A 57,612-nucleotide genomic window follows, 5' to 3' on the forward strand; every position below is an offset into this window, starting at 1 on the left:
AGTCGGTGATAAAGGCCGGGGCAAGCTCTATCAATGCTATATCTGTACGGTTATACCGCTTTTTAATAAACGCTTCCAGGTGCAGGTAAACATCCTTGTATTTCTGGTATGTTGAATTCGACCTCAATCCGGCATCGAGCATTTTCTTAAAATCGTCATTGTGCTGTTTGAATACCTGCAACAGGGTTTCACCGCGCAGGTCTATACCGAGGAAGGAGTTCTTTACTTTTTCGGCGGTAACATACGAGTCCCGCTCCAATACCTTTTTGTAATGCCTGTCTATCCCTGCCTTGATTTCATCGAGCAGGCTGTTGATTTGCCTGGCCTGATCGCTGCGTCCCGCCGCACGGTTGTAGTTCGTTTCCCACAGGTCGGGGCGGATGGATGCCTTGCAGCTGAACTGCGCGATCATCCCGTCGATGGTAATCCGCGCCATGATGGGGGCTTCGCCATCCCTGTTCAGGTTGTTCTTCTTCAAATAGAATAATACTTTAAATGTACTTCGCATACAATAACTCAATTAAAATTTCAAAATTATTTACCATTGAGTTATCTGCCGCTACGCAAAATACGGCTAATCAGCGCTAACAAAACTTTTGACTGCTTTTTACTAGTGTTTTATTACCTTTGCCTGTACAAAGCCAGGATCACTATAAACAACCGTATGCCAATCAAAGGTTTATACATAACGTTCAGGTATCGTTTATCAAGCCGGAACAGGGGAAATACAGGTAACGGTTTAGTAACTGTACCCTGTCCAAAATGGGTATTTTCCGGTCTTTTTCCGGCTTCATCTACCTGTTTGCTTTTGATTAAAAATACTGGTAATCAGTTAGTTTGCTTCAACTTGCGCAAAGTTGCTTGTGGGTATTGATTTTAACTAAAAAGTAACAAACTACTACAGTTCTTACAGTCATCAGTCAACAGTTAGCAGTCATCAGTCAACAACTTGTACCTCGTAACTTTTTAACTAAAAAGTAACAAACTCCACACTTATTTTTTAGCCGATAGCTGTTAGCCGTTAGCCCTTGCTCGCGCGGCTACCCTCTTTGTCCTCCTGACCGCAGGGAAGGATCCCGACCCCCGGGAGACAGGAGATGCTTCCTGTCGTCAGCATGACAAACCGGAATTTAACTAAAAAGTAACAAACTTCTACAGAATACAATGATTAGTTCGGCTAGTAACCATGCATTAGTTTTGTGTTCGCTCCATATTATTTTAAAAATATGCTGTATCATAGTTATTCGCTTTTCCGGTTAAGAGATTCAACAATTTTCATTCGCGATGCTTTGTAAGCAGGTATGCCTGCCGAGAGTAGATTCAAAATCAGACACACAATAAATACACCTGCAAATATGTTTGGAGAAACAAGGGTTTCCAATGGAATTGAACTACCGATATCGATTCCTAACAGCCATTTTTTCAATTGTACGACGGCATAGTATGACAATGCCAGACCAATAATACCTCCTATAAGAGTGGTAATGAGGTTTTCATATAATACTTGTATGAGGATAGTTTGCTTTTTCGCGCCGAAGGATTTTCTTATCCCAATTTCTTCTGTTCGTTTTTTGATGCGGGATATACTGAAACTGGAGAGATTGATCGCCGGAATAAGAAATAAAACAATTATGATAAAAGCCATTCTGTGGTTATTTTTCTTAATATCAGGTATGTCGGTGCTTTTATTCATTTGCTGGGCTTTGTGATCGTAAGGCCCTGATAAGCTGAGAGTCCATTCACTATCCGTTGCATTGTATTTGCGTTCGGCAAGCCTAATTTCTTCATCTATCGCCTGATAATCATTCTTGTTTCTTGCTAATAACAGAATTGTATATCCGTTGTATTGATAGTCTTTTACAGTAGTAAACGGTATATATATATCGGCATAAGCATATTCAAATACGGGAGAAACATCTTTTATAATGCCTGATACGACGAATGGTTTAAAATTTACCTGAATTGTTTTTCCGACAACATTTTCTATATTTCGGAATAATTGTCTGGCTGTGCTTTCAGTAATAACTGCTTTTTTTAGTTCCGAATCGAAATCTTCCTTTGTAAAAGGCTTTCCGTCAATAAAACTAAAAGACATGAGTTGCCAATATGCGGCATCAACAAATTTATTGTTTAGTGATAAACGTATGGGATGGGTTTCTGTGCTAGCAATAGAGTATTCACGTTCATTACATATTGCTGTTACTAGTTCAGGAGTTTTTAGATTCGATAGATATTCTTTGTAAGTATCATATCCAACATAACTATTTCTGAATTTCGACTTATCAGTTATACCTTCTTTCTTTTGCCATTTAATATATAGTGTCCTGTTCCTGTTATTTTCAGGAGAAATGTTTGTGTTTTTTATCGATTGCGAAACAATAACTACCATAATCATCATGATAGCTAAAGCAGTTCCGACAACAGTAATAATGCTGATGAATTTGTTTTGTTTCAGCATCTCGATGGCTTGTTTGATATATATTTTATACATGTAGGATAAATCTTATGGTTTTTATTCTTCTTGTTTGAGCGCTATGGCCGGTTGTGTTTTAGATGCTACATAGGCCGGATACCAAACACTGACAATTGCAAACAGGAACATTAACGCGATAGTAGTCAAAACGGCTGCAAGAAATGTTGTTTTCAATCGCTAATTATTATTCGACTCTTCTTCCGTCAAAGAAACGGACGATACGTTTAGTCGTTTTAGCAATGTGTTCGTCGTGCGTTACCATTACAATAGTAGTACCTTCATTGTTCAGGTTGAAAAGAAGATCCATGATTTCACTCCCCATCTTACTGTCCAGATTACCTGTTGGCTCATCGGCTAAAATTATCTGTGGATTACCTATAATGGCGCGAGCTATGGCCACACGTTGGCATTGTCCTCCTGATAATTGGGAAGGAAAATGTTTCATGCGGTGAGAAAGGCCGACTTTTTCGAGTACATGTTTAGCCATTTCCCTGCGACTGGCATTTCCTGATTTTCGATAAAGGAGAGGGAGTTCCACATTGTCGAGTACGGTTAGTGAATTTATCAGATGGAAACTTTGAAAAACAAACCCTAAAGTTTTATTACGGAACTCCGCCATTTCCTTATCTTTCATATTGTTGGTTTCGGTATCGTTGATCAGGATTTTTCCTTCACTTGCCACATCCAGTAAGCCCATAATGTTGAGCATGGTACTTTTACCGCAACCGGATGGTCCCATAACTGAAAGAAAATCTCCTTTTTCCACTTCCAGATTTACATTTTCTAAAGCTATTGTTTCTACCTCTTTGGTACGGTATATTTTAGTTATACCCTGTAAATTAATAATAGACATAGTGTTGATGTTTTTAATTTGTTTATATTGAGTTGTTTTCTTCTTAATTCTTAATCTTTAATGTCTTTTTGTTTTTATACTGGCTCATATCAGAAACAATTACCTGTTCTCCTTCATTCAGCCCGTTTATTACTTCTACATATTCGAAGCTGCTTTCACCAAGTTTTACTTTTTTCTTTTGCGCTTCATTGTTTTTTATTACCCATAATTCGTAATCACCCGCTCCGATATAGTAAGATGAATTAGGTATACGGAGAGTTTCTTCCTGTATTCCGTGGGTTACATACACGTCTGTTTTTAAGCCACTTCTAAGTCGGCTATTGCCCGGGTCTTTTAGCATAACGGTAAAGTTTATTACCCCGTTTTTTACGGAAGGGGTAATGTTGACAACGGTACCTGCCAGCTGAAGTTGCCCTATTTTGATAATTGCCTTAGCTCCCGAACTCAGTTTTTCAGCATAACTATCGGCGACTTCTGCTTCTACTTTGAAATGGCTCAGGTCGGAAACAATAGCTATTTGGGTACCGGCCGATACTTGCGATCCTATCTGATTATTTACATAAGTTAAGGTTGCCTTCTGTGGTGAAAGAATACGCGAGTCTTTTAAAAGGCGGGCACTCTCACTTAGTGATTTTTCAAATATACTAAGGTCAAGTTGTTGCACTTTTACCTCTGCTGCTGCATTTTTTCGTTGATTTTCTATTTGTTGTTTTAATTGTTGAAGCTCTAATTTAGCTACTTCATAATTTAGTGCAGCCTGACGTACTTTGTCCGATGTACTGGCTCCTATGCTATCGAGATATTGCTCATTTCTTAGTTCGGTTAGCATCTGTTTCAGGTTCATTTCTTTTACCTGCATTTTCATTTGAAGTTCTGAAATACTATTGTCTAAACTTATTTGTGATTGAATAAGCTTACTTTTTTTCATTTCTTTTTCGTCAAGCTTTTGTTTATAGTCTGTTTCTATAGATGCCAATTCCAGTTTCAGTATTGGCTCGCCGGCTGTAACAGAATCCCCTGCATTTTTGTATACTTCCAGAATCCGGCTATTAATAGGAGAAACGATGATTTCTTCTGTTTGTGGAATAACTTTGCCGGATGCATTTATGGTTATTTCTATTGTCCCTTTATCTACAGATCCTATAACTATATTCTTAGTAGAAATAGATCCTTCCAGTAAACTAATAATAACTAAAATGACTATGACTATACCAACACCTATAGCACCATAGCGGAAAACCTGTTTTCGTTGTTCTTTTCTTTTTTCGCTTAATGGTATTTTTCTGTCCATTTTTTATAATTTTATTATTTTACAGAGTATCTGTCTAATATTATGCCGTGTTTTTAAAGTGGTTATTATTAGTGTTTTGCGATTGTGGTGTATGTCCGGTATCGGACATTATGTACGAAATACAGTATAAATGAGATTTAGCGAATTATTTTAGAACCTGTTTAAATTTTATTCGTTCCGATTTTCAGAACTATTTTTAGAATGATTTTTTCTTTTCTGAAGCGCGAATAGCGGGCTACTCAAGCTGAAGAAAGGGAAAAATCAGATAAAAAGAGACTGAAAATGAACGAAAAAAGAGCTATAATAAAATGTTTTGGTAAAATTTAAACAGGCTCTTAATGTATTAATCAAATTGAATCTTTTTATGTTAAAAAAACAAAATGATGTAACCTTTTTGTGCTTTTTACGACATATAAGTATAAAAGGATAGGCGAGCTTCTTCTCTATTCAAAAATTAACCTAAATTTGCGACAATATTAAAATAAATTGAGACACTGTGATTAGAATAAAAAATCTGAACAAGACCTATTATAATGGCGCGCCTTTACATGTTTTGAAAGGTGTTAATATGGATGTCGAAAAGGGTGAACTTGTTTCTATTATGGGAGCATCGGGTTCGGGTAAATCTACTCTGCTTAATATATTGGGGATACTCGATAATTACGATACGGGTGAGTATTATCTCGATAATCTGCTTATTCGTAATCAATCGGAAGCAAAAGCCGCTGAACTGCGCAATAAAATGATCGGCTTTATTTTTCAGTCTTTCAATCTTATATCGTTTAAGAATGCACTGGAGAATGTAGCGCTTCCACTGTATTACCAAGGTATGAGCCGTAAGAAGAGAAATATTATGGCTATGGAATATCTGGATAAGATGGGGTTGGCTACCCATGCCGCTCATATGCCTAACGAGTTATCCGGAGGTCAAAAGCAACGTGTGGCTATAGCACGGGCTTTGATATCTCATCCGCAAATTATATTGGCTGATGAGCCGACGGGAGCTTTGGATAGTAAAACTTCACGAGAAGTTATAGAGCTGCTCCGTCAGATAAATCAAGATGACGGAATAACTATGTTGATTGTTACACACGAACAGTCAGTCGCCAATGCAACTGACCGGGTTATACATATCAAAGATGGTATAATAGGCTCAATAGAGATAAATGAAAATCCTGTAATAGAAATGTAAAAAAAACGGAGATGTTCGATTTTGACTCTTTACGCGAAATATTATCAACGATAAATAAGAATAAATTACGCACTGCCCTTACTGGTTTTGCCGTGGCATGGGGTATATTTATGCTTATTATACTTTTAGCATCGGGAAATGGCCTGAAAAATGGTGTAACGTCCAATTTTTCTAACCGGGCTCAAAACTCGGTGACTCTTTGGCCGGGCTGGACTTCGATGCCATATAAGGGACTGCCGACAAATCGTAATATCAAATTTGATCACAAAGATTATGATTTGATAAAAAACAGGATTCCGGAGGTAGAATATGTGTCAGCCAGGGTAAGCCAAAGTGTAACGATGAGTTATGAGAAAGAATATGGAGCTTGGCGGCTTGACGGTGTATCGCAGGATGCGGCTTTTATTAATAATATAAAAGTGAGGGCAGGCGATGGCCGTTTCTTAAATAAGCTGGATATAGATAACAGGCGGAAAGTGGTTGTTATTAGCCCGGAAATGAAACGCCTTCTGTTTAAAAGCACAGAACCTTTAGGCAAATATGTAGTGGCAAACGGAATTGCATATCAGGTTATAGGAGTATACGACGATTCCGACATGTTTATGAATAATCCTCCGGCATATATACCTTTTACTACAGCGCAGATGCTTTATAGTAAGGGATGGGGATTTCGTCAAATAGATTTTACAGTAAAAGGGATTACAAATCTTGACGCGAATAAAGCTTTTGTAGAACGCGTGCGAAAAAGAGTTGCGCAACTGCATTCTTTTGATCCTGCCGACAGGTCTGCGCTTTATATACGAAATACTGCAGAAGATGTAGCTGAAACCAACCAGATATTTAACGGTATAAATATTTTTATTTGGGTTATAGGTCTGGCATCATTAATGGCAGGTATTGTGGGGGTCGGTAATATTATGCTCATAACGGTAAAAGAGCGTACACGGGAAATTGGCATTCGCAAAGCGATAGGCGCTACTCCCGCGTCAGTACTCAGATTAATCATTTTTGAGTCGATCCTCATAACAACAGTCGCAGGTTATATAGGCATGGTCTTCGGTATTTTACTGACCGAAGGTATAAATAGTATGATGACAGTAGGTCCGAGAACAATGGATAGCCCGACCGTATTTAAAGATCCGACAGTGGATATTGGTACTGTTATAGCTGCGACACTTGTCTTAGTCATAGCCGGAGTTATCGCAGGTCTTATCCCGGCATTGAAGGCTACACGGGTGCGGCCGATAGAAGCAATGAGAGCAGAATAGAATTTGAATAGCATAAACATAGCATAAAATGTTTGATATAGATAATTGGCAAGAAATATGGACTACCATTACCCGGAATAAGCTAAGAAGCATTCTGACAGGATTTGGGGTTTTCTGGGGTATTTTTATGTTGATCCTGCTCATCGGGGCCGGTAATTCACTACAGGGTGGGATCTCTAAGAATTTTGATGGTTTTGCGTCTAATTCATGTTTCTTCTGGACCGGACGTACCAGCGAGGCTTATAAAGGTTATCGCAAAGGACGTACCTGGTCTATGAATGTTCGCGATATGGATCTTATCAGGCGTAAAGCTACATCTGTAGAATATGTATCTCCTATGCTGTTTATTAGTGGTGGAGAGAAAAATGCTGTAAGAGGGCATAAATCAGGAACATATGATGTTAGGGGCATATATCCGGAACATTTTAAAATAGAGGGACAGCATATTCTGTCCGGACGCTTATTTAATGAACTGGACGAACAAGGGAGTCGAAAGGTCTGTGTAATTGGGAAGGTAGTATATGAAACCCTGTTCAAACCCGGTGAATCGGCTATAGGTCAATACATAAGGGTAAACGGTATTTACTTTCAGGTGATAGGCGTCATTAGACCGAAGTCTAGAGCTTCTATTGGAGGTAACGTTGAAGAATCTATTTATTTACCTTTTTCTACAACTCAACGGGCGTTCAACCAAGGACAAGATATTTGGTTTATAGCTTGTACTGCTAAACCGGGTTATCCTGCATCGATGGTAGAAGAAGAGGTCAAATCTATAATAAAAGCAGCACATGATATATCCCCGACTGATGAAAAGGCTATGGGTGGAGTGAACGTCGAAAAACAGTTCAAGATTTTTCAAAATCTATTTTTGGGTATAGATATTCTTATCTGGATTGTTGGACTTGGAGCATTATTCTCAGGTATCATTGGTATTAGTAATATTATGTTGGTCACTGTTCGCGAACGGACAAGGGAAATTGGCGTCAGACGGGCAATAGGAGCGAAGCCCATGGCTATTATGGTTCAAATATTAAGTGAGAGCTTTGTGTTGACAGCTATCGCCGGGTTTGCAGGCTTCTTGTTCGGTGTCTCCATCCTTGAGATTATATATGAGGCTATGACTGCCGGAGTAAGTGAGGAACAAATATTTATACCTCCGTTCGTTTCCTTCTGGACAGCGATTATAGCTATGCTTATCATTATCTTTTCGGGAATTTTGGCCGGATTGATGCCTGCGCTTAGAGCACTTCGTGTAAAAGCGATCGATGCTATCAGGGATGAATAAAAAAAGTAGAAATAAATAATATATAGAAATTGTAAACTAAATATAATATGAAAAAGATTCTCAGAATTATTCTGTTTGTACTTCTTGGACTTATAGTCGTTGGTACATTCGCCTTTCTCTGGAAAAAATCACAACCCAAGCAGGTTGTATATGAGATTGTAACAGCTGATACAGGAGATGTTGAAAATACATCTGTTGCTACAGGAAAAGTTTCTCCTCGCGATGAAATTTTGATCAAACCTCAGATATCCGGTATTGTATCAGAAGTAATGAAAGAAGCGGGAGACTTTGTAAAAGTTGGAGATATTATTGCTACTGTAAAAGTAATTCCAGAGGTTTCACAATTGAACTCTGCCGAATCACGTGTAAATGTGGCTCAGATAAATCTTGCTCAGGTAAAAACTGAACATGAACGGCAGAAACAGCTTTTCGAAAAAGGAGTAATAGCTAAAGAAGAGATGGACAAATCGGATGCCGATTATAAGAAGGCTATTGAGGAATTAGAAAATTCCAAAGATAATCTGGATATTGTAAAAACCGGAATTTCCAAGAAAACAGCTCAATATAGTAATACACAGATACGTTCTACCATTACAGGTATGATTTTAGATGTACCTATCAAAGCAGGGAATTCGGTTATTCAGGCAAATACTTTCAACGATGGGACTACTATTGCTACTGTAGCTAACATGAATGATATGATATTCATTGGAAAGATTGATGAAACGGAAGTTGGCCGTGTACACACAGGAATGCCTATAAAATTATCTGTAGGAGCTATTGAAAATAAAAAGTTTGATGCAACATTGGAATACATTGCCCCTAAAGGCGTTGAGGAAAATGGCGCTATTTTATTTGAGATAAAGGCTGCCGCCCGTATCCCTGATACAATTGTAATAAGAGCCGGGTATAGTGCAAATGCTGAAATTGTTTTAGCAAAAATGGAAAAGGTTTTGACTATTCCGGAAAGTACTGTAACTTTCAGTAACGATTCGGCTTTCGTCTATATATTAAAAGATACAACTGATCACAAACAAGTTTTTGACAAAAAACACATTATGGTTGGATTATCTGATGGTATTAAAGTAGAAGTGAAATCCGGTTTGAAAAAGGGAGATAAGATCAGAGGTAACGAAATCTCGGATAAACCTAAAGCAGAGGCTCCGAAACAATAACAATATAAGAGTATGAAAAAACTAATTATATCATGCGGCCTATTTTGTCTCTGTTTATGTATACAGGCTCAAAAGAAATGGACATTGCGTGAATGCGTTGATTATGCTGTAGAAAATAATATTGAACTCAGGCAGGAAGCTTTGAAAGTGAAAAGTGCAGAGATAGACCTTAGTACAAGTAAAAACAGCCGTTTACCGGATTTAAACGCAGGTGTAGGGCAAAGTTTTAATTTTGGACGTTCAACATTGAGTAATAATGTAACAGAGTCAGTTAATTCATCGGGAACATCTTTCGATATATCGACGAGTATACCTGTATTTACAGGGTTTAGGATAACTAATCAAATAAAGGCTAATGAATTGGACCTGCAAGCAGCTACAGAAGGTTTGAAAAAGGCAAAAGAAAATCTGGAGCTACAAGTTGTATCTCTATATTTAGATGTTCTTTTCAAGAAAGAAATATTGAAAGCATATCGCGAGCAGGCTGATTTAAGTAAATTGCAGGTAGAAAGAACTGAAATACTTGTTGAATCGGGTAAAGTTCCGGCTTCTCAATTATATGATATTAAAGCACAGCAGGCTAAAGATGATTTAAATGTAACAATCGCGGTGAATGATCTGGCTCTGTCTTTATTGAATTTGTCTCAATCATTAAACCTGCCTGATACAAATTCTTTTGATGTTCAAGAGCCTAAATCAGAAGATGTGGTTACTGACAATCTGTCGAGTGTTATACCTCCCGATCAGGTATATAAACTGTCATTAGGGGTAAAGCCTCACGTGAAAGAGGCTGAGTATAAGCTCGAAAGTAGTAAGAAAAACTTAAAAGTAGCTCAGTCTGGTTATTGGCCTACACTTAATTTTGGTGCCGGATATGGTACGAATTATCGATATGTGTCAAAGTTATCTGCCGGTGGTTCAAATGATAGTTTTGGGAAACAATTTAAAGATAACGGATCAGAATATATCTCATTAAGCTTGAATATCCCGATCTTTAATCGTTTTCAGACGCGTAATCAAGTGCGCTCTGCCCATCTAAGTATTGAAAACCAAAGCTTAGCGCTTGATAATGTCAAACTGGCATTGTATAAAGAGATACAGCAGGCGTATCAGAGTGCAGTGGGGGCCCATGCCACATATATATCTACCGGAAAAGCAGAAACAGCTGCCGAAGTATCTCTGAAATATGCTCAGGAACGCTATGATATAGGTAAATCTACAGCTTTTGAATATAGTGAAGCTAAAACAAAACTTTTGAACAATCGATCTGAACGTATAAGGGCAAAGTATGATTTCATTTTCCGTGCTAAAATTCTGGATTTCTATCAAGGGAAACCAATTGATATAGAGTAAATTATTAATTATGACTAGTCCTGATAAACCTGTAACGCTTATTTAGGACTAGCATATCTTGACCGGGCTGAAAATGCAAACGTAAATTTGTTTATCTGAAAAATTATAGCAAGAATCGGGTTGGTTTCAAGTCGAAGTTGTTATAGCTTTGTTGTAAAAAGGATATTATGGATCAGCAAGGTAAGATAGACTTTGATCGTATTCGAAAAGCGATCGGTTATTTGAACGACAATTACAAAGCCCAACCCGATTTGGATGAAGTCGCGGCATATGTTCACATGAGCCCATACCATTTCCAACGGATGTTTACCGATTGGGCAGGAGTCAGTCCGAAGCGATTTTTACAATATATAAGCGTCGAGTATGCAAAAGGTATTCTTAAAGAAAATTCCTCTTCTCTTTTCGATGCTGCATATGAGGTCGGATTGTCGGGAACAGGACGTTTACATGACCTATTTGTTAAAATAGAAGGAATGACTCCCGGAGAGTATAAAAATGGAGGTAAGGATTTATCTGTCAATTATAGCTTTTTCTCTACCATTTTTGGAGAGATACTCATTGCAACTACATCTAAAGGCATTTGCTATATGGCGTTTTCTGATAATCAAACGGAAGTTCTGGGAGAATTGTTTTCCCTTTTTCCGAATGCGACATATCAGAACATTATAGATGATATTCAAGATCGTGTTATTTCTATTTTTACAAGCGATTGGAAGAAGCTGGATGAAGTAAAGCTTCATATAAAAGGAACTGATTTTCAGATCAAAGTGTGGGAAGCATTACTGAAAATTCCAAAAGGTAAACTTTCTTCATATAGCGATATTTCCACTATTATAGGTAAGCCTGAAGCCAATAGGGCCGTTGGTTCGGCAATAGGGCGCAATCCCGTCGCTTATCTTATTCCTTGCCATCGTGTTATACAATCTACCGGTCTGTTTGGTCAATACCATTGGGGTAGTGATCGCAAGGCCGCTATGATTGGGTGGGAGAGGGCTAATACATCTTCTGATTACCATATTGTACAATCCTGATATCGGGATATATATGGAAAACCTCCTCTTGTTTATCATCCTCTCTGTAAAAACCTTTATAGTTCTGGAAATCGGAACGAATAAAATTTAAACAGGTTCAAAGTAACTGTTAGGGAATTTCATTTTATTTTTGCTGTACATAGATTGTACATCCCACTTTTCCGGATAGACTATATTACGGGTCAAGAGGAATTTCGGGTTGGAAAAATTACGAATTGTTGACTGATAACTGTTGACTGATGACTGTTTATTCCGGTAGGGGTCAAAATTTTGATGCGGTTGCCCTATACTATTGATAGTTCTGTCTTAAAATTAAGAATAAAAACGTATTTTTGTATGCTTAAAGAAAAAGAACAGAGAGCATGATAAATAAGATTAACCAATTACTATCAGATATAGAAAATCTGAAAGCCGAAAAAGCGGAAGAAATAGAAGCGCTGCGGATAAAATACCTGAGCAAGAAAGGTGAAATATCGGAGTTGATGAACGATTTCCGCAATGTTGCTGCAGAACAGAAACGTGAAGTGGGGATGAAGCTCAACGAACTGAAAGAAAAAGCTCAGGAAAAGATCAATCAATTAAGAGAATCCCTTGAAAATATACAGACATCCGGTGATACAATCGATCTTACCCGCACGTCTGCACCGGTAGTATTAGGTACTCGGCATCCGATATCCATTGTTAAAAAGGAAATCTGCGACATCTTTCGCCGTTTAGGTTTTTCTATAGCCGAAGGCCCTGAAATAGAGGATGATTGGCATGTATTTTCTTCTTTGAACTTTGCCGACGATCATCCGGCACGCGATATGCAAGATACATTCTTCATTGCCCGTAGCCCTGAGATTGTACTGCGTACCCATACTTCATCTGTACAAACGCGAGTAATGGAGCAACAACAACCTCCGATACGGATTATCTGTCCGGGACGTGTTTATCGTAACGAAGCCATATCGAACCGCGCGCATTGTTTCTTCCATCAGGTGGAGGCATTGTATATAGACAAAGATGTGTCATTTGCCGATCTGAAGCAAGCATTATTGTTTGTAGCTAAAGAACTTTTTGGCGCGGATACAAAAATACGTTTGCGCCCTTCATATTTTCCTTTTACCGAGCCTAGCGCCGAAATGGATATTTCTTGTAATATCTGTGGTGGAAAAGGCTGCTCTTTCTGTAAACATACAGGCTGGGTAGAAATTCTCGGTTGTGGCATGGTCGATCCGAATGTGTTGGAAAATTGTGGTATAGATAGTAAAGTATATACCGGTTACGCTTTGGGAATGGGGATAGAACGAATAACCAACTTGAAGTATAGAGTGAAGGATTTACGCATGTTCTCCGAGAATGACAAACGATTCCTCGAACAGTTTGAAAGCGCTTATTAAAGTAATTTGAAAATTAGCCAATTAGGAAATTTGAAAATGCTTCTTGTTACTTTGTAATAATTAGCGCATATTCAAATTGGCTAATTTTCAAATTACTTTCTACTTCTTGCATATATTCGTGAAAATACACCATTTGCATGCTTCTCCTGTAGGTGTTTGACTGAACGGTACGGCAGGATCGAATATTTCTTCCAGACAGGCATCAAAGTGTGTTTTAAATTCTGTCCGGTATCTTGAAAAGTCGGTAACTTGTATTTCTTCTCTGCCTGATTTGTTTATTACATCAGGATCAAACTTTGTATCATAAAGATTTCGCAAGTAATATATTCCGGGCTCTAATATTTTATCCGGATGATCGAGCATGTATAGATGAGAGTACATGAATACCTGCATGACGGCTTTAGGCCTGTTTTTCATTTCCTTATCAAAGAGATCTTTCATCTCTTTGTACACCAATGCTCCCCGTCCGGTTTTATAGTCAATAATGCGGGTTCGTCCCTTCACTTCATCTACGCGGTCAATAAACCCTTTTAGTGATACCACTTTTCCGGACGGTAACGGGTAATCCGCTTTTATCTGTTCTTCCGAATTTATATATATAAAAGGAGTCTGCCATGCATCAATAGATAGCACTTTTCTTACATACTTCTTTAGAACTTCACCTGCGAGAAAATTCTGCCCTGTAAGCCTTTTTACTTTTTCCGTTTTAAAATAATTCTCCGCAAAAGATTTTTCTATCTTTTCAGTCAACAAGTTTTCGTCTTTCCGGATTTTATGAAGGAGGTCGGCTGTTACTAGTTTCCCTTTTAATGGTTCATACAGCCACTCCATTACCGAGTGGAAAATAGTACCGAACATACTGGCCTCTACTACTTCCGCTATTTCAACCTCTTCGGCCATTCCTTCTACTACCGAGAAATAGAATTGCAGCGGACAATTCAGATATGTATTTATCGCACTGGCAGATAATCTTTTATCACCTCCTTGCAAAAATATATTCAACTTTTCTTGTATCTGAGGCGTTTTTTGTATTGATATTGATAGGCTTTCACTTGAAGTAACTTTATATACAGTCAGATTTTCTCTTACGTCGAATGAGTTGGCATACAGGTGCTTGATCTGGTTGAAGTAACGGCTTACTTCTCCCGATTGCAGACCTTCGGTGCGTGTATCATGCAATAAGTATATGCGTTTAGCCCTGTTTATCATCCTGTAGAAATGATAGGCAAAAATACTGTCCTGATGTTCGTAAGTCGGTAAATCAAAGCCTTTTCTTAAATTGTACGGGATAAATGAGCTGGTTGCCTTTTTCATTGGAAATATCCCTTCATTCATAGAAAGGATTATTAAATTGTCAAAGTCCAAAGCTCTGGTTTCCAGCACTCCCATTATCTGCAATCCGGCTAATGGTTCCCCGCTAAATGGCACGCTAATGCCCTGTATCAGTTTCTTCAATAATTTGAAATATGTTTCAACTGACATTTCAGGGAATATATTCTTCAAAGCATCATCCATTTTGTTTATAGTCTTGTAATATTCAACTATAAATTCGGACTCTATATCTACAGATCGGGCACTCACATCCTCATCTTCTTTTTCTTTTGTATAGAGCGATGTTTTCAGCGTGGCAAGTATCGTTTTCAGATAATCGGGTATGTCTTCCCATTTGTCAACAGGTACAAATATTAAACGGAATACAGGATGTATAAATAATTCTTGGACGGATATAATAACTTTGTTATACTGTATTATACTTTGTCTCAATTTCTTGGCTTCAGTTCCGGCGATATTTGTTATATACCGGTGATTCAATATAGCAAGTACAGGTCTGTAAAAAAAGCCTGTATAGTTTTCCGACTTACGAATATTGCGTTGCAACTCAAATATATGTTCCATCAATCCGGATATAGAGCTGTTACTCAGGTTATATCCCATCGTGACATTTATCTTGTCGATCTCTTCGGGAACCGAGTATAATGCAGGTAGCAACAGGTTTTCATCAGGTAGAACCAAAGCCGTATTTACTGCTTGTTCAGGTGTTATATGCTTTTCCTTTAATAATGATTTCAGTATAGGATATATATGTTTTGCCTGTCCTACCGAAGAGGGTATTCCAATAGCTTCTATAATAGGTATTTCCATGCTTAATTCCTCCGGAGATAAAGCCAGTTGAGATGGAAATTGCACTTTATTCTTATCCATAAAGAATGAAGCTTTGTTTTGGGGATCACGCACCAGAGGAGATGAATAGTCCCAATAAAAATCGGCTATCTCTTTTTTATGCAGGAATTTTAGAAGCTTTTCTTCCGATTTGCTATGCCCATTCAATCCTATAAATATAATTTTCTCAAAAGGAAGTTCCGGATTTTCATCCTGTGACAATCGTTCTATTACATCGCGGAAAATCATTCCTTCGTAGGCCAAACCTTTTTTCTGTAGCTGTTCGCGCAAAAGAGAGTACAATTGAAAAAGAACTTCCCACATTTCCAGAAAATCTTTTTTCTTATCGTTTTCACCAACAGGCAGAAAGTTAGACCAGAAACGACGGATAGCTTCTATTTGCTCATCTGTAAGAAAATCAAACCCGGCATCAATCTCTTTCAGGTCTTGGATATTACGGAAAAGCTGTTTGGCATCAACCAAATATTTATCTACATCGTCGAAGTCATTCAAAAGCATTTCACCCCAGTAAAGAAACTCATCAAAAGTCTCTGTCGTTCCGCTTATTCGCTTATATATATCATATAGTAGAAATAGCATTTCTATGCGATCGGCTTTTTTATAGGGGCTTAATCGTTCGAACAGGTCTGTTACAGTTAGTATTTCAGGGGAAAATATAGGACGCCCGACTATCTGTGATAGATAATTCTGAAAGAAGATACCCGCCCTTCTATTTGGAAAGACGAACGTAAAACGGCTCACAAATTGTCCGTAGGCTTTATAGTATACCTGAGCTACATTATGCAAAAAAGGAATCATCAGATACGGATAAATCAGTCAATACAAAAATAGTAAATAAAGCCCATTTCCCTTCTAAAATAAGTAATGAAGTCGTCTGGACTTTTTACAAAATAAAACTTTTATCCATTTTTTATCCTCTTTGTCATATTGAACGATAGTGAAACATCTCCTAAAGGAAGATCCTTCGTTCCTCAGAATGACAAAAAAAATGAAAAATAAAAAGTCCAGACGACTTCAATATAATAGAAAAAATATGACTAATTTTAGCTTCCATATTTTAACCTATACATCATGATTCGGAATTTAACACTAAGTTTACTTTTCTTAATAACAGTATTGTCATACGGACAAGCTTTGCAACCTCAAATTATACCACAGCCGCAGAAAACAGAAATGGGGAAAGGTTTTTTCGTTTTAGATACGAAAACGGCTGTTATCTGTAAGGATAAAGATATTCAACAAGAGATAAACTATCTACTGAAAAGTATGGAAGCTAAGACAGGTTATGTTTTGGCATCGGCATATAAATTGAAGGAGAGTGGCCGTATTAGCTTAAAGATTAATGATAAGTTAAAGGATTCGGAATATCAGATTGATGTCGCCGTTAAGAATATTATCTGTGAAGCCGGTTCTCCCGAAGGAATATTTTATGCCATCCAAACATTATTACAATCGATCGATAGTAAGGATGGTAAATTTTTTATCCCATCAATGAAAATAAATGATTCGCCTCGTTTTGCATGGCGTGGATTGATGCTGGATGATTCCCGCCATTTCTTTGGGAAAGAAGTTGTGAAACAAATTCTTGATGTGATGGCTTACTTAAAGATGAACCGTTTCCATATGCATCTGACCGATGAACCTGCGTGGCGTATCGAAATAAAGAAGTATCCGAAGCTGACAGAGGTAGGGAGTACAGGCACATGGGACGACAGGAATGCGCCTAAGGCATTTTATACGCAAGAAGATATAAAAGAAATAGTGGCTTATGCTGCCGAACGTCATATTATGGTAATTCCTGAAATCGACATGCCGGGACATGCAACTGCGGCATCCCGTGCTTATCCTGAGATTTCCGGCGGAGGAACAGGCCGTTGGGAAGGATTTACATTCCATCCGGCTAAAGAAACTACTTATCAGTTTTTGGATGATGTATTGACCGAAATAGCCGAATTGTTTCCCGCTCCTTACATACATATTGGCGGAGATGAAGTTCATTACGGAAATCAGGTGTGGTTTACCGATCCTGTAATTCAGGATTTCATAAAAGAAAATGATTTGAAAGATGAAGTAGGAATGGAACATTATTTTATTCGCCGGGTAGCGGATATCGTTAGCAGTAAAGGCAAAAAGATGATAGGATGGGATGAAATGATCGCATCGGGTGTTACACCTGATAAAGCTGTCGTTATGTGGTGGCGCCACGACAAACCTGCACAGCTGACTCTGGCTTTAGATAAAGGATTCGATATGATTATGACGCCGCGGATTCCATGTTACTTCGATTTTGTACAAGACAATACTCAAAAGATAGGGCGTCGCTGGGGTGATGGCAAATATAATACACTTGAGACAGTTTATAATTTCCCCGGAAGCATAGAAAACCTTATTAAGGATAATCAAAAACAAATAATGGGTATGCAAGCGAGTACATGGACAGAACGCATTGCCGATACTCAAAGGCTTTATTATATGATATTTCCTCGTTTAGCTACTATTTCGGAGGATGCCTGGACAAATAATGAAGGGAAAAATTATCCCGGCTTTGTAGATAAAATAAGAAAATTCTATCAATTCTTGGATATGAAAGGGATCAACTATTTCAACATATTTAATATTGAGTCTACTCCCGAACCTTGGGGCCCCAATAAAGCAGATGTAATAGCGGAAGGCTAAAATAAAATTATTTTTGCTTCGTTAGAATAATATTACATGTAACACTATTAAAATATATGAAAAAAATCTTACTACTCTTTCTCTTTAGTTTTCTATCGACGACTATTGTATTATCTTATGCGCAAAAGAAGCTGTTGGTAGAAATTAATTCTATTAACACAAAAGAAGTTATAGGGTTTAAATACAATTCCGGAAACCAATTGGTATATTTCGACGAAAAAGGTATAGTTACTTATACGGAATACCGGTTGAAATATGATAAAATAAACCAACTGGTAGAATGTATTATAAATCAGGATAGAGGAGAATTAATCTTAAGCTCCAAATATTCATATGGCGGCGAAGGTTCTATATTAGAAGAGATAAGGAGTAGTGGAAAAAAAATACATATAAAAACAATAGATGTTAATCCTATTCATGTTGATATTAAAGGCCGTTTAGTAAAAACAACATTCGATGATGGAAATCTTTGGGAAGAATTTGAGTATGATAATAATAACAATTTACTGAAATATAAAGTGCATTCCGCTTCCGGAAGTGACGATAAAGTTTCAGAGTATAAGTTTGATACGAGTAAATCTCCATTTTCTAATATGATAGATTTCCCTGTTTGGTTTTGGGCATTACATATGAATAAGGTTCGCTGGTGTAGTGATTTTATCGGACAAAATAATGCAATTGAAAATATGACAGATGATCCTAAGTATGGATTGAATACTGTTGAAATAACATACGTTTACGATGAAGACGGATATCCTGTAAAGCAATATTACAATGGAGACTTGGTGAAAGAATTTAAATATAAAACAGTCCGATAGTAAGATTCGTAAAATTTAAAGGCTATATAAAAGAGACAAGGACATATCAAAAAGATACATCCCTGTTTTCTTTTAGTTAAACTTGGTTAATCATATTCATTCCAAGCTTTTATTTCCAGTTCGTCTACATTCATTTTACAGAACGCTTGTATAAATGCAGATGCAAGACGCGAGTTTGTTAACAACGGAACATTAAAATCTATCGAGGCCCGGCGGATTTTGTATCCATTGTCTAGCTCATTAGTAGTAAAGTTCTTCGGAATATTTACCACCAGATCTATCTGTTTATTCTGTATCATTTCCAACGCATTAGGCTGTTGATTGTCGTTTGGCCAGAATACTTGCGTTGCCGGAACGCCATTTTCTTCCAAAAACTTCTGCGAGCCACCTGTCGCGTATAACTCATAACCTTTTTGGTGCAACAATCTGGCCGCTTGTAGTAATTCTACTTTCGATTTTGCAGGGCCGGTAGAAAATAGCACAGTTTTCTCCGGTATGCGGTAACCTACCGATAGCATCGATTTTAACATTGCATCGTGGAAGTTATCGCCTATACATCCGACTTCACCTGTAGACGCCATGTCGACACCTAATACAGGGTCGGCTTTTTGCAGACGGGAGAAAGAGAACTGCGAAGCTTTAATTCCTACGTAGTCCAGATCAAAGTCGTTTTTGTTTGGCTTTTCTACCTGTTTACCTAACATTACTTGTGTAGCCAGATCAATAAAGTTTATTTTCAAAACCTTCGATACAAATGGGAATGATCGTGATGCGCGCAGGTTACATTCAATAACCTTTATATCATTGTCTTTCGCCAAAAACTGCATATTGAAAGGACCTGAGATTTGCAATTCTTTCGCAACCTTACGGGCTACTTTTTTGACGCGCCTTACAGTCTCTATATATAAGCGTTGAGCAGGAAATTGTATTGTTGCATCGCCTGAATGTACCCCCGCAAATTCCACATGCTCCGATATTGCATACATTACTATCTCCCCCTTGTCGGCAACAGCATCTATTTCGATTTCTTTGGCGTTCTCAATAAATTCAGATACTACTACCGGATGTTTTTTAGATACTTCCGCAGCCAGTCCGAGGAAGTTTTCCAGTTCTTCGTCGTTGGAGCACACATTCATGGCTGCACCAGATAGTACGTAAGACGGGCGTATAAGTACCGGATATCCAACTTCGTTGACAAAATCTTTGATGTCGCCCAATGATGTTAACTCTTTCCAGCGTGGCTGGTCTACGCCTATGCGGTCGAGCATGCTGGAGAACTTATGCCGGTCTTCTGCATTATCGATATTTTTGGCTGTTGTTCCCAGAATATTTACTTTCGCTGCGTCAAGACGCATGGCTAAGTTGTTTGGTATTTGGCCGCCGACCGAAAGTATTACCCCATGAGGATTTTCCAGTTCGATAATATCCATAACCCGCTCGTATGTCAACTCGTCGAAGTATAGACGGTCGCACATGTCATAGTCGGTAGATACGGTTTCCGGATTATAGTTGATCATTACCGAGCGGTAACCTTCTTTACGTATCGTTTGCAGGGCATTTACCGAACACCAGTCGAACTCAACCGATGAACCGATGCGGTATGCCCCCGAACCAAGTACAATTACAGACTTGTGGTCTCCCAGATATTTGACATCATTTTCTCTTCCGTTGTATGTAATATATAAGTAGTTCGTTTGCGCAGGATATTCCGCAGCTAATGTGTCTATTTGTTTTACACAAGGTATTATTCCATTCTCCTTACGGATGCGGCGTACTTCATGCTGGATTGATTCCACAAGGCTTGCCTCTTTACATATGATCTTGGCAATTTGGAAGTCAGAGAATCCCATTTGTTTAGCCGAACGCAATAGGTTGAGTGGGAGAGACTGTATATCATCATATCTCTCAAGTTCTTTCGAACACTTAAAGATGTATTGTAGCTTTTGTAAGAACCAGCAGTCAATCTTTGTCAGATCGTGTATTTTATCTACCGTATACCCTCTTTTGAAAGCTTCTTCGATACAGAAAATGCGTTTGTCGGTTGGATTTTTTAAAGATTCGTCCAGATCGTTTACAACCAATGACTTATTAGCTGCAAATCCATGCATGCCGATATTGATCATACGCAGACCTTTCTGAATGGCTTCTTCAAAAGTACGGCCGATAGCCATAATTTCCCCGACAGACTTCATGCTCGAACCAATTTCTTTCGATACTCCGTGGAATTTTCCTAAGTCCCAACGAGGTATTTTTACTACAATATAATCTAGCGCCGGTTCAAAGAACGCGCATGTAGACTTTGTTACAGAGTTTTTTAATTCAAACAATCCGTATCCAAGCCCTAATTTAGCAGCAACAAATGCTAATGGATAACCGGTTGCTTTAGATGCCAATGCCGAAGAGCGGCTTAAGCGGGCATTTACTTCGATGACACGGTAATCTTCCGATTCTGTGTCGAAAGCAAACTGCACGTTACATTCCCCGACAATGCCTATATGTTTTACTATGCGGATCGATAATTCGCGTAGTTTATGAAATTCGTCGTTGGTTAGGGTTTGAGATGGTGCCACGACGATACTTTCCCCCGTATGTATTCCGAGCGGATCGAAGTTTTCCATATTACATACGGTCATACAGTTGCCGTATTTGTCCCGTACAACTTCATATTCTATTTCTTTCCAGCCCTTCAACGATTTCTCTACAAGTATTTGAGAAGAGTAAGAGAATGCTTTTTCAGCCAGAACGCGTAGTTCCTGTTCATTGTCACAGAATCCCGAGCCAAGACCGCCTAATGCGTAAGCCGCGCGGATGATGATGGGATAACCTAGCTCTGCCGCAGCAGTTACAGCGTCTTCTATTGTGCCTACAGCATGGCTTTTTATTGTTTTTACATCTATCTGATCCAGCTTTTTTACAAACAGTTCACGGTCTTCCGTATCCATTATAGCTTGTACAGGTGTTCCCAGTACCCGCAAATTATATTTCTCCAGAATACCGCTTTGAAACAGTTGTACTCCGCAATTGAGAGCTGTTTGCCCTCCAAAAGCGAGTAGTATACCATCCGGCTTTTCTTTCAGGATTACTTTCTCTACAAAGTAAGGAGTAATAGGTAAGAAATATATTTTATCAGCGCTTCCTTCCGAAGTTTGTACTGTTGCAATATTAGGATTGATCAAAACTGTTTCGATTCCTTCTTCTTTTAATGCTTTTAAAGCTTGTGAGCCCGAATAGTCAAATTCTCCGGCCTCACCGATCTTTAAAGCTCCCGAACCGAGAACCAATACTTTTTTTACATCTATATTAATATCCATTTTATTTTTTTTAGTTATAGCCCCTCCCCATTGGGGAAGCTTAAGTCCCCCCTTTGGGGGATTCAGGGGGCTCGTTTATAATTTATCTACGAATAAGTCAAATAAGAAACCGGTATCAGTTGGTCCGCTGGCAGCTTCCGGGTGGAATTGCGCAGAGAAAAACGGCTTGGTTTTATGCTTAATCCCCTCGTTAGTGCCATCATTCAGGTTTATAAACAATGGTTCCCAGTCTGTTCCTAAGGATGAATTCGCTACTGCAAAACCATGGTTCTGAGATGTTATGAAACATTGTGTGGAATCTACCATTTTTACGGGTTGATTGTGGCTGCGATGTCCGTACTTTAACTTGTATATACTAGCTCCCCCTGCTTTCGAAAGTAACTGATTTCCCATGCAGATGCCACAGATCGGTTTATCTCCTTCCATCGCTTTTCTGATATTTTTTACAGTTTCTTCGCATAAGTCGGGGTTTCCCGGTCCATTAGAAATAAATAGCCCGTCCCATTCCAGTTGATTGAAATCGTAATCCCAAGGTACACGTATTACCGTTACATTCCGTTTGAGTAAACACCTTATAATGTTGTGTTTTACACCGCAGTCTACAAGCAGCACTTTTTTCTGTCCGTTACCGTATGTCAGCACTTCCTTACAGCTTGCTATTGCAACCTGATTTTCAATGTTCGGATCGTAAAAATCTATTTCGTTATCATCCGTGAAAACGATCTTACCTTTCATCGAGCCCTTTTCACGTAAGATTTTAGTCAGTTCGCGTGTGTCGATCCCATAAATACCCGGCACATCATGTTCCTTTAACCAGTCTCCGAGACTTTTCTTTGCATTCCAGTGTGAATACTCATGAGAATAATCCGATACGATTAGTCCGCTTACCTGAACTTTTTCTGATTCGTAGAAGTCTGATATTCCATCAGTGAAAGTATCGTCAGGCACTCCATAGTTCCCAACAAGAGGAAATGTAACTACGAGAATCTGACCAATGTAAGAGGGGTCGGTCAGGCTTTCGGTATAACCTACCATTGCAGTGCTAAATACAACTTCTCCGGCTTTTGCTATCTCCGAACCAAAAGATTTTCCTTCGAAAACTGTTCCGTCGTCAAGAATTAGTTTAACTGGTTTGTCTGAATACATTTTTTGTTTGAAATATTAATATGATTAATAACGATTTACAAAAATAAAAAAAAGGAACGGGATATTGATATATCTGTTCCTTTAGTCTATAATAATTAAATATTGTGTCTTTTTTTCTCTCATTTCAAATACTCATATTTCTTGCGAATATCTGAAGTACAAAGATAGAAATAAAAAATGAAAAATGGGATTTATTTTCTTAAAATTTCTGAGAAATAAGAATCTATTGTTATACAGGTTTTTTATCTTGAATTTTAGCTTTGCGTCCATCCATTAAAATCTGACGTTTTTCTTTTCTAAAGTTATCACGTAGTTCTGATATTTTCTTTTTTTGAGCATCGGGAGCTATGCGACTCAGTTCTACGGCTTTTTTCTCCTTTTCGAAATTTTCTCTTAATGTTTTTAATTTTGCTACGCTAGTTTCATCCAGTTTACTTTTACCTCTTTTATCACCGAATGTGAATTTACGGTCTTTTCTGAAGTCACTCCTCATATCTTTTATTTTAGCTTGTTGCTCCGGAGTATATATTTTATTGAGTGCATCGAGATGCTGTTGAGCTATTTCTTTATTTTTTGTGCGATATTCTTCGTTCAGAGCTTTAATCTTTTGCTTCTGATCGTCTGTCAGATTCAAATCTTTCATTCGATCGCCGCGATGTGCTCTCATTTTCATAACCTGTCCTTTTTTGATATGTCCTCGTTTGTTATTTTGTGCATCAACAGTTGCTGTTAATGATATACATGCTAAAATAGCCAATGATAAAAATAATCTTTTCATAATTCTCTGTTTTAATGTTTTATATGGTTTAGATGCTATTCATTTTAAGAGGTTTAATAGGATAGGAATATTTAACGTTCTGTTACATTTGTTACTTGTTTATGTTTTTGGGCTGATGTTATTGCGAACTCGTCGGGAAAAATTACATGTTCACCGGTTTTTAATTGGCTGCCAACAGTTTTCAATCTACTTTTGCGTTTGTATTCAGATGAAGTATATTACAGATGCTACTATGAGAGTTAAATTAATAATTTCAGGAATACAATAAACGTCTATTTTAGCAGTTCTATCTATGGAATCAAAATTCAGATCAAGTATAAATTCTGCTTACCATAAGCGAATAAATATTATTATTTAAAACTAATTATGCAATTACATTCAACTATTTTATCAAAGAAAACTCGAGTTACATTTCTATGGCTTTTACACCTTTTTTTGTTACCTGCTTTATCTTTTGCACAGACGTACAAAATTAGCGGTACAGTTGTCGATTCGCGCACAAAAGAGACATTAATCGGGGTTCCCATCATCATAGAAAACCGTAATGGGAGTGGCGTATCCTCTGATGAAAAGGGCAGATATAGCCTAACTCTTCCCAAAGGTGATTATACATTAAAAGTAGATTATATTGGATTTGAAAATAAGCGTATAAAAATCTCTTTATCACAAAATATTACTCAAAATATTGAGCTTGTGCAAACATCTATCGGTCTTGGCGAAGTCGTAATATCTGCAGAACGTCCTGATGCTAATGTATCTGCTCCACAGGCAGGTATTGAGAAGATGGAAATACAAAAAATAAACAAGATCCCGGTGTTGTTAGGCGAACGTGATATTATCAAGACCATACAGTTGATGCCCGGAGTACAAGGGGCTGGTGAAGGTAGTTCCGGTTTTTATGTACGGGGTGGAAGTTCAGACCAAAATCTTATCTTGCTGGATAACGTGTCGCTATACAATGCGTCCCATCTGATGGGATTTTTCTCTACATTTAATTCCGAAGTGTTGCGCGATGTAACCTTATATAAGGGGGCTATGCCTGCGCAATATGGTGAACGTCTTGCTTCTATTCTTGATGTGCAGCAACGTAATGGCGATAATCAGAAATATCATGTCGCCGGCGGGCTTGGTCTTATAGCATCTAATCTCAATGTAGAAGGGCCTATACAAAAAGGTAAATCTTCTTTTATTATCGGGGGAAGACGGACTTATGCCGATGCTATTGCCAGGTTGTCAGGGGCAAAAGATGCCCAAAACGCTTATCTCTACTTCTATGACTTGAATATGAAACTAAATTTTGCTTTATCGGATAAAGACCAGATTTCGGTTTCAGGATATTTGGGAAGAGATAAAATGGTATTGAAAGATGCCGCAGAACTCAATTGGGGAAATACGTTCCTGACATCGACGTGGAGCCATACATTCAATCGCAAGTGGACTTCCCGGACATCGTTGTCTTACAATCAATACGATTATTATTTCGGGATGGAAATAGGAATGAACCTGAATGGAACCTCTAAAATAAAGGATTATGGCTTTAAACAGGAATTTCAGTATCAGCAGGGAAAGAACAGCCAATGGCGTGTAGGACTTACTTCCACATATCACGATCTGGCTCCGGGGAACTACAATCTCGATTCGGAACAAAAGAATTCAGTTGACCTGTATCACCGCTATTCATCTGAAAATGCCGCTTATATATCGAATCAGCTGAAGATAACAGATAATTTGGAAGTAATTTACGGTCTTCGTGCTTCTGCTTTCATGGCATTGGGTAAAGGACAGTATTACACTCTGAATAATAATAATGAAGTAGTTGATAGTACATGGTACAAATCAGGAAAAGTGGTTAAGACTTATATAAATCTAGAACCACGTTTGTCAGCAGTATATAAATTAAATGATGTATCTTCAATAAAAGCTGCTTACGCCCGTACCACCCAGAATATGCATTTATTATCTTATTCGGCTCAGGGTACACCTTTCGATAGATGGACATCCAGTTCGAATAATATAAAACCACAGATTGCAGATCAGGTATCGCTGGGTTATTTCCGGAATTTCAGTGATAATATGTTCGAATTTAGTATCGAAGGTTATTATAAAGGCATGAAAAATCAGCTGGATTTTAAGGACAATGCAAATATTGAGGGTTATGATGTAATAGAAACTGAATTATTATCGGGTAAAGGCAGGGCTTATGGAGTCGAACTTACGCTAAAGAAACGTCTGGGGCGACTTACCGGGTGGATAGGCTATACACTTTCTAAGTCGGAAAAGAAGATTGATGGCATCAATGAAGATAGATGGTATAATGCCTTTCAAGACAGAACGCATGATTTCTCTATAGTGGGAATGTATGAACTGAATCCTAAATGGACGCTTTCTGCCACATGGGTATTCTATACAGGAAATGCGATTACTTATCCGAGCGGAAAATATCAGATCAATGGAAAAGATGTGATGTATTATGCTGAAAGGAACGGATACAGGATGCCTGATTATCATCGCCTTGACCTGGGTGCGACTTGTTTGTTGAAGAAAACCGCGAAGTTTCAGTCGGAGCTTGTTTTAGGTCTATATAATGCTTATGGACGCGAGAATGCGTATATGATCCAGTTCCGTACCAATACGAAAGATCCGGGCAAAACAACCGCTTATCAGTACTCGCTGTTTACGTTCGTTCCGTCTGTTTCGTGGAACTTCAAGTTTTAAAATATAAAAGCATGAATCTTATGAAAAATTTAAAGAATAAATATATTACAGTACTTTCGGCTTTGGCTTTATTACTTATTGTCAGTTCGTGTGAAAAGGAAATCGATGTCGATCTTCGTTCGGTTCCTCCACGGATACAGATAGAGGGTGTTGTAAAACAAAACCAATTGGCTAAAGTAAGAGTGAGCCATACGCTCGATTTTAATGATAACAGCGGTTATCCGTTTCTCAAGGATGCCATTGTGGTAATATCGGATAATGCCGGAAATACCGAGACACTGAAACAAGATAATTCCGGGTGGTACGTTGCCGAGAATATCAAAGGGGTAATCGGCTGTACGTATAACCTATCTGTGAAATATGAGGATAAAGAATATACTTCTATATCTAAAATGCCGCCTTTGGTAAAACTGGATTCCCTGTCTATGTATAAGGCTCCGATAATGGACTATGCAATACCGATGATTCATTTTACCGATCCAAAAGGGGAGATCAATCAGTATTACCGGTGCCTTGTATTTATTAACGGAAAGCAATTGCCTGATGTCAACGAACTGGCGTTGAGCGCTCAGCTTATGGATGGTAGCCCGATACATCAATTCCTGCCTATATTTACAAACGATGAAGATGTTGATCCTATCAAGCAAGGAGATGATATACGGATTGAATTACAGTGTATTGATAAAGGGGCATACACTTTCTTTTATACATTGAGCCGTATAGAGGACTCAAAGAATAATCCTACTTCAAATATCACTGGCGGAGCTTTAGGCTATTTCTGTGCCGCTACAGTCGATGGGATGTCTATTACAGCGGAATGGGAAGAATGAAAGAGGTGAAATTTAAAGCAGGAGGAGTTTAATCTACGATGCCGTACACCCTCTTTTTCTTGTTATTGTAGTATAATTTTAAAATGGGACAAAATCGTTGCCTCCATTTTGTGTCGGTTGAAAACCATTATCCGGAATAGTGCGGTTGATTTTTGAAGAGAATTGCTGTCCTGCTCCAAAGTTATAGTCGTCATCAATATTTTGAAAGCGGGCGAATTCGCTTTTGAAGCGTAATAAAACATCTCCTGTAGCTCCGTTACGATGCTTGGCTATGATAATTTCGGCAAGTCCTATAAGAGAGTTCCCTTTGTCGTCTTCAAGTATTTTATAATACTCAGGACGGTGTATAAAGCAAACCATATCGGCATCCTGCTCTATTGCTCCCGATTCGCGAAGGTCAGATAGCTGAGGACGCTTACCTTCTGCGCCGGCACGTCCTTCTACTCCACGGTTGAGCTGCGACAGCGCGATGATAGGTATATTAAGTTCTTTGGCTAATCCTTTGAGCGACCGGGATATCATACTCACTTCTTGTTCACGGCTGCCGTAATTCATACCACTGGCATTCATTAATTGCAGGTAGTCAATTATTATCATTTTAATCCCATGCTCGCGAACCAACCGTCTGGCTTTTGTTCGCAATTCGAATACCGATAAGCTGGGGGTATCATCGATGAATAATGGTGCGTCGTATAATTCTTTTATTTTAAAGTCGAGTTGTTCCCATTCATAAGGTAGGAGCTGTCCGTTTTTGATTTTTTCACCCGGTATCTCGCATGTATTTATTATCAGACGGTTTACCAACTGTACGTTCGACATCTCAAGGGAGAATAATGCGACAGGGTAGTTGTAGGATACAGCCATATTCTTAGCCATCGAGAGAACAAATGCTGTTTTTCCCATTGCCGGACGTGCTGCGATAATAACCAAATCGGAGTTTTGCCAACCTGAGGTGATTTTATCCAGAGGTGTGAATCCCGTTTGTAGCCCACTTAAACCTTCCGGGCGGTTTGCCGCTATTTCCAGCAGTTGTAAGGCTTCTTTGATTACCGGATTAATTTGAGTTACATCTTTCTTTACATTTCCTTGCGATATCTCAAATAATTTGCTCTCTGCTTCCTGCATGAGATCATCAACGTCTGTTGTTTCATCGAAGGCCTTATTGGTTACAGCCGATGAGAAGGATATTAACTCCCTGGCCAGGTATTTTTGAGCTATAATACGGGCGTGAAATTCTATGTGGGCGGCAGATGCAACCTTCTCCGTTAATTGTGCAATGTATACAGGTCCACCGACCATTTCCAGTTCACCATCTTTCTTTAATTGTTCTACCACGGTAAGCATATCAACAGGCGCTTGTTTGACAGCCAGATTCACAATAGCACGATAGATTGTTTGGTGAATAGTATCATAAAAACTCTCAGGTTTCAGGATGTCGCTAACCAGAGAGTACGCGTCTTTTTCGAGCATCAAGGCGCCAAGTATTGCTTCTTCGAGTTCCCTGGCTTGCGGTTGTATCTTTCCTATATCAGGTATTAAAGTTGTTTCCCTCGTTTTTTTTCTACTCTGATTTTTATTAGTCTCTGCCATTTTTTTTGATTATTGAATATCAAAGATAACAGAAATAACGCTTAAAGAATATTTTAGTTTTGAACAAGCCTGTTAATAAGTAATGCCAATCAGCAATTAAAGCTATTCCTGTAATGTAAAAACGTTCGGTTATTTTCTTCCTTTTCTTCTGCGCGCAATCACAGATTGCTTATATTCTCAACATATGCTCATTACTTCCGCGCCCTGTCGGGCTTGTCCTTCATTTTGCCTTGATGCAAAACGAAGCAAAAAATCAAGGCTGCATCCCTCGCAGACCCACCAACGGTTTGCCGGCTGAAAGTGACGAACGGGCTATCGCCCCGTCCCTTTCTACGCCGCCTGCACCGGGTGTGTCCCCTGCTACGGGACGAGGCCGGAACCGCAATGCGGCGAGTGTCTTGCTCTTGTCAGGCTTTAGCTGCGCCGTTAGCTTCAAGTACGGGGTACCCATAGGACGAAAAAGGCGTTAAAAACAAAAACGTGTCTGAGCTTATCTAATGATTCGTATAATACAAAACCCGGAGCGAGTTTTTTTGTTTAGCCTTTAAGTCCGTTATGGGTCGGACGTTGAAGCGGGGCGCAAAAGCGTTTTTGGTTCCTTTTGCGGCTTTGGGCAAAAGGAACGCAAGCAATCTGTGATTGCGCGCAGAAGAAAATAATTGAACACTTCGTTCCTGTGATTATTAATTCAACTACTGATTCGCATAAGTAAATATTCTTTTTTATTATGGATTGTATTTAGCTTCTTTCAATATTGTCCGGGCATCAGTTCTGATTATTTCTTCCAGTGATGCATTTTTCTTTTCAGCATATTTATTGACTATCTGCCAGCCTATCCATGCTCCGGTACGTCCCGGCGATTCTTGTGATATAATACCTGTATATGGCGCATCGTTGATCAATCGCGTAATAATCATATGATCGGTAGAGAAGAGGTAATTTCCTTTTACTAATTTTTGCCATACATTTTTCTCATTATTTGTACACCAAGCCAACTGCCGGGGGGTATAACCAATGATATCATTTGCACTTCGATCGGGAAGAAGTCGAGATAAAGCATATAGTATTTTACCTTCATATACCATGTATGCCAGCAGGGATTGTTCGCTGGTGTCTCCTTTTATAATATCGCTCATCAGCCATGCTTTGATATAATCCCTTACCAGATATTTGGATTGCATTTGCTGGCGCTCGAATGGTTCAAAAAAATCTGAATACTCCTGATAATTTTCTCCTAAATATTTATCGGTAGAAATAGATATCAAATTATTCAGAATAATAACATTTTCACGGAAGCCGGAAACATGCATGGCCAGTTCAGGTAGTGATTTTCCCGGAAAGTATTCAGCGACAAGAGTGTTTGCCGACGATAGTTCTTTTTCATAAGCTGATACGTCAGAGAATGTAGATAAAGCATCCTTATATATTTTATTCAACATATTATGTGAAAAATATTCACGTAACGATGTGAAAAATGTTGAAGGATCACTATTGTCCATTGCTATACGTCCAAAAGCCGGAAGTAATACCGGATATTTTTCTTTTAAGATTGTTTCTTTCGAAGCTTCGGGTTGTTTCAGATAATCATAAATATCTTTATCAAAACGTTTTATGGATATGGCTTTTTCCGGATTATAATCCTTTTTTGCGGTTGTACCGGAACATCCGATAAAAGATATAATGATGAATCCCAATGCACATACTATATTTCTCATTTGAGTTCTTTTTTATATTTCTATTTTTGCGAAGGTAGTTTATATTCTTTAATTTTGCTCTGCTTTTTTCAAGCATAAATTAAAAACGTATAAAGGAATACTTTTATTTTAAACAATATAAGTAGTTACCCGTTATAACTGCGATAAATTCCGATTTTGATGATAACAATACTAGGTATAGAATCTTCTTGTGACGATACAGCTGCCGCGGTCATCCAAGATGGAGTTCTTCTTTCAAATATAATTTCGAGCCAAAAGGTACACGAGAGCTATGGAGGCGTAGTTCCGGAACTAGCGTCACGGGCTCATCAACAAAATATAATTCCGGTTGTAGATAAGGCTTTGAAAAAAGCGAATGTAAATAAGGAAGACTTGACCGCTATAGCTTTTACCCGGGGGCCAGGCCTTATGGGATCGCTTCTTGTAGGAACTTCTTTTGCTAAAGGGTTATCTTCGGCTTTGAATATTCCGATGATAGATGTAAATCATTTGCATGCTCACGTGTTGGCTCACTTTATTAAAGAAAGTAAAGACGATAACAATCAGCCTCAATTTCCATTCTTATGTCTGCTTGTTTCAGGAGGTAATTCTCAGATAATATTGGTCAAATCATACGCTGACATGGAGATAATAGGTCAAACTATTGATGATGCGGCAGGGGAGGCTTTTGATAAATGTGCTAAAGTAATGGGGCTTGGCTATCCGGGAGGGCCGGTTGTCGACCGATTGGCTAAAGAGGGTAGTGCCGATAAATTTAAATTGAACAAACCCCATATGCCGGGCTATAACTATAGTTTCAGTGGATTGAAAACCTCTTTCTTGTATCTTCTGCGCGATGAGTTAAAGAAAGATCCTGAATTTATAGATAAAAATAAGGCGCACTTGTGTGCTTCTTTGCAAGCGACCATTATTGATGTGTTGATGGAACAACTGAGAAAAGCTGCGAAGGATCTGAATATAAAAGAAGTCGCTGTCGCAGGAGGTGTTTCGGCAAATTCGGGACTTCGTGCTGCATTTGAAGACCATGCCAAACGTTATGGTTGGAAAATACATATTCCCCCTTTTGGATATACGACTGATAATGCAGCTATGATAGCCATGACAGGTTATTTTAAGTATCAGGATAAAGTCTTTTGTACAATGGATGCTGCTCCTTTTTCGAGGGTAGTTATGTAACTTTGATATATAAAAAAGGTTGTAATTACTATTACAACCCTTTCTCTATGCCTTTTCTTCGGGTCTGTATCTGAGACCGTTTGCTTGCCTTTATATTATGGCTATGCTTGTTTTACTCTGCAAATATGCTGACAGTATCGAATACAAAACAGCAAAAAGATGATTTATATTTATAAGAGGAAGAGAGCCACCAAAGGTGCCTATTTCGTTCTGCCGAACAATCATCTATAAACTTTCTTATACATTGATTAAACTATTTTAAATAAACACAGTCTTATCAATACAAAATGTACGCAGATCCATCATTATGAAGAACATTTTTTTTATTCTCCTCCTGCTTGTTCCTGTCGCTTCTGTTTCCCAGACAAATACAGGGGATACATATTCAATAAAAGGAGTTATAATAGATTCTATCGATAATCAACCTGTTGAGATGGCTGTCGCCGGACTGTATACCGGTAATAAGCTGGTAAAAGGAGAAGCTGCAAATAAGTCGGGTGTTTTTATCATCCAAAATGTCCAGGCTGTACAATACAATTTGCAGGTAACAATGCTGGGCTATGATACCGTGCGCGTTGCTATTCCCAAAAGCCGGTTTAACAGGCAGCAACTGGTATTGGACACTATTTTCCTGAAAACGAATGATATCATGTTGTCCGATATAACCATCATAGCCGAGCCTCCCGAACTTGTAATAAAAGAAGATACGCTCGAATATAATGCGGCTGCTTTTAAAGTGGCCGAAGGAGCTGTCGTGGAAGACCTTATCAAAAGGCTGCCCGGCATGGAGGTCGATGCGGACGGGAATATAACAAAACCCGATGGAAAACAGGTTAGAAGGGTATTTGTAGACGGAAAGGAATTTTTCGGGAACGACCCTAAAATGGCAACCAAAAACCTCACGGCGGATATTGTGGATAAAGTACAAGTGATAGAAAAAAAGTCCGATATGGCCATATTAACCGGAATTGATGACGGGGAAGAAGAAACGATTATAAACCTTACGATTAAAAAGGGCATGAAGAAAGGCTGGATGGGCAACATTACATCCGGACTAGGCGCTTTGACGCGGGATAACAAGGATGATGACATGCGCTATACCGGAAACATGATGGTCAACCGCTTTCTGGAAAACGACCAGATTTCATTCATCGCCAATGCCAATAATATCAATAACCAGGGATCGTCGGACAGGGGGAACAATATCCGTTCGGGACGGGGACGAAGCGGAAGGAGCGGGATAACGAGCTCGAATACCTTCGGGGTGAACATAGCCAAAATAGTGAATGATAAGATCAAGTTCGGTGGCAACATAAGCTATAATTACAGCGACAGCTATGCCGAAAATGACAGGTTCAGGCAAAACCTGCTAAAAGACAGCGTATCTTACCAGAAAAGCCTGTCCACCGACCGCGATTACAGCAACAACCTTAATTTTGACGGGAAGCTGGAGTACCAGGTGGATTCGTCGACCATGATCGTATTCACGCCCAACCTGTCTTACAATTATTCGAAATCGCATTCCAATTCTTATCAAAAAACGTTGGCGGGAGACAAAGACTCTACGATGGTAAACGAAAGCAATTCGCAGGACAGGATGAAAACAGACGGCTTCAGTACGCGCTTACGCCTCGATGTGTCGAGGAAGCTTTCGGATAAAGGGAGGCGGATCAGCTTTGGCGCGACATACGGCCTTAATAAAAATTCCGGTTCGGGAACAAACAATTCAGTGAATACTTTCTACCTGTCTCCCGGCAGAAATACAAACAGGGATCAGTTGGTAGAATCGGATCAGGACAGGTATTCCTACGGCTTAACGCTGAATTATGTAGAACCGGTGTGGACTAACAATTTCCTTGACTTTTCTTATAATATAGAATTCAACAACACAAGCAACAAAAGGTATACGCTGGATTATGACGAGGATACCGAAGGCTATACCTACATAGACCCTGATTATAATAAAAGTTCGGAAACGAAAACCATAAACCAGAATATAAGGGCAAGTTTCAGGTCGGTCCGGCCTAAGTATACCTACAATATAGGATTGAGGATAGCGCCAACCCACACCACCAGCAAAAGCTATATAGAGGACTGGCATGCTGTGGGCCATGATTCCATTGTGAACCGGTTGCCGGGAAGGACAGCAACAAACATCGCTCCTCAACTCGACTTCACTTACCGTTTTGATAATACGCGGGAATTAAGGAAAAACCTTCGTTTCAGGTATAACGGCAGCACAACACAACCTTCCGTTACACAACTGGATCCCACATCGAATAATACGAACCCGCTGCATATCAGGAGCGGAAACCCTGATTTATTGCCAGCATTCAACCATAATATTTCCCTTGAGTACGATTTTAACAACAGGGAAAGCCAGAAAGTCTTTTCTGTAAGCCTCCGCCACCAGTTCACACAGAACCAGATAATCAACTATACGACCTATGAAGAGAATACAGGGGTGCAGTATTCAAGCCCGGTAAATGAGAACGGGACATGGAATACGAATGCGGTCATAAGTTTCGCGAAGCCTTTGAATAAGAATAAGCGGTTAAAGTTCAGCGCACGTGCAAACCTCGGTTACAACAACCAGATAGGCTATAATACCGTAAATAAACAGAGCGAGAGGAACATTTCTAAAACGATAAATGCCGCGCAAGAGCTCAATTTGAGCTATTCCAGCGATTTCTTCTACGGCCAGTTCAGGGGACGCGTCAATTATTCCAAGACGTCCAATACTGTAATTGTAAATCAGCAAGGTACGGAAACCTTTAATTTCGGACTGACTTACAATACGAATTTAACATTGCCTTACAGTTGGTCTGTCGCTTCGGATATAAATTACACAGCAAACAGGGGATTGTCTTCCGGTTACAACCTGAATGAAGTGATCTGGAACGCACAGGTAAGTAAGCAGTTCCTGAAACAAAACAGAGGGTCGCTCCGGTTCCAGATAAACGATATACTGCAACAACGCCTGAGTATCAGGCGGAATGTTACGGCTAATTATATGGAAGATGTAAAGAATAATGCGATGACAGGCTATTTTATGGCCTCGTTTGCATACCGGTTCAATAATATAGGAGGCAGGGGCAACAGGGGGCGTGACAGGCAGCAGAACAGTGAAAATCAGGATTTCGACGGTGGCAGTGATTACGGTAGCCGTGGAGGCAGGAATATGTTTTGATAAATATAATCCGGACGTAGCGTGAACCGCCTAAAAACAAAACAGCCATAAGTACTCAATAAAAAGAGCCGGATGAGAAATGCACGATGCACTTTTCATCCGGCCTTTTCTGGTTAGTCTACTTTTTTGTAAACATAATTTCAGCAATGCTGGCGTTCGCTCCGTTGTTGCTACCTGTTACGGCAGCGCGAATATATTTTCCTTTCACGTTATTCGGCAACAACAGAATCATCGCGTTGGGAGTCGTCGCATTCGGAAAATTCAGGACGCCTAATTCCTTCCAGTTTACCTTATCGTCGCTTATACTGAATGCCACAGTCTTAGTATCTTTATTATTGGCTCTTCTTGCCAGTTCTACAGAAATTATATCCTGTGATACTTGCATATCCAGCGTAATGAGATGCGGCAACGGAGGATTAATCACTCCGCCAGGCCCGGTTCTCCATGCCGAATGCCAATAAGTAGAAAGATTCCCATCAAGCAAAGCTGTCGCATACCCGCTTACGGCTCCTTCGCCTCCTTGTTCTTCGGTAGTCACTTCAAGCGTCCATCCCGTATGGGAAACGTCGGTATAATCCTTATGGTACGTCTGATCCCAGTCGGCCTTTGAAATGGTGTAATACGAAGGAAAAGAAAGAGTTTTAGGAAGCGATGCGATATTGTCTATTGCATTTGTTTCCGGCTTGAATAAAGAAGACATCGTAAATTCCGAACCGGGAACGAAATCATCTATCAGTGTGGAAGTTGCGTTACCTTCTACAAAAACCGTCTTCTTGGTTCCCTCTTTATTGGTATAAGACAGATTGACTCCTACGCAGCCTTCTTCCTGCAACCAACTGATTGTAGTCCCTGCTGGAGTAGCCAGAATCGAGGAGATGCCCTTCTGAGGCAAACGGGATTGGTATTCGGTGCCGTAAGATTCTCCGGAAACGGTCTGAACTAATGACTCTTTGCCCGAATCGCTCATTACTACGATTTTGAAAATATACTTATTTTCCGTAATATCTATTATTTTCGACATCCAACTACCCGGACGGTCTACGGCTACCTCTACAGGTTGCTGGCAACCGTTCCATGTAATTACACATTTACTGATCTTCGGATCGACATTCAGCTTCCATTTCAATTCCACACGATTAAATCCACCGTTGGCTTGTAAACTGTCGGCTCGGCCCACATAGGTTTCTTCCCCCATTTTGAGATACTTTTCGTGCGTTTCGTACAGGTCACCGCAGGCAACCATCGCCAAAGCCGCTATACAAAAAGTAACATATTTAAATATTGTTCTCATCGCCAAAATTATTTAATTAATTAATTATCTGCCCCCAGAAATCCATTTCGCCAATTTGTGCAATCATTCCTCCCGACCAGTTTTCAAGGAAGAGAATACGTATATAGCGGAACGCAGGAGCTTCAATCGGAACTTCATGCTCATCACCGTTCAATATATATTCCGTGTCTTCGTTGGTCACAACGCCACTATCGCCCGACGGCTTGCGACACCAGACATCCAATACTTCTGTCCATCCATTGAATGTAGGATACCACAAATTTTTATCGGCATCGTATCTACCGCTGACATTCGTATCGTACATTTCCGAAGTAAGTTCATTACAACCGTAGATAACATAATGTTTCAGGTTATTATGACTATAAATAAATGCAGCGGATTCTGTACGTTGATACATTTTAAACCGGCTTATTTTGGCTGTTTGCCCCATATCGAAAGTGATCGTCCGGTTCATTTCCGGAGTGGATGCGGCTCCGTTACCGTGGTAACAACTGTTGCTGACATGCCATTTATTATCCCAGATATTGCTGATCACCAGGGTTGAGTGAGACGGAGAATCGCCAGGCAACGCCGTTACCATCCTGAACTTGGATTTATCCAGTTGTTTTTCCTCTAACGGCAGGATATCCGTTTCCAAAAAATCCGAATAATTATCCCACCGGTCGCGAATTCGAAATCTGAATGTTATGGGTTCGGGATCATATCCGCGAATTGTTGCCAAGCCATTCTGTGCGTTTGAGTAAAAATTTTCTACGGAAACCCATTCGTCACCGTCTTTCCTGAATACTTCAATAATAATATTGTTTTCCATAACATTCTTCCACGATATCTTAGCACCGCCAAAACTGTCAACAACTTTCAAAGATTCGAATATCTGTTTCACGGGTGGAGTTAGAGGATGAATCGTCACCGTCACCGGTTCGGATTCATTATTGCTTTTATCCACGCTTTTCAGGATGACTTTAAATTCGCCTTCCGAGCCAAAACCTTCTACTTTAAGTTTATTTACATAAGGGGAGGCTTTTGTGGTACGCTCTACTCCATTGGTCATATACAAAGCCATCACACATAGCAGATCATCGTCTTTTGGAGCGGAGAAACTGATAATAGCTCCGCCGTCGATATTTTCTACCGAAATATTGGTTGGAGACGCAGGAGCGACACTGTCTGCCGGATCCAGTCCGAGTTTTTCGTCCTGACCGCACCCCGTCAAACAGAGTAGACTAAATAAAGCAACGACTAAACTTGCTTTTACGGTTAATTTATGATTTATTTTTCTCATCTTTTCAAACTATTAAAAATATGAATGTTTCATTTACCATCCCGGGTTTTGAACCAGATTCGGATTTTTCTGAATCGCATCAATCCTCAAAGGCCATAAATAGTCTTTGTATGTGTACTTAGGACGTTCAAATACGACCGCTACCCGATAGAATGTTGCGGCATCTTCGCCTCTTATATTCCAACCTCTGATTTGGCTGGGCAATTCAATTTTCCAACGGCGAAAATCCCAGAAACGCTGTCCTTCGCAAGCCAATTCGTTCAGACGCTCTGCACGAATAATTTCGCGCATACCTTCGCGGGTAGCAGGCTTGTTAGGATACTTGGAATATAAGCGCCAGGCTTCCACTACGTCCGGAATTCCGGCGCGTGTACGCACTTCGTCGATAGCGTCATATACTCTTTGATCCGGAGAAGCAAGCGTTTCATTCAGCGCTTCGGCATACATCAGGTACAAATCGGCCAAACGGATAATCGGAAAAGCATAACCATAAGGTACACTGCTGCTCGATGTGATACTTGTCTTGTAACTGCATACTTTTTTGTTTGTATATCCGGTAATCGAATAGTCTTCCGAACTTTGTACCCCGGAAACCTCCAACCGGCGAAAACGGTATTTTCCTAAAGTCGCCTGTGCATCGTTCGCCATACCGGAACCATACCACGTACCGCGGTCAAAAGCCAAAGTCGCGTAAAAGCGCGGTTCCCTGTTAAGATGAAGATTTGCCGTTTGCTGTCCGATTTCCAGATAATAGGAGTTATTCCCTTCATTCGTTATAGTCGCAGCCTCATAACGATTAGGGTAGTTAGCCGACCAGAACGCTCCGTCATCTTCAGAAATAGGCACGCCGTTTGAAGAATAAAACTGCTCGGCAACAGCTAAAGTAGGAGCCATCAACCCGCGCGCATAAATAGAAGTCGATATGGTAGTACGGGTCATTGCTACCGACTGAAGAGTACTTGTAGTACGGGTACTTCCCCAAATAATTTCTTTGTTCCATCTTTCGGTAACTGCCTCGCCTATATCCAAAATTTTACGTGTTGCGGCAGAAATAATAAGCGGATCACGAAAATAGTACATCATATGACCGGCTTCTATTGCCGTATTAATAGCGTCTAACGAAGCGTCGGCGGCCAATTTCCATTTATTTTCGTCATAACTTGCCGGAAAAAGGGCTTCACCTCTGTTATCCTTTATATCCGAATAGTCCGGATTACCATTAAACAATGGGCTTGCGGCCAACAATAAAAGCTGGGCTTTTACCGCTTTGGCTATCGGCTGGGTGATCCGCCCTAACTCTTCGCTTTCGTTCATGATAGACAAGGGAAGGTATTCCAGCGACTCGTCCAGCAAACCGGAGATATATTTCACTACATCGTCTACCGGATCGCGGTAACGGCGGACGTCTTCGGTCGTTTCATCCACTGAAATCTCGGTATCCATAATCGGAACAGGGCCATAAAGCCGGAACAGATAGAAATGATAATATGCTTTCAGGAACTTAACTTCGGATATCCACCTGTTGCGTTCATAATCATCTATATCTTTGGGCTTGTGAATATTGTTTAAAAATATATTACAATCGCGGATTGCAATCCACAAATTGGAGGACGCGTTCCGGCCATCCCAGAAATTTTGATAAGGATCGTTGCTATTTTGGGCGCCACGACCGATTTCCCATGAACGGAGAGTGCCTATCCTACCGTCGATGAAACCGGTACCCTTAGGTATTACCCAGTGCTCGTCGCCGGCCAGAAAACCTACCGCATCCCCGGGATTGCAAAAGTGTGGCAAATAACTGTAACAGGTAATCAGAAACTTATAGGAATTGATCCGGTTGCTAAAGGCGTTATCGATGGAAGGGGTGCCTTCCGGTACAATATCCAGATAATCGCTGCAAGATGTATTCGACAGTATCACAGCTATTATAAATGATATGGATAAGAATATTTTCTTCATAATTAAATTTTTAAAATGAAAGTTCAAGACCTATATTAAACACCCGCTGAACAGGATAACCCAAACCATTACTTCCCATTTCGGTATCCCAGAACTTGAAACGGGAGAGAGTAAATAGATTGGTAGCATTCAGATAGACGCGTAAATTCTGCATTCTGATTTTCCGCAGCATTGCTTGAGGTAATTTATAACCGATTTCAGCCGATTTCATACGCAGGAACGTACCGTCGCGCAACCACCATGTACTGGTTTGATTATTGTTACCAACGCTGGTAGCGGATAACCGTGGCCAAAGGGCGTACACATTCTGGTTTTCTTCGCTCCAGTGATTGTCGGCGATAAACTGGAACAAGGCGTTATTCCCCTTTTTACCTCCAAATTCATCCGCGCTGGGCTGAACAAAAGGCGAAATAAGCGATGGATTTATGAAGAAAGAAGAACGAGCCGATCCCTGGAAAAAGCAGTTGAAATCAAAAGCCTTATAACCTAAAGACAGCCCAAAGCCATAAATAATCTCCGGCTTTGTCGGATGTCCGATGGGAACCCTGTCCCTGCTGTCTATGATTCCGTCTTTGTTGATATCCTTGTACTTGATATCCCCGGCCATGTATTCGCCGAATTGCTGTGCAGGCGAATTTTTCATATCTTCTTCATCGACAAATAAACGCTCGGCGATCAATCCCCAAGGCTGGTTGATTTTAGAACCGATACGGCTCAACCATGGCGTTTCGGAATAGTCCGGCTCTTCGTATTTGGAATATTCGCTGGTCGCATAAGTAAAATTACCCCGTAGCATTACCCACCAATCCTTGTTTATAATATGGGAGTAATCGGCTGACAAGTCGATGCCGCGACCTTTGGCTTCGCCGATATTGGCCCTTGGCGTAGCTTGCAGGCCTATAATTGTCGGGATATCGGCACGTTCCTGTAGGATATTGGTACGCCTTTCAGTAAAATATTCGGCCTGAATTTCCAGATCCTTAAACATTTTCATCTCGATGCCCAGATTCAACTTATGGGATATTTCCCAGCCAATCTTGCTGTTGGCATACCGGGAAATAGAAATTCCGTTGTATCCGTAATTGAAGTCCGTACCAAAATAATATCCGCGATTGGAATTACTCATATTTACTTCCGACAGGTAGAAAAAGCGTTCGTCCGCGATATTGTCGTTCCCTACCAACCCGTAAGAACCTTTTAGTTTTAGTGTGTTGATTATCCGCGAAATAGGCTTGTTTTCCCAGAAGCTTTCTTTGGAAACAATCCATCCGAATCCTCCGGAAGGGAAGAATCCCCAGCGATTGTCCCTGTCGAACCGTTCGGAACCGTTATAACCAAAGTTGAACTCCGTATAATAGCGGTCAAACAAACCGTAAGTGAACCGGCCGGCCAAACCCAGGTTACGCGAAGGCAAGGATTTTTGCAGAGTGGTTTCATTTGCGCTTTTAGCTTCCCGCGCAGTCCACACTAACATACCGCTTACACTGTGCTTCTCATCAAAAGTTTGGTCATAAGAAGCCGAAGTTTCCATATAGATAGAACTGCTTACTTTTTTCTGTCCCTGGCTATAATTCAAATAATCCGTCCCTGTATCCGGATTCAAATCACCCAATATATAAACATCATTATACTTATCATACGTTCCTACAGAATAGTAGAAAGGATTATACGCCCGGGTCAAGTCATAATAAGAATTACGGGTGGTATTAGCCAGCAGGCGGGCTTTCAATCCTTTGGTAATAAAATTCAGATTTTGTTTCAGTTCCAACTGGGAAATGATCACGGTTTCTTCAGATTCCTTGTATCCCCGCAACATTTCGGCGTATGGGTTCATGTATTCTCCTCCTATTCCGTAATTACCGAACAATACATGGTTTGCATATTTGTGGCCTTCGTCGGGACTGAAAAACGCAGGGAATAATACAGGATTCGCCTTAATGGCTTTGGTGTACATGTCCGCACCGCCGGATAACGGGCCCTGGTAGCTGTCGAACGTACCATTAACACGAACTGCCAATTCGGTTGTTTTGGTCAGATCGATGTTTACATTCGAACGCACTGTATATTTATTCAACTGAATGTTGTTGTTAAAGTTATTAACCGGATCGACTTTCAGGATACCATTATCCTTGGCGTATGACAATGCAATATAATAACGGGCGATACGTCCGCCCCCGCTGATATTCATATTGCCTCTCTGGTTAGTAGTATAATCTTTGAAAAGCATGGATTTCCAGTCGACCGTCGGATAAACGTAAGGATTCAATCCCTGTTCGCGGGCGGCTATCTGGCTATCCAAGTACGGCAATTGCGCCAATGGATTTCGTGTTCTCACAGCCTCATTGTGGAGCTTCATAAATGTGATGGGATCCGCTATATCTACATTCTTAGTCGGCGAAGAAAATGAATTTTCCAACCTGAACGATAATTTCATAGCGCCTTCCTTACCTTCTTTTGTAGTAACCAGGATTACACCGTTAGCTCCTCGCGCGCCATAAAGCGCGGTAGCGGTAGCGTCTTTCAGCACCGAAAAACTGGCGATATCGTCAACGTTCAAACGCGATAAGTCTGTCGACGTCAATTCTACATTATCGATCAGAATCAAAGGATCGGCTTTTCCGGTTCCGAATGTTGTAACGCCACGAATGAAAAATTCGGCATTATCCTGCCCCGGTTCACCGCTTCTTTGATAAGCAATCACACCAGCCAGCTTTCCGGCAAAACCGGTCGTCAGATTACTGCTGGTTGTCTTCAATTCCGAGGGCTTGATAGTAGTAACGGAACCTAAAACGGATTCTTTCTTTTGTTTTGCGAAAGCTACTACGGTCACATCGTCAAGGGAAATACTGCTTTCTTTCAGGTTTATTACACGAAAAACATTTAAGTTGCTCGGATTGAAAGGAATCGTTTTCTTTTCATATCCGATGAACGATACCTCTATGTTTTGCGTATTGGCGGGCACGCTTAATGAAAAATTTCCTTCTATATCGGTAGACGTTCCAATTGTCGTACCTGGTATTGAAACGCTGGCGCCAATAATAGGCTCGTTATTATCGTCGAGCACGGTTCCTTTAATGGTATAGGTTTGTTTACTTGTTTGTTTCTGCTGTGACGTATTTTCCTGCGCAGAAAGATGGGACACAGACAAGAAACCTAAAAATAAGCAAATACCTAATATTCGAAACGTTTTTTTATGGATTTGTTCTATTTTAGTCATAAAGAAAAATTAAATAATTTCTGCCGGGAAAATCTCCCGTTTTGAAATTGCAGGTTAATTTATTTACAAAGCTTACTCATCTTAAAAAAAAGGCATGTCCTTTTTCAAGAAAGAAAATAATTACATAAATTCAGAAGGTTACAGGTACTTGATAAAGTAAGACAGAGAGAAATTTTCAAGTATCCGCTTATTCAGATTCAAAGTTATTTTTACATAATTGCAAGAGTGGTGTTTTGTTTTCATTTTTTCATTGGAATTGATTTAGGTTAATAATATTTATAGCTCAAATTTTCCTACTTTTGTAAGTTTTACTATATCGGGTATAATAAGAAACCTCTGCTTATCCAGTTGTGGATAAGCAGAGGTTTCTTATTATACTAACGATATGTGGTGTTACTCTCTCTCTCTCTCTCTCTCTCTCTCTCTCTCTCTCTCTCTCTCTCTCTCTAACAAAAGACAGCTAACTTCCAACTTTTCAGAGGAAAAAAATCGTTGTGATTTGGTATATTTTTGCCCAAACTGTTTCATTAGATTAAAATTATTAAAATAATTTAGCTTTATGCAAATATTATATTAATTTTTCTAAAATAATAACACAAAATCGACAAGTGTATATCACAAAACCGATAAAAGCATATTTCCGGCTTGTCTTAAAGCCTATCTTGAACATGGAATCAATCTGAGAGACGGTGCTTTCGATTTTATGAAAGAATAATATAAAAAAAACTGAGACTTAGTTGCGTTTTGCTCTGAGTCTCAGTTTTTTATTGATTCAGGTTAATTCTTAGATTCTATTACTTCAAAAGAACCTGTAAGACGGATATCCTGTGATGAACTACCTACCATTACTGAGAATGTTCCCGGTTCGACGACAAATTGATTCTGTTTGTTCCATAAACCTAAATCTTGCGGTGTAAGGGTAAAGCTGATTTCTTTTACTTCACCTTGTTTAAGAGAAATCCGGTCGAATCCGCGAAGTACCTTTTCATAAGTAGTTACCGAACTGTAATCATCTCTGATGTATAACTGCACAATCTCATCTCCTTGTTTCTGTCCTATGTTTTTTATTTTGAATGAAATATCAATATTTTGTTGTGTGCCGATTTCAGGTTTACTGATTTTTAAACCGGAATATTCAAATGTAGTATAGCTTAGTCCGTATCCGAATGGAAACAGCGCGCCATCGACACGTACTCTTCCCTTTGAATCTGCACCCGGTTTGAACGGGAATGCATATGGAATCTGCCCTACCGATTTAGGAAATGTTACGGCTAGTTTACCTCCGGGATTGTAATCGCCGAAAAGGACTTGTGATACGGCATTGCCCATAAATTCGCCGGGAAACCATCCATGAACTATCGCCGGGATATACTTTGTCGCCCAGTTAATAGTCGCAGCACGTCCATCGATAAGTAATAACACAACCGGCTTTCCTGTGGCATATACAGCCTGTAAAAGTGCCTCTTGTCTGCCAGGTAAATTGAGTTGAGAACGTGAAAATTCCTCTCTCACTGTTTTTTCATTTCCTCCAAGTACGACGATAGCCACATCTGCACTTTTAGCCAATGCGACAGCTTCTTCTATCATACTCTGTTCTTCTGTATCCAGAGGTACACTGTAAAGTTCGCTGTCGGGAAAATTCCCATCTATAATGTTGCAGCCTTTGGCATATGTCACATTTGCCTTAGGCAGATATTCTTTTATTCCCTGATATACACTCTTTATCGGTGCATTAGCGGGACCATATCTGCAAATAAGCTCTTTTACTTCGTCAGCATTTGGTCCGATAACAGCAATATTTTTCAGGTACTTAGATAATGGAAGAATGCCATTGTCATTTTTTAGCAAAACAATAGATTCCAAAGCAGCTTGTAGAGATAATGCCTGATGTTCTTTACTATGCACTATATTATTCACTGTCTTTGTATTTCCTTTGTACGGGTTATCAAATAAGCCTAACAGGAATTTTACTTTTAGTACCTCCTTAACTCTTTTATTTATAGTTTCCATAGATACTAATCCTTCCGCGATAGCTTGTCTGAGTGGTAAAATAAAATCTTGAGGAGGAGTAAAGTGCGTCCTGATATTCATACCCGCAGATATAGCTAACGCCGCAGCCTCTTTTTGATTTTTTACAACATGGTGTTTACTATGAAGAAATTCTACTGCTTCGCTATCAGATACGACATACCCTTTAAATCCCCATTCTTGACGCAGTATTTCTGTCAGGAAGTGATAACTACCTGTTATCGGCTCTCCGTCATAATCGTTATATGAACTCATCACGCCTAGAGCTCCGGCTTCAACAAAAGCTTTCCGGAAAGGTTCGAGAAATAAAGTCCGCATTTCTCGTGGAGCCACGTGTGGATCGGTACGGGTACCTTCATCCCTCCCGCCTACAGGGACACTATATATAGCAAAATGCTTTGGTGTTGCTACCAATCCGTTCGACTGCAACCCTTCTATCATTTGTTTACCTAATGTTCCGGTCAAATAAGGATCTTCGCTGTAACATTCAACAACACGTCCCCAGCGGGGATCTCGTGAAATATCGAGGATAGGGGAATATATATTTGTATATCCTAATGCTATCGCTTCTTTTGCTGTTACATCGGCTATCTGCCGGATCAAACGGGGATTCCACGTTGCCCCTTGCCCACACTGCGCAGGGAACATTGTCGCACGATTATGACATAGACCTCTTATACCTTCATTGGTATAATCTACCGGAATTCCCAATCGGGTTTCTTCTACAAACCAACGTTGTATGGCCTGTCTGTTTTCTATACTTTTTTCGTAAGGAAAAGATATTTGCGAACCAAATTTACCTAATCCGTTCGCTTGTTCATCGATGTTTCCTATCCCATCTTTCCAGACCTCGTTTTTCCATTCCGGGGTAGGGGATATATCTTTCAATACTCTACCCGAACCGTAAAGTGTAGCTAACTGACATGTTTTCTCATCCAATGTCATTTGAGAAAGCAAATCTTCTACTCTTCTGTCAATATTGGCTGCCGGATCTTCGTAGATATCTTTTTTTCCGTCCTTGTTGAAATCTATCCATCCGTTTTTATAAATGGGTTGAGATTCTTGTGCCTGTGTAAATAATGATATGCCGCAACATATAATTAGGGATAGTAATGTCTTTTTTCTGTTTATCATAGTTTAATCTTATTTGTATATCTATTAGAGTTTATATTTAATAAAAGATTATTCTATTTATTTACAGGTGTTTATACATAGTTGATTTTTTAACCACAGAGTTGCACCGAGTTAAATATCACGGAGTTACACCGTGAACCATAACTCCGTAAACTCTGTGGTTAATTGTTTGTTTATGAAATCCATAAATCTTTATTCTATATAATATCTATTATAGTTCTATTGCTCAAATATATAACTTTATTTGGTATATTCAGCCTCCTTCTTTACTTTTTCCTCAGGGCAACCGTATCAAAATTTTGACCCCTACCGGAATAAACAGTCATCAGTGAACAGTAAACAACTGGCTACTAACTACTCCCTAAAAAACATATCCCTTAAGGCTTATTTATAAGCTCCTTTTCTTATATTTTCAGGGGTTGATTTATTTGCTTTCAATAGCTTCAATCCTTCTAAAATAGTCTTATCGTCGCGTTGAAACAACGGATAGAAACCATCGTCTCCAAAGAAATTTTTAACTATCAATGCTTCTATCTGGTTCTGCATTAACTTTCTAGCTTCCTCTATCAAATATGGTTGGCGACGGATACCTTTAGAATAGACATATTCTACAAAATTATCAACAAGGGGTTGATTCGCAAGAAATTTTGCCATTTCCTGCCATGTTTTGATGCTACTTAATCTAGCTCTGTTATTCTCCGTAAACACATAAGCATACTCCCTCAATAGTCCTTTATTAGCAACCCTTATATAATAGGAATTTACTCCGGCAGTATCACGTGGCACAAAAATATCAGACAAAATTCCATCATTACCATACACAGGGCGTCCTCCCAGTGTGTGAAACAATGGCAGATTATCGAACTTTATACTGTCTTTATTATCAAACTCGCCCCGATTATAACGATTATACAAATCCAAATTATAGTCATCACGATTTCCTCTTTCATAAGCTTTCTGTATATTTCTTCCCGAAGCAGTATAATATCTCGCTATCGTAAGACGTAACTCCGAGCCATCTTTAAATCTGTAGGGCGCTTGCACCAAACCTTTTCCGAAAGAACGACGCCCGACAATCAGCCCTCTGTCATTATCTTGAATGGCTCCTGCAAATATCTCGCTGGAAGAGGCGCTACCTTCATCTACCAAAACTACCAGTTGATTGGTTTTACATGTTCCGGTATTATCAGCAAAAAAATTCTCCCGTGGAGATGTCCGCCCTTCGGTATATACTATAAGGTCTCCATTCGACAAAAATTCATTCGTCATCCTCAAGGCTGCTTCCAGATATCCTCCACTATTCTGCTGAAGGTCTACAATAAAAGAGGTACAACCCTGGCTCTTTAGTTTAGCTATAGCTGCAATGAACTCATTGAATGTATTTCCTCCAAATTTGCTTATTTTTATATATCCATTCTTATCATCCAGCATATATGCTACATCCACGCTTTTTACAGGTACATCAGCTCTTGTAACAACGAAAGGAATCAGTCCTTTCTGTCCTTTTCTTCTTACATCCAATTTGATTTTAGTACCCTTCGGTCCCTTCAGCGTACTGAGAATCTTATTTTCATTCAATTGCTTTCCTGAGAACAATGTATCATTTACAGATACGATTCTATCGCCAGCCTGAATACCAACAGCTTCGGAAGGTCCTCCCGGCACGGCATTTACGACAGTTAATGTATCGTTCAATATAAGAAATTCGACACCGATCCCGCTAAAGTGGCCATCAAGCTCACCTCCGCGTTGTTCCACTACTTTCGCCGGTATATAATCGGAATGGGGATCAAGCCCCATCAATACTGAAGGAATGGCCTCTTCTACCATATCATCTATATTCACCGTATCCACATACGCCTTGCTGACATAATCGAATATCAGATCCAGTTTATTCTTCCCTCCGAACCAACCATGCGTATTGTTAAATATAGAAAACGCATTTCCTATAAAAATACCCACAGCAATACTTACCGCTATGCATAACGGCAACCATATGTATATTTTTTTATTCCCAGATGGTTTGTTTTCCTTGTGCGCTTCTCTGATTGTGTCTTGCGCTTTTTGAATCTCCTTCTCGTCTTCCATCTATTGCTCCGATTCTTCTGTGTTTGTAATTATATCTATATATACAACTTCTACTCCTGCCCTTTCCAGCAATGAAGCTCCGTCTGTACGTCTATATTTTTGAGTATAAACAACTCTTTTTATTCCGGCCTGTATAATAAGCTTGGCACATTCTATGCACGGAGATGTTGTTACATACATTGTAGCTCCCATACTACTGTTGTGAGAACAAGCAACTTTTGTTATAGCATTAGCTTCGGCATGCAGAACATATGGTTTTGTCTCATTATTTTCATCTTCACAGACATTTTCAAATCCTGACGGAGTTCCGTTATAGCCATCCGATATGATCATCTTATCTTTTACAATAAGAGCTCCGACCTTTCTACGTTTACAGTACGAATTTTCCGCCCAAATGGTCGCCATACGCATATAACGCTCGTCCAACAACCTTTGTTTTTCGACCTCCATTTTTTCCCTTTATTTTTCGTCCACAAAGATAATGAAAAGTTCACGAATCAAACTATTTACTTCATTTTTATATACTCCTATTGGGATAAAGAAATATTGGTGTAAATTTGCAGTCAATATACGATAATAGGATTTATAAAAATATGGAAAACTATAAATTTAAAGCACACCCTTGGCATGGTATAAAAGCCGGAGACAAAGCTCCTGAGTTAGTAAACTGTTTCATCGAAATTGTACCGACAGATACAGTTAAATATGAAGTGGACAAGGAAACCGGCTATCTGAGCATAGACAGGCCTCAAAAATACTCTAATATAATTCCCGCCCTTTATGGATTTATACCACAAACATATAGTGGCGACAGGGTGGCTGAACTCACAAATCTTGAGTTGGGCAGAACAGACATAGAAGGGGACAATGACCCTGTGGATATCTGTGTTCTTACCGAAAAGGATATTACCCACGGAGATATAATTGTAAAAGCCCGCCCTATCGGAGGATTCCGTCTTCTGGATCATAACAAGGCTGATGACAAACTCATCGCAGTACTGGAAAACGATGCTATATACAGTACTTTCAATAGTATTAACGATGTTCCGGCTACCGTAATTGACAGGCTGAAACATTACTTCACTACATATAAGGATATACCGGGAGATAAATTTCCACGCTGTATACTTACCGAGATATACGATGTAGCTACTGCGCATGAGATCATACGCAGGTCTATTGAAGACTATCAGATATATATGGATGGTAAATAAAAAGAGGCTCCATGCGATGTTATTTCTCTCATTTGTATTGATACTGGTAATAAGCTCCGGTTTTCTATATGCATATATAGAGGCCCGAAATATCAAGTTAAAAGAAATGACTTTTTCGAGCAATAATATACCGGATGCTTTCAATGGTAAAAAGATCGTCTTTATTTCAGATATACATGCAGGAAAATATTTTGCAGGAGAGGATGTGGCCGAACTCGTAAGAAGAATAAACGAAAGAAATCCGGATATTATTCTGCTTGGGGGAGACAATACTGTTAAAGACACAGCTTATTCTGCCCCCTTTTTTAAAGAAATAACCAAGCTAAAAAGTAAGTATGGAGTATTTTCTGTATTAGGGAATCACGACTATTGGGAAGATCCGCAACTTATACAAGAAGGATTGATTAATTGTGGGTTCAATATTTGCGACAACCAATCATATTGGATAAAAGAAGGGAATGATAGTATAAAAATAGGTGGTGTAGGAGAATTCTGGGAAGATATTCAAATCATCGAAAATACTACGAAGGATGTGAAACAAAATGATTTTTGCATCCTTCTATCGCACAATCCTGATTATATGGAAATACTCGATACCAACAAGATAGACCTTATGCTATCGGGGCATACGCATGGTGGGCAGGTAACTCTCTTCGGATTCTATGCACCTGTCATGCCAAGTACATGGCATCCGGAATATTTGCAAACCGGACAAAAATACCGCTACGGATGGAAAGAAAAAAATGGCACAAAACTTTATGTAACGACAGGGATCGGTATGGGTAAGTTTCCTTTTCGTTTTTTTGCCCAACCTGAGATAGTCGAGATTACATTGAAAAAAGAATAATATGAATCAGTAGTAAGTAGTAAGTAGTGTACTGGAAATAATTGAATTTTTAAATTTTTAAATTTTTAAATCTTGAATTATCTTTCTCGACAAGTTTCAATCACATTTATCAATCGATTCAACGACTCCATCTCGTAACGGACATTATTCCGCATATTATTAATATCCAATTTATTAACCACCCTTTGCGTCTGTCCGTAACGCTTCGTATACGATTTTCCGACAAGCCTGTAAATACTGTCCAAATCCTTTGCCGGATGCACTCTCTCCTCAGCATTAATAGTATACGGGTCGAATCCAAGTCGTTCCCTGATAAAACGGCCTGTCAGACGTTTATCTATTTTTACGTAATGATTTGTTTCTCCGAGAAACCAAGCTTCTATTTCATGAACTGCTATAATAATATCAAAATACTGCGATTCGCTTTTTAACTTGTGAGGCATAAAGCGTAGACCTTTTTCTAATTTTTTCAGTTCTTCAATAGGTATAGGATATAAATCGCGAAGGCCTATAATCATCTCATATCCCCTGCTACGCAGATTCACAATATTTTCTATTATCTCAGATTTAACCCTGTTATCTGCTCCACAATCGAAGATCAATATTTCATACTTCGGATTGCGGGAGAATGAAGAGTTTCGTACAATCTCCTGTTTAGGGATATTTACCCCCCCACGAAACTGTTTCTGTATAATATTTATTTGCTGTGTTCCGAGGATCTCCTTTATCAAGCGATTCACAAAGATCTGCTCAGTCTGTCCTTCAACAAAGAAAGCAATTCGTCGTCTCATCAATTATTCTCATCATTAATGATCCCAAAACCCTCTTTATAAAAATCGGTAGCGAGAAAATCGAAGTTATTTAATCCGGTATATTTAAAATCGTCAAATATCTCTTTCGAATTTTGATAGTCATAAAATATAGATCTACTACGATCGCGGCTTATTACCGACCAATATTTTAACGATATCTGATTCATTACATGTCTATCATTAGAGGTCATAAAGAATTGCATATTTGAATTATTTATTTTCTTTATAACCATATCTATTATCATCTGGGATCTATCAAAATCAAGCCCTTCACCCATATCATCGATAAGCATACATAGCGATAAGTTGCTCATACGGGCGTAACAAAGCATAATAAATAAGGATAAAGCACGAAACATCCCTTGCGACATATCGCGTTGATATACAGCATATTCTCCATTCTCTTCTATAAAAAGACTATAACCTTCGGCTGTCTCCCGAATATCAATATCTGAAATAGAGTATCCAAGCTCGTTCATACCTGCTTTTATTTCCGAAGTAAAACCTTCTCCAAATAGTTTCCTGCCTTTAAAGAAAGTATGCACAGGCTCTATATCCTGAGGGTCTTCTGTGGCCTGAGTATAGTCTTTAACCAGTTGGTTTTTCTCCACCTGGCTTGCAAACATATGATTTCTGAGAGATCGCCCCCACAAAACAAGATCCGGATAGTAAACGTTACCTTCAGTGTCGGACAAGGCTATTGCCAGCTCATTATCTCCAACTTCAGATAAGACTTTTTGTTTCTCCGCATCTATAAAAATCTTCTTATTCCTGTCCAGTATAACCTTATCATTATATGACAAAATCTCTTCTGTTACTATCTTATCCTTAAATGCGAATATATATTTATAGGAATAATTCTCATTTTTAAATATGAGTTCGTAGTACCCCGAGGGGCTGATTGCCTGCTTAAGATTAATTCTGCCGGCAAGAAGGTTGGCTATCTCCCGGATAACGTTCAAGGTGCGGCTTTTGCCCGAAGCATTTTTTCCTACCAGAAGATTCATGTTTCCAAAATAGGCATAATCATCATCTCGCCCGATAATACTCCATTCTCTGGGCTCGCCGGTATACCGCGTATATTTCAATGCACTTAATATCATATCTGCTTTAGAAAAGATAATTTACACCAAATATACAGCTTTTATAAATCAGTTGAATATTAATAAATACTTTTTTTGGAGTGTTTTGCCGAAGTACAAAAACGAGAAATAGGGTGTGTCAAAAGATAAAACTCCCGTCATTGCGAGGGCGAACCCAATTTTTTGGGCACAATGTGTATATGACCTTTTGACACACCCTATTTCATATTATAGTTTATAATAACTTAGAATATTATTTATTTTCGACTTTTAGGAGGTTTACCCGCTTTGGGCTTCGGTTTGTTCGCTGCTACTTTTTGCTTTCCAACTCTCAATCCGCTAGCTGGTTTTCCTTTTGTTTTCGGTTTACTTTTTTTAGCTGGATTTTCCGTTGTATCCGGAGTTTGCTTTGGTTTATCTGTTTTCTTTGTCGATTTTGAAATACTGTTGGCCTTACGGTAATCTTTTTTCAGATCCGATTTTTCAAGAGCTTTATTAAAACTTTTATTACTATTTGAAGGTTTTTTGGATTGTGCTGTCTTTTCCGAATCTTCAAGCATATCAAATAAGCCTTCCAGTTCCGGATCTGTAAGGTTCCTCCAGTTTCCTTGTCCGAGATTGCCCAGTTTAATATTCATTATCTGTATACGTTCCAGTTTTAATACTTCGTAATTGAAATATTCACACATGCGTCTGATCTGCCTGTTCAAACCCTGAATAAGCGATATTTGAAACATATAAGGGTTAATTTCCACAATCTCGCACTTGCGAGTGACCCTGTCCAAGATAGGAACACCCTGCGCCATACGAGTCAGAAACTCTTTTGTAATGGGCTTATTTACCTTTACTAAATAATCTTTTTTGTGGTTGTTTCCGGCTCTTAATATTTTATTTACAATATCACCGTCATTGGTCAACAGAATTAATCCTTGAGAATCTTTATCCAAACGTCCGATGGGAAATATACGTTGTTCATGCCTGATAAAATTGATAATGTTATCTTTTTCCAGAGTATCAGTCGTACTTACAATGCCTACGGGCTTGTTGAAAGCAATATATACAGGTTCAATATCATTTATTATAAGCTCTCCGTTTACTTTTACTTTTTGTCCGGGAAGAACCCGCATTCCTACTGAAGCCCGTCTTCCATTGACGGTCACTTTCCCTTCTTCTATAAACCGGTCAGCGTCGCGGCGGGAACAAAATCCTGAATTGCTGATATATTTGTTTAATCGGTATTCCATTTATTCATTTTATTTAAAGATACAAAGATCATAATTTTTTGAGTATTTTATTCGTGTTACTTCATTAATATTCATATTCTTTTGTTGCGACAGTATTAGATCATCTCTTTTGTTCTGATATATTGCCGGTGGACACAACGATTATATTACTTGAAGTGATAGCGTTAATAATGTTGTATGTCTTGTAAAAAACTGATACCTTTGAGTTAAAATATTTAATTAATCCTATGAAATATAAATCGATTATGGCATTAGTTTGTGGTGCGACTATGATGGCCTGTAATTCGGCAGACAAGAAGGCCGATGCGGAGAAAGATGCACCTGTAATTGGGAAGACAACGATCAAGGTTGAAAATGGTATAATGACTCCGGAAGCTCTTTATAGCTTTGGGCGTTTGTCCGACATTCAGGTTTCACCTGATAAGTCTAAAATTTTATATGGTGTGACGTATGTCAGCATAGAGCAGAATAAGACAAATCGAGAATTATTTACCATGAATGTAGATGGCTCGGATAAAAAACAAATAACACAGACGGCCAAAAGCGAGAATAACGCTGTGTGGATAAAAGGCGGTTCTAAGATTGCATTTTTGAGTAGCGAAAGTGGTTCGTCTCAGATATGGGAAATGAATCCGGATGGAACAAACCGTAAACAAATAAGTGAAATAGAGGGCGATATAAATGGTTTTACTTATTCTCCGGATGAGAAAAAGATCATGTATATAAAGAATGTAAAATTCGGAGAACGTACAGTAGACCGTTACAAAGACCTGCCAAAAGCCTCGGGACGTATTATCGATGATCTAATGTACAAACATTGGTCTGAATGGATTGAAGAAATACCTCATACATTTGTTGCTGACTGTAATGGTGAGAAAATGTCAGAAGGCGTTGATATTTTGGGTGGAGAGCCATTTGAATGTCCTATGCTTCCATTTGGTGGTACGGAACAACTGGCATGGAGCCCCGACAGTAAATCAATTGCATATACGTGTCGTAAAAAGAAAGGAATAGAATATGCATTATCTACCAATTCTGATATTTACCTCTATAATATAGATAGCAAAGAGACTACAAACCTGACTGAAGGTATGATGGGATATGATACGAATCCTGTTTTCTCTCCTGATGGCAAGTCTATTGCATGGCAAAGTATGGAGCGCGACGGATACGAGGCTGATAAGAACAGAATGTTTGTTATGAATCTGGCTACTAATGAGAAAACATATGTAACCGGCGATTTCGATTATAATACAGATTATTTGGCATGGAATGACAATCAGACTATTTATTTCATAGCTTGTGTAGAGGCTAAAACTCATCTTTTTAAAGCTAATGTTGATACAAAGGAAATTAGCCCGATTACAAAAGGAGAATATGATTATGAAGCGTTTGGCATTGCTGATGGTAAATTAATAGCTTTGCGTCATTCTTTATCTAAACCGAATGAGATATATTCGGTAAACCTTGCTGATGGCGAAGCTACGGAACTCAGCTTTGAGAACAAAGATATTCTGGATCAGATTACAATGGGTAAAGTAGAAGAACGTTGGATACCGACTACGGATGGAAAACAAATGCTTACATGGGTGGTATATCCACCGAATTTCGATCCGAATAAAAAATATCCGGCGCTGCTTTATTGTCAGGGAGGTCCGCAAAGTACAGTAAGCCAGTTCTGGTCATACCGTTGGAATCTTCAAATAATGGCAGCAAACGGATACATTATCGTTGCCCCTAACCGTAGAGGATTACCGGGCTTCGGTCAGGAATGGCTCGAACAGATCAGTGGCGATTATGGTGGTCAAAATATGAAAGATTATTTATCGGCTATCGATGCTATAGCTAAAGAACCTTTTGTAAATGCTGATAAGTTGGGATGTACAGGTGCCAGCTATGGCGGATTCTCCGTTTATTGGCTGGCCGGTAATCACAACAAGCGCTTCAAGGCTTTCTTTGCTCATGCCGGCATTTTTAATTTCGAGGCTCAATATTTGGAAACAGAAGAAATGTGGTTTGCAAATTGGGATTTAGGTGGCTCATATTGGGACAGGAATAATTCTATAGCTCAACGTTCGTTTGCCAACTCTCCCCATAAGTTTGTAGATAAATGGGATACTCCTGTAATGATCAGCCATGGAGAGTTGGATTACCGTATTTTGGCATCACAGGGAATGATGGCTTTCAATGCTGCCAAATTGAGAGGTATTCCTGCACGGATGCTCATTTACCCGAACGAAAACCATTGGATAGCACAACCGCAGAATGGTGTATTATTCCAAAGGGAGTTTTTCCGTTGGTTTGATGAATATTTGAAGTAAAATAAATAATAAAAAAGTGCTGAAGAGGGTGTGTCAAAAGGTCTTTTGGCACATCCTCTATAATTATAGAGGTAATAAAAGGGATTAAAAAAACATCTTAGAATAAAAATTTCATTCCATATAGCTCTAGCAAACCTTTAAAAGTCTGTCTAACCTTAGTAGTATATCTCAGACATCTGATATACGTTAATCTCTATGTATAATACCCCGTTCTTATCTGAAAAAGATACTTTGTTTTCTCTCGACAACCAGCCCAATGCCAGTAAAATATAGTATTCTTTGTAATTTGTAAGCTCAATAATTTCTTTCAGCGAAAGTTTACCCTTCTCAAACAATAACCTCCAGATGGCACCGGCATTGATTCCTATATCATTCTTTAACATAATAATAAATTTTATAGTTTGTGAAATAATTTAAATCTTTTTGATCTTGAGAAAATCCAAGTGTCATTCGATATTCATAATTTCATATCGTATCAGTTACTAAATATAACTATTATTTTCGTAATGAACTAATTTTAGTTTGTTTACCTATAAAAAGAATATATAATATTTAGAAAATATTATAGAAATCGGATTTTATACATATCCCTATTCGGATATTCATCGCGTATTTGTTATAGTCCATCAGGCTTTCGCCGTATCCTTGAAAAAATCTGGCAAATACGTATTGATTTGATTTTTGTGAAACCCTGAATGCAGCAGTCATTGTCGTATTTACATTACCAAAGCCTTTTCTGGGATTAAAGTCGGCAGACAACCACCACTTTTGTTTATCACTAACGTAATTGAGCGATATATACCCTAGTCCCCTATAATCCAAAAGGTCTTTGTTGTTGCCGCCATCTACATATGGTGCCCAAAATTCCCCAGCGATATTGAATCTGGCATTGAAAAAATATTTCATCGATACACTTAAATAGTTCCAACTTCGAGACTCTAGCCCGTCGCGACCATTCGATTCGTGCTTGATCTGAGCAAATGCCGCACCTACTAATCTGTTTTGATGAAATATATATTTACCTAAACCTATTCCCGGGTTATAGTTGGTATCCCTAAAAGGGCTGGATTCGGCATATATATCCCAAAATGATCTTTGTGTATATGTCAGATATGCAAATGTTTTGAAAGGAAGAACACTTTTGGTTAGCCGCTGTCTTATGCTTATCTGAAATGTGGCATCAGCTGATTCATTCGTTATTTTTTGATTCAAGGGTACCCCAGTAACAAAATAAGAGTCTTTGTACACAGCAAATGCGGGCAATTTATCGGCTAGCTTTATTGCATCTTTTTCTGATATCTTAAAATGTCTTGGCTTGAAGATATGAGGATCTTGCATTGCTTCGTCGTATTCTTGGCGCAGAGAGTCATTTGTCTTGTATATAAAGTCTTCCTGAGCTGATATTCCTGTAGCTAATGCTAATAGGATTAATAAAGATGAGATTTTTAACATCTTAGTTGAAAATTAAAGTTTAATTAAACTATTAACCTGAGTTCCGTTTAAGAAAATCAATAAGAAAGTTGGTAAGTAAGAAATAATTTTGTATCTTTATAGTTGATAATCAATAAATTAAACAAATATATGAGCTTACTTACCAACGATAAAATTACGGAAATTTTCTGTGCGGCAGACGAATTTTGTAAAGAATATTCACAAGTTATTAA

General features: G+C 39.1%; 40 protein-coding genes. 17 read left to right on the forward strand and 23 right to left on the reverse strand.

Translation table 11 applies throughout. The features are described 5' to 3' along the window. The 5 genes from ACYPZI_RS08465 to ACYPZI_RS08485 form a co-directional block, all read right to left on the reverse strand. Nucleotides 1–508 (reverse strand): Arm DNA-binding domain-containing protein (locus ACYPZI_RS08465; RefSeq protein WP_459600558.1); only part of this gene is annotated, 508 nt, incomplete at its 3' end. Nucleotides 509–1,240: 732 nt separating this feature from the next. Continuing rightward, entirely contained in the window at nt 1,241–2,491 is a 1,251-nt protein-coding gene (locus ACYPZI_RS08470; RefSeq protein WP_459600560.1) for an ABC transporter permease, read from the reverse strand. 21 nt (nt 2,492–2,512) lie between these two features. Then, nucleotides 2,513–2,647 carry a hypothetical protein gene (locus tag ACYPZI_RS08475; RefSeq protein ID WP_459600562.1) on the reverse strand — a complete coding sequence of 45 codons (135 nt, stop codon included), beginning with the start codon at nt 2,645–2,647 and terminating at the stop codon, nt 2,513–2,515. 10 nt (nt 2,648–2,657) lie between these two features. Next, nucleotides 2,658–3,320 carry an ABC transporter ATP-binding protein gene (locus ACYPZI_RS08480; RefSeq protein ID WP_459600635.1) on the reverse strand — a complete coding sequence of 221 codons (663 nt, stop codon included), beginning with the start codon at nt 3,318–3,320 and terminating at the stop codon, nt 2,658–2,660. 49 nt (nt 3,321–3,369) lie between these two features. After that, nucleotides 3,370–4,617 carry an efflux RND transporter periplasmic adaptor subunit gene (locus ACYPZI_RS08485; protein ID WP_459600564.1) on the reverse strand — a complete coding sequence of 416 codons (1,248 nt, stop codon included), beginning with the start codon at nt 4,615–4,617 and terminating at the stop codon, nt 3,370–3,372. Between the two features lie 496 nt (nt 4,618–5,113). On the opposite strand from ACYPZI_RS08485, the gene ACYPZI_RS08490 reads away from it, so the two are divergent. The 7 genes from ACYPZI_RS08490 (at nt 5,114) to pheS (ending at nt 13,303) form a co-directional block, all read left to right on the forward strand. Next, the gene (locus ACYPZI_RS08490) at nt 5,114–5,809 is read left to right on the forward strand and encodes an ABC transporter ATP-binding protein (RefSeq protein WP_459600566.1); all 696 of its coding nucleotides are present in this window, start codon (nt 5,114–5,116) and stop codon (nt 5,807–5,809) included. Between the two features lie 11 nt (nt 5,810–5,820). Then, nucleotides 5,821–7,077 (forward strand): ABC transporter permease, encoded by a 1,257-nt coding sequence (locus ACYPZI_RS08495; protein ID WP_459600568.1) that lies wholly within the window; start codon nt 5,821–5,823, stop codon nt 7,075–7,077. Between the two features lie 28 nt (nt 7,078–7,105). After that, nucleotides 7,106–8,362, forward strand: a complete 1,257-nt coding sequence (locus tag ACYPZI_RS08500; RefSeq protein WP_459600570.1) for an ABC transporter permease — start codon at nt 7,106–7,108, stop codon at nt 8,360–8,362. Between the two features lie 47 nt (nt 8,363–8,409). Then, nucleotides 8,410–9,537 carry an efflux RND transporter periplasmic adaptor subunit gene (locus ACYPZI_RS08505; RefSeq protein WP_459600572.1) on the forward strand — a complete coding sequence of 376 codons (1,128 nt, stop codon included), beginning with the start codon at nt 8,410–8,412 and terminating at the stop codon, nt 9,535–9,537. Between the two features lie 12 nt (nt 9,538–9,549). Continuing rightward, entirely contained in the window at nt 9,550–10,890 is a 1,341-nt protein-coding gene (locus tag ACYPZI_RS08510; RefSeq protein WP_459600573.1) for a TolC family protein, read from the forward strand. Nucleotides 10,891–11,057: 167 nt separating this feature from the next. Further along, nucleotides 11,058–11,921, forward strand: a complete 864-nt coding sequence (locus ACYPZI_RS08515; protein ID WP_459600575.1) for a bifunctional helix-turn-helix domain-containing protein/methylated-DNA--[protein]-cysteine S-methyltransferase — start codon at nt 11,058–11,060, stop codon at nt 11,919–11,921. 362 nt (nt 11,922–12,283) lie between these two features. Continuing rightward, nucleotides 12,284–13,303, forward strand: a complete 1,020-nt coding sequence (pheS, locus tag ACYPZI_RS08520; RefSeq protein WP_459600577.1) for a phenylalanine--tRNA ligase subunit alpha — start codon at nt 12,284–12,286, stop codon at nt 13,301–13,303. A gap of 99 nt (nt 13,304–13,402) precedes the next feature. Here the strand turns inward: pheS and ACYPZI_RS08525 are convergent, their stop codons facing one another. Next, complete coding sequence (locus ACYPZI_RS08525; protein ID WP_459600579.1) at nt 13,403–16,282, reverse strand: PD-(D/E)XK nuclease family protein; 2,880 nt, start codon at nt 16,280–16,282, stop codon at nt 13,403–13,405. Nucleotides 16,283–16,555: 273 nt separating this feature from the next. Between ACYPZI_RS08525 and ACYPZI_RS08530 the strand changes: the two genes are divergently transcribed. Both ACYPZI_RS08530 and ACYPZI_RS08535 read left to right on the forward strand, forming a co-directional pair. Then, nucleotides 16,556–18,160 carry a beta-N-acetylhexosaminidase gene (locus ACYPZI_RS08530; protein ID WP_459600581.1) on the forward strand — a complete coding sequence of 535 codons (1,605 nt, stop codon included), beginning with the start codon at nt 16,556–16,558 and terminating at the stop codon, nt 18,158–18,160. A gap of 56 nt (nt 18,161–18,216) precedes the next feature. Next, nucleotides 18,217–18,978 carry a hypothetical protein gene (locus ACYPZI_RS08535; protein WP_459600583.1) on the forward strand — a complete coding sequence of 254 codons (762 nt, stop codon included), beginning with the start codon at nt 18,217–18,219 and terminating at the stop codon, nt 18,976–18,978. An 86-nt stretch (nt 18,979–19,064) separates the two neighbouring features. Here the strand turns inward: ACYPZI_RS08535 and carB are convergent, their stop codons facing one another. From carB to ACYPZI_RS08550, 3 genes are all read right to left on the reverse strand, one after another. Further along, complete coding sequence (gene carB, locus ACYPZI_RS08540) at nt 19,065–22,289, reverse strand: carbamoyl-phosphate synthase (glutamine-hydrolyzing) large subunit (protein ID WP_459600585.1); 3,225 nt, start codon at nt 22,287–22,289, stop codon at nt 19,065–19,067. 75 nt (nt 22,290–22,364) lie between these two features. Next, nucleotides 22,365–23,435 (reverse strand): glutamine-hydrolyzing carbamoyl-phosphate synthase small subunit, encoded by a 1,071-nt coding sequence (carA, locus tag ACYPZI_RS08545; protein ID WP_459600587.1) that lies wholly within the window; start codon nt 23,433–23,435, stop codon nt 22,365–22,367. A gap of 229 nt (nt 23,436–23,664) precedes the next feature. After that, entirely contained in the window at nt 23,665–24,213 is a 549-nt protein-coding gene (locus ACYPZI_RS08550; RefSeq protein WP_459600589.1) for a hypothetical protein, read from the reverse strand. A 435-nt stretch (nt 24,214–24,648) separates the two neighbouring features. On the opposite strand from ACYPZI_RS08550, the gene ACYPZI_RS08555 reads away from it, so the two are divergent. Further along, complete coding sequence (locus ACYPZI_RS08555) at nt 24,649–26,928, forward strand: TonB-dependent receptor (RefSeq protein ID WP_459600591.1); 2,280 nt, start codon at nt 24,649–24,651, stop codon at nt 26,926–26,928. A 20-nt stretch (nt 26,929–26,948) separates the two neighbouring features. Next, nucleotides 26,949–27,758 carry a DUF4249 domain-containing protein gene (locus ACYPZI_RS08560; RefSeq protein WP_459600593.1) on the forward strand — a complete coding sequence of 270 codons (810 nt, stop codon included), beginning with the start codon at nt 26,949–26,951 and terminating at the stop codon, nt 27,756–27,758. Between the two features lie 78 nt (nt 27,759–27,836). Here ACYPZI_RS08560 and dnaB read toward each other — a convergent pair whose 3' ends face one another. After that, the gene (dnaB, locus tag ACYPZI_RS08565) at nt 27,837–29,348 is read right to left on the reverse strand and encodes a replicative DNA helicase (RefSeq protein ID WP_459600595.1); all 1,512 of its coding nucleotides are present in this window, start codon (nt 29,346–29,348) and stop codon (nt 27,837–27,839) included. A gap of 233 nt (nt 29,349–29,581) precedes the next feature. On the opposite strand from dnaB, the gene ACYPZI_RS08570 reads away from it, so the two are divergent. Then, nucleotides 29,582–29,818, forward strand: coding sequence for a hypothetical protein (locus ACYPZI_RS08570; protein ID WP_459600596.1), 237 nt, complete (start codon nt 29,582–29,584; stop codon nt 29,816–29,818). Between the two features lie 255 nt (nt 29,819–30,073). On the opposite strand, the gene gldB is transcribed toward ACYPZI_RS08570, so the two are convergent. Then, the gene (gene gldB / locus ACYPZI_RS08575; protein ID WP_459600598.1) at nt 30,074–31,063 is read right to left on the reverse strand and encodes a gliding motility lipoprotein GldB; all 990 of its coding nucleotides are present in this window, start codon (nt 31,061–31,063) and stop codon (nt 30,074–30,076) included. Between the two features lie 156 nt (nt 31,064–31,219). Between gldB and tsaD the strand changes: the two genes are divergently transcribed. Together tsaD and ACYPZI_RS08585 are read left to right on the forward strand one after the other, a co-directional pair. Then, nucleotides 31,220–32,239, forward strand: coding sequence for a tRNA (adenosine(37)-N6)-threonylcarbamoyltransferase complex transferase subunit TsaD (tsaD, locus tag ACYPZI_RS08580; RefSeq protein WP_459600600.1), 1,020 nt, complete (start codon nt 31,220–31,222; stop codon nt 32,237–32,239). 307 nt (nt 32,240–32,546) lie between these two features. Continuing rightward, the gene (locus tag ACYPZI_RS08585; protein ID WP_459600602.1) at nt 32,547–35,429 is read left to right on the forward strand and encodes an outer membrane beta-barrel protein; all 2,883 of its coding nucleotides are present in this window, start codon (nt 32,547–32,549) and stop codon (nt 35,427–35,429) included. 118 nt (nt 35,430–35,547) lie between these two features. On the opposite strand, the gene ACYPZI_RS08590 is transcribed toward ACYPZI_RS08585, so the two are convergent. The 7 genes from ACYPZI_RS08590 to ACYPZI_RS08620 form a co-directional block, all read right to left on the reverse strand. Beyond that, nucleotides 35,548–36,720, reverse strand: coding sequence for a DUF4998 domain-containing protein (locus ACYPZI_RS08590; protein ID WP_459600604.1), 1,173 nt, complete (start codon nt 36,718–36,720; stop codon nt 35,548–35,550). A gap of 16 nt (nt 36,721–36,736) precedes the next feature. Next, nucleotides 36,737–38,002, reverse strand: a complete 1,266-nt coding sequence (locus tag ACYPZI_RS08595; RefSeq protein ID WP_459600606.1) for a DUF5000 domain-containing lipoprotein — start codon at nt 38,000–38,002, stop codon at nt 36,737–36,739. A gap of 33 nt (nt 38,003–38,035) precedes the next feature. Then, on the reverse strand, nt 38,036–39,961 hold the full coding sequence (locus tag ACYPZI_RS08600) for a RagB/SusD family nutrient uptake outer membrane protein (RefSeq protein WP_459600608.1): 1,926 nt from the start codon (nt 39,959–39,961) through the stop codon (nt 38,036–38,038). A gap of 10 nt (nt 39,962–39,971) precedes the next feature. Beyond that, entirely contained in the window at nt 39,972–43,178 is a 3,207-nt protein-coding gene (locus tag ACYPZI_RS08605; RefSeq protein ID WP_459600610.1) for a SusC/RagA family TonB-linked outer membrane protein, read from the reverse strand. 777 nt (nt 43,179–43,955) lie between these two features. Then, the gene (locus ACYPZI_RS08610) at nt 43,956–46,340 is read right to left on the reverse strand and encodes a glycoside hydrolase family 3 N-terminal domain-containing protein (protein WP_459600612.1); all 2,385 of its coding nucleotides are present in this window, start codon (nt 46,338–46,340) and stop codon (nt 43,956–43,958) included. A 384-nt stretch (nt 46,341–46,724) separates the two neighbouring features. Then, on the reverse strand, nt 46,725–48,428 hold the full coding sequence (locus ACYPZI_RS08615; RefSeq protein WP_459600614.1) for a S41 family peptidase: 1,704 nt from the start codon (nt 48,426–48,428) through the stop codon (nt 46,725–46,727). Next, on the reverse strand, nt 48,429–48,878 hold the full coding sequence (locus ACYPZI_RS08620; protein WP_459600616.1) for a deoxycytidylate deaminase: 450 nt from the start codon (nt 48,876–48,878) through the stop codon (nt 48,429–48,431). A gap of 143 nt (nt 48,879–49,021) precedes the next feature. Here ACYPZI_RS08620 and ACYPZI_RS08625 point away from each other — a divergent pair, with 143 nt between their 5' ends. Next, nucleotides 49,022–49,642, forward strand: a complete 621-nt coding sequence (locus ACYPZI_RS08625) for an inorganic pyrophosphatase (RefSeq protein ID WP_459600618.1) — start codon at nt 49,022–49,024, stop codon at nt 49,640–49,642. Nucleotides 49,643–49,658: 16 nt separating this feature from the next. Further along, a complete protein-coding gene (locus ACYPZI_RS08630; protein ID WP_459600621.1) occupies nt 49,659–50,489 on the forward strand; it encodes a metallophosphoesterase in 831 nt (276 codons plus the stop codon). Nucleotides 50,490–50,566: 77 nt separating this feature from the next. Here the strand turns inward: ACYPZI_RS08630 and ACYPZI_RS08635 are convergent, their stop codons facing one another. The 3 genes from ACYPZI_RS08635 to rluF form a co-directional block, all read right to left on the reverse strand. After that, nucleotides 50,567–51,280 carry a DUF4276 family protein gene (locus ACYPZI_RS08635; protein ID WP_459600623.1) on the reverse strand — a complete coding sequence of 238 codons (714 nt, stop codon included), beginning with the start codon at nt 51,278–51,280 and terminating at the stop codon, nt 50,567–50,569. Further along, a complete protein-coding gene (locus ACYPZI_RS08640; protein WP_459600625.1) occupies nt 51,280–52,404 on the reverse strand; it encodes an AAA family ATPase in 1,125 nt (374 codons plus the stop codon). Before ACYPZI_RS08640 ends, ACYPZI_RS08635 begins: the two co-directional genes overlap by 1 nt. A gap of 236 nt (nt 52,405–52,640) precedes the next feature. After that, a complete protein-coding gene (gene rluF / locus ACYPZI_RS08645; RefSeq protein WP_459600627.1) occupies nt 52,641–53,627 on the reverse strand; it encodes a 23S rRNA pseudouridine(2604) synthase RluF in 987 nt (328 codons plus the stop codon). Nucleotides 53,628–53,872: 245 nt separating this feature from the next. Between rluF and ACYPZI_RS08650 the strand changes: the two genes are divergently transcribed. Next, entirely contained in the window at nt 53,873–55,948 is a 2,076-nt protein-coding gene (locus ACYPZI_RS08650) for a dipeptidyl-peptidase Dpp5 (protein WP_459600629.1), read from the forward strand. Between the two features lie 155 nt (nt 55,949–56,103). On the opposite strand, the gene ACYPZI_RS08655 is transcribed toward ACYPZI_RS08650, so the two are convergent. Together ACYPZI_RS08655 and ACYPZI_RS08660 are read right to left on the reverse strand one after the other, a co-directional pair. Beyond that, nucleotides 56,104–56,331 (reverse strand): winged helix-turn-helix domain-containing protein, encoded by a 228-nt coding sequence (locus ACYPZI_RS08655; protein ID WP_459600631.1) that lies wholly within the window; start codon nt 56,329–56,331, stop codon nt 56,104–56,106. A 169-nt stretch (nt 56,332–56,500) separates the two neighbouring features. Next, nucleotides 56,501–57,400: a phospholipase A gene (locus ACYPZI_RS08660; protein WP_459600633.1), complete on the reverse strand. Its 900-nt coding sequence runs from the start codon at nt 57,398–57,400 to the stop codon at nt 56,501–56,503. Between the last annotated feature and the right edge of the window lie 212 nt (nt 57,401–57,612).

It is taken from the genome of Dysgonomonas reticulitermitis (assembly GCF_054601275.1).

Excerpts from the sequence above, each read along its gene's own strand:
- ACYPZI_RS08470 (WP_459600560.1), bottom strand. The coding sequence starts at position 2,491 with ATGTATAAAATATATATCAAACAAGCCATCGAGATGCTGAAACAAAAC.
- ACYPZI_RS08485 (WP_459600564.1), bottom strand. The coding sequence starts at position 4,617 with ATGGACAGAAAAATACCATTAAGCGAAAAAAGAAAAGAACAACGAAAA.
- ACYPZI_RS08495 (WP_459600568.1), top strand. The coding sequence starts at position 5,821 with ATGTTCGATTTTGACTCTTTACGCGAAATATTATCAACGATAAATAAG.
- ACYPZI_RS08500 (WP_459600570.1), top strand. The coding sequence starts at position 7,106 with ATGTTTGATATAGATAATTGGCAAGAAATATGGACTACCATTACCCGG.
- ACYPZI_RS08505 (WP_459600572.1), top strand. The coding sequence starts at position 8,410 with ATGAAAAAGATTCTCAGAATTATTCTGTTTGTACTTCTTGGACTTATA.
- ACYPZI_RS08510 (WP_459600573.1), top strand. The coding sequence starts at position 9,550 with ATGAAAAAACTAATTATATCATGCGGCCTATTTTGTCTCTGTTTATGT.
- ACYPZI_RS08515 (WP_459600575.1), top strand. The coding sequence starts at position 11,058 with ATGGATCAGCAAGGTAAGATAGACTTTGATCGTATTCGAAAAGCGATC.
- pheS (WP_459600577.1), top strand. The coding sequence starts at position 12,284 with ATGATAAATAAGATTAACCAATTACTATCAGATATAGAAAATCTGAAA.
- ACYPZI_RS08525 (WP_459600579.1), bottom strand. The coding sequence starts at position 16,282 with ATGATTCCTTTTTTGCATAATGTAGCTCAGGTATACTATAAAGCCTAC.
- ACYPZI_RS08530 (WP_459600581.1), top strand. The coding sequence starts at position 16,556 with ATGATTCGGAATTTAACACTAAGTTTACTTTTCTTAATAACAGTATTG.
- ACYPZI_RS08535 (WP_459600583.1), top strand. The coding sequence starts at position 18,217 with ATGAAAAAAATCTTACTACTCTTTCTCTTTAGTTTTCTATCGACGACT.
- carB (WP_459600585.1), bottom strand. The coding sequence starts at position 22,289 with ATGGATATTAATATAGATGTAAAAAAAGTATTGGTTCTCGGTTCGGGA.
- carA (WP_459600587.1), bottom strand. The coding sequence starts at position 23,435 with ATGTATTCAGACAAACCAGTTAAACTAATTCTTGACGACGGAACAGTT.
- ACYPZI_RS08550 (WP_459600589.1), bottom strand. The coding sequence starts at position 24,213 with ATGAAAAGATTATTTTTATCATTGGCTATTTTAGCATGTATATCATTA.
- ACYPZI_RS08560 (WP_459600593.1), top strand. The coding sequence starts at position 26,949 with ATGAAAAATTTAAAGAATAAATATATTACAGTACTTTCGGCTTTGGCT.
- dnaB (WP_459600595.1), bottom strand. The coding sequence starts at position 29,348 with ATGGCAGAGACTAATAAAAATCAGAGTAGAAAAAAAACGAGGGAAACA.
- ACYPZI_RS08570 (WP_459600596.1), top strand. The coding sequence starts at position 29,582 with ATGCAAAACGAAGCAAAAAATCAAGGCTGCATCCCTCGCAGACCCACC.
- gldB (WP_459600598.1), bottom strand. The coding sequence starts at position 31,063 with ATGAGAAATATAGTATGTGCATTGGGATTCATCATTATATCTTTTATC.
- ACYPZI_RS08585 (WP_459600602.1), top strand. The coding sequence starts at position 32,547 with ATGAAGAACATTTTTTTTATTCTCCTCCTGCTTGTTCCTGTCGCTTCT.
- ACYPZI_RS08590 (WP_459600604.1), bottom strand. The coding sequence starts at position 36,720 with ATGAGAACAATATTTAAATATGTTACTTTTTGTATAGCGGCTTTGGCG.
- ACYPZI_RS08595 (WP_459600606.1), bottom strand. The coding sequence starts at position 38,002 with ATGAGAAAAATAAATCATAAATTAACCGTAAAAGCAAGTTTAGTCGTT.
- ACYPZI_RS08600 (WP_459600608.1), bottom strand. The coding sequence starts at position 39,961 with ATGAAGAAAATATTCTTATCCATATCATTTATAATAGCTGTGATACTG.
- ACYPZI_RS08605 (WP_459600610.1), bottom strand. The coding sequence starts at position 43,178 with ATGACTAAAATAGAACAAATCCATAAAAAAACGTTTCGAATATTAGGT.
- ACYPZI_RS08610 (WP_459600612.1), bottom strand. The coding sequence starts at position 46,340 with ATGATAAACAGAAAAAAGACATTACTATCCCTAATTATATGTTGCGGC.
- ACYPZI_RS08615 (WP_459600614.1), bottom strand. The coding sequence starts at position 48,428 with ATGGAAGACGAGAAGGAGATTCAAAAAGCGCAAGACACAATCAGAGAA.
- ACYPZI_RS08620 (WP_459600616.1), bottom strand. The coding sequence starts at position 48,878 with ATGGAGGTCGAAAAACAAAGGTTGTTGGACGAGCGTTATATGCGTATG.
- ACYPZI_RS08625 (WP_459600618.1), top strand. The coding sequence starts at position 49,022 with ATGGAAAACTATAAATTTAAAGCACACCCTTGGCATGGTATAAAAGCC.
- ACYPZI_RS08630 (WP_459600621.1), top strand. The coding sequence starts at position 49,659 with ATGTTATTTCTCTCATTTGTATTGATACTGGTAATAAGCTCCGGTTTT.
- ACYPZI_RS08635 (WP_459600623.1), bottom strand. The coding sequence starts at position 51,280 with ATGAGACGACGAATTGCTTTCTTTGTTGAAGGACAGACTGAGCAGATC.
- ACYPZI_RS08640 (WP_459600625.1), bottom strand. The coding sequence starts at position 52,404 with ATGATATTAAGTGCATTGAAATATACGCGGTATACCGGCGAGCCCAGA.
- rluF (WP_459600627.1), bottom strand. The coding sequence starts at position 53,627 with ATGGAATACCGATTAAACAAATATATCAGCAATTCAGGATTTTGTTCC.
- ACYPZI_RS08650 (WP_459600629.1), top strand. The coding sequence starts at position 53,873 with ATGGCATTAGTTTGTGGTGCGACTATGATGGCCTGTAATTCGGCAGAC.
- ACYPZI_RS08655 (WP_459600631.1), bottom strand. The coding sequence starts at position 56,331 with ATGTTAAAGAATGATATAGGAATCAATGCCGGTGCCATCTGGAGGTTA.
- ACYPZI_RS08660 (WP_459600633.1), bottom strand. The coding sequence starts at position 57,400 with ATGTTAAAAATCTCATCTTTATTAATCCTATTAGCATTAGCTACAGGA.